48 protein-coding genes, 2 tRNA genes and 1 pseudogene (2 of these 51 cut by a window edge) are annotated in these 57,671 nt (G+C 68.6%); 23 read left to right on the top strand and 28 right to left on the bottom strand.

From position 1 onward, the window contains the following. Positions 1 to 499 carry the start of an FtsK/SpoIIIE domain-containing protein gene (locus D3230_RS15885; RefSeq protein WP_337249105.1) on the bottom strand. It extends 3,185 nt beyond the left edge of the window, so 499 of the gene's 3,684 nt are visible here — the first part of the coding sequence; it begins with the start codon at positions 497 to 499; its stop codon lies off the left edge, out of view. A 138-nt stretch (positions 500 to 637) separates the two neighbouring features. Then, positions 638 to 904 (bottom strand): annotated as a pseudogene (locus D3230_RS16490) (FHA domain-containing protein); the annotation flags it as partial. Here D3230_RS16490 and D3230_RS15880 point away from each other — a divergent pair. Together D3230_RS15880 and D3230_RS05730 are read left to right on the top strand one after the other, a co-directional pair. Continuing rightward, positions 873 to 1,043 carry a hypothetical protein gene (locus D3230_RS15880; RefSeq protein WP_237466963.1) on the top strand — a complete coding sequence of 57 codons (171 nt, stop codon included), beginning with the start codon at positions 873 to 875 and terminating at the stop codon, positions 1,041 to 1,043. The pseudogene D3230_RS16490 and the gene D3230_RS15880 overlap by 32 nt on opposite strands. 418 nt (positions 1,044 to 1,461) lie before the next feature. Further along, positions 1,462 to 1,743 (top strand): pyrophosphorylase, encoded by a 282-nt coding sequence (locus D3230_RS05730; protein WP_202344037.1) that lies wholly within the window; start codon positions 1,462 to 1,464, stop codon positions 1,741 to 1,743. A gap of 48 nt (positions 1,744 to 1,791) precedes the next feature. Here D3230_RS05730 and D3230_RS05725 read toward each other — a convergent pair whose 3' ends face one another. Together D3230_RS05725 and D3230_RS05720 are read right to left on the bottom strand one after the other, a co-directional pair. Further along, positions 1,792 to 4,125: an LPXTG cell wall anchor domain-containing protein gene (locus D3230_RS05725; protein WP_202344036.1), complete on the bottom strand. Its 2,334-nt coding sequence runs from the start codon at positions 4,123 to 4,125 to the stop codon at positions 1,792 to 1,794. A 177-nt stretch (positions 4,126 to 4,302) separates the two neighbouring features. Beyond that, the gene (locus D3230_RS05720; RefSeq protein WP_237466961.1) at positions 4,303 to 4,809 is read right to left on the bottom strand and encodes an SRPBCC domain-containing protein; all 507 of its coding nucleotides are present in this window, start codon (positions 4,807 to 4,809) and stop codon (positions 4,303 to 4,305) included. 257 nt (positions 4,810 to 5,066) lie between these two features. On the opposite strand from D3230_RS05720, the gene D3230_RS05715 reads away from it, so the two are divergent. The 5 genes from D3230_RS05715 to D3230_RS05695 all read left to right on the top strand — a co-directional run bounded on the left by D3230_RS05715 (position 5,067) and on the right by D3230_RS05695 (position 9,651). Continuing rightward, complete coding sequence (locus tag D3230_RS05715) at positions 5,067 to 6,875, top strand: ABC-F family ATP-binding cassette domain-containing protein (protein WP_202344035.1); 1,809 nt, start codon at positions 5,067 to 5,069, stop codon at positions 6,873 to 6,875. Between the two features lie 227 nt (positions 6,876 to 7,102). Continuing rightward, positions 7,103 to 7,825, top strand: a complete 723-nt coding sequence (locus D3230_RS05710) for a VIT1/CCC1 transporter family protein (protein ID WP_202344034.1) — start codon at positions 7,103 to 7,105, stop codon at positions 7,823 to 7,825. Positions 7,826 to 7,851: 26 nt separating this feature from the next. Next, positions 7,852 to 8,187 carry an MGMT family protein gene (locus D3230_RS05705; protein WP_202344033.1) on the top strand — a complete coding sequence of 112 codons (336 nt, stop codon included), beginning with the start codon at positions 7,852 to 7,854 and terminating at the stop codon, positions 8,185 to 8,187. Next, positions 8,184 to 8,975, top strand: coding sequence for a LysR substrate-binding domain-containing protein (locus D3230_RS05700; protein ID WP_202344032.1), 792 nt, complete (start codon positions 8,184 to 8,186; stop codon positions 8,973 to 8,975). Before D3230_RS05705 ends, D3230_RS05700 begins: the two co-directional genes overlap by 4 nt. A gap of 34 nt (positions 8,976 to 9,009) precedes the next feature. After that, positions 9,010 to 9,651: a LysE family translocator gene (locus tag D3230_RS05695; RefSeq protein WP_202344031.1), complete on the top strand. Its 642-nt coding sequence runs from the start codon at positions 9,010 to 9,012 to the stop codon at positions 9,649 to 9,651. Here the strand turns inward: D3230_RS05695 and ypfJ are convergent. The 5 genes from ypfJ to D3230_RS05670 all read right to left on the bottom strand — a co-directional run bounded on the left by ypfJ (position 9,648) and on the right by D3230_RS05670 (position 24,722). Further along, positions 9,648 to 10,550, bottom strand: coding sequence for a KPN_02809 family neutral zinc metallopeptidase (gene ypfJ / locus D3230_RS05690; RefSeq protein ID WP_202344030.1), 903 nt, complete (start codon positions 10,548 to 10,550; stop codon positions 9,648 to 9,650). The two genes, D3230_RS05695 and ypfJ, sit on opposite strands and share 4 nt — an antisense overlap. Positions 10,551 to 10,721: 171 nt before the next feature. Further along, positions 10,722 to 16,373, bottom strand: coding sequence for an invasin domain 3-containing protein (locus D3230_RS05685; RefSeq protein WP_202344029.1), 5,652 nt, complete (start codon positions 16,371 to 16,373; stop codon positions 10,722 to 10,724). 273 nt (positions 16,374 to 16,646) lie between these two features. Beyond that, the gene (locus D3230_RS05680) at positions 16,647 to 18,740 is read right to left on the bottom strand and encodes an acyl-CoA dehydrogenase family protein (RefSeq protein WP_202344028.1); all 2,094 of its coding nucleotides are present in this window, start codon (positions 18,738 to 18,740) and stop codon (positions 16,647 to 16,649) included. A gap of 205 nt (positions 18,741 to 18,945) precedes the next feature. Beyond that, positions 18,946 to 20,442 (bottom strand): DEAD/DEAH box helicase, encoded by a 1,497-nt coding sequence (locus tag D3230_RS05675; RefSeq protein WP_202344027.1) that lies wholly within the window; start codon positions 20,440 to 20,442, stop codon positions 18,946 to 18,948. A gap of 2 nt (positions 20,443 to 20,444) precedes the next feature. Continuing rightward, positions 20,445 to 24,722, bottom strand: coding sequence for an efflux RND transporter permease subunit (locus D3230_RS05670; protein ID WP_202344026.1), 4,278 nt, complete (start codon positions 24,720 to 24,722; stop codon positions 20,445 to 20,447). A 93-nt stretch (positions 24,723 to 24,815) separates the two neighbouring features. Here D3230_RS05670 and D3230_RS05665 point away from each other — a divergent pair, with 93 nt between their 5' ends. Continuing rightward, on the top strand, positions 24,816 to 26,111 hold the full coding sequence (locus D3230_RS05665; protein WP_202344025.1) for a DUF445 domain-containing protein: 1,296 nt from the start codon (positions 24,816 to 24,818) through the stop codon (positions 26,109 to 26,111). A gap of 15 nt (positions 26,112 to 26,126) precedes the next feature. On the opposite strand, the gene D3230_RS05660 is transcribed toward D3230_RS05665, so the two are convergent. Next, a complete protein-coding gene (locus D3230_RS05660) occupies positions 26,127 to 26,765 on the bottom strand; it encodes a hypothetical protein (RefSeq protein WP_202344024.1) in 639 nt (212 codons plus the stop codon). A gap of 127 nt (positions 26,766 to 26,892) precedes the next feature. Here D3230_RS05660 and D3230_RS05655 point away from each other — a divergent pair, with 127 nt between their 5' ends. Then, entirely contained in the window at positions 26,893 to 27,078 is a 186-nt protein-coding gene (locus D3230_RS05655) for a DUF3073 domain-containing protein (RefSeq protein ID WP_202344023.1), read from the top strand. Positions 27,079 to 27,297: 219 nt separating this feature from the next. Here the strand turns inward: D3230_RS05655 and D3230_RS05650 are convergent, their stop codons facing one another. Then, positions 27,298 to 28,041 (bottom strand): phosphoglyceromutase, encoded by a 744-nt coding sequence (locus D3230_RS05650; protein WP_202344022.1) that lies wholly within the window; start codon positions 28,039 to 28,041, stop codon positions 27,298 to 27,300. Between the two features lie 76 nt (positions 28,042 to 28,117). Here D3230_RS05650 and D3230_RS05645 point away from each other — a divergent pair, with 76 nt between their 5' ends. Beyond that, positions 28,118 to 29,347: an alpha/beta fold hydrolase gene (locus D3230_RS05645; RefSeq protein WP_202344021.1), complete on the top strand. Its 1,230-nt coding sequence runs from the start codon at positions 28,118 to 28,120 to the stop codon at positions 29,345 to 29,347. A gap of 37 nt (positions 29,348 to 29,384) precedes the next feature. On the opposite strand, the gene ygfZ is transcribed toward D3230_RS05645, so the two are convergent. Both ygfZ and D3230_RS05635 read right to left on the bottom strand, forming a co-directional pair. Beyond that, positions 29,385 to 30,518, bottom strand: a complete 1,134-nt coding sequence (gene ygfZ / locus D3230_RS05640; RefSeq protein ID WP_202344020.1) for a CAF17-like 4Fe-4S cluster assembly/insertion protein YgfZ — start codon at positions 30,516 to 30,518, stop codon at positions 29,385 to 29,387. 156 nt (positions 30,519 to 30,674) lie between these two features. Further along, positions 30,675 to 30,977, bottom strand: coding sequence for a hypothetical protein (locus tag D3230_RS05635; RefSeq protein WP_337249104.1), 303 nt, complete (start codon positions 30,975 to 30,977; stop codon positions 30,675 to 30,677). Positions 30,978 to 31,089: 112 nt separating this feature from the next. Here D3230_RS05635 and D3230_RS05630 point away from each other — a divergent pair, with 112 nt between their 5' ends. From D3230_RS05630 to pstB, 8 genes are all read left to right on the top strand, one after another. Next, positions 31,090 to 31,770 carry a winged helix-turn-helix transcriptional regulator gene (locus tag D3230_RS05630; protein ID WP_202344019.1) on the top strand — a complete coding sequence of 227 codons (681 nt, stop codon included), beginning with the start codon at positions 31,090 to 31,092 and terminating at the stop codon, positions 31,768 to 31,770. Next, positions 31,767 to 32,723: a mycothiol synthase gene (mshD, locus tag D3230_RS05625; protein WP_202344018.1), complete on the top strand. Its 957-nt coding sequence runs from the start codon at positions 31,767 to 31,769 to the stop codon at positions 32,721 to 32,723. The genes D3230_RS05630 and mshD overlap by 4 nt, the downstream gene beginning before the upstream one ends. Beyond that, positions 32,720 to 34,846 carry an RNA degradosome polyphosphate kinase gene (locus tag D3230_RS05620; protein WP_202344017.1) on the top strand — a complete coding sequence of 709 codons (2,127 nt, stop codon included), beginning with the start codon at positions 32,720 to 32,722 and terminating at the stop codon, positions 34,844 to 34,846. Before mshD ends, D3230_RS05620 begins: the two co-directional genes overlap by 4 nt. Next, positions 34,843 to 35,802, top strand: coding sequence for an NUDIX domain-containing protein (locus tag D3230_RS05615; protein ID WP_202344016.1), 960 nt, complete (start codon positions 34,843 to 34,845; stop codon positions 35,800 to 35,802). The genes D3230_RS05620 and D3230_RS05615 overlap by 4 nt, the downstream gene beginning before the upstream one ends. Before the next feature lie 331 nt (positions 35,803 to 36,133). Continuing rightward, positions 36,134 to 37,237: a phosphate ABC transporter substrate-binding protein PstS gene (gene pstS / locus D3230_RS05610; RefSeq protein ID WP_202344015.1), complete on the top strand. Its 1,104-nt coding sequence runs from the start codon at positions 36,134 to 36,136 to the stop codon at positions 37,235 to 37,237. An 83-nt stretch (positions 37,238 to 37,320) separates the two neighbouring features. Continuing rightward, positions 37,321 to 38,259 carry a phosphate ABC transporter permease subunit PstC gene (pstC, locus tag D3230_RS05605; protein WP_202344014.1) on the top strand — a complete coding sequence of 313 codons (939 nt, stop codon included), beginning with the start codon at positions 37,321 to 37,323 and terminating at the stop codon, positions 38,257 to 38,259. Continuing rightward, on the top strand, positions 38,259 to 39,371 hold the full coding sequence (pstA, locus tag D3230_RS05600) for a phosphate ABC transporter permease PstA (RefSeq protein ID WP_202344013.1): 1,113 nt from the start codon (positions 38,259 to 38,261) through the stop codon (positions 39,369 to 39,371). The genes pstC and pstA overlap by 1 nt, the downstream gene beginning before the upstream one ends. A 40-nt stretch (positions 39,372 to 39,411) precedes the next feature. Continuing rightward, a complete protein-coding gene (gene pstB / locus D3230_RS05595; protein ID WP_202344012.1) occupies positions 39,412 to 40,191 on the top strand; it encodes a phosphate ABC transporter ATP-binding protein PstB in 780 nt (259 codons plus the stop codon). Positions 40,192 to 40,372: 181 nt separating this feature from the next. Here the strand turns inward: pstB and D3230_RS05590 are convergent, their stop codons facing one another. Next, complete coding sequence (locus tag D3230_RS05590; protein WP_337249103.1) at positions 40,373 to 41,005, bottom strand: hypothetical protein; 633 nt, start codon at positions 41,003 to 41,005, stop codon at positions 40,373 to 40,375. A gap of 148 nt (positions 41,006 to 41,153) precedes the next feature. On the opposite strand from D3230_RS05590, the gene D3230_RS05585 reads away from it, so the two are divergent. Beyond that, positions 41,154 to 41,226 (top strand) — tRNA-Lys (locus D3230_RS05585). Between the two features lie 87 nt (positions 41,227 to 41,313). On the opposite strand, the gene D3230_RS05580 is transcribed toward D3230_RS05585, so the two are convergent. The 5 genes from D3230_RS05580 to D3230_RS05560 form a co-directional block, all read right to left on the bottom strand. Then, complete coding sequence (locus tag D3230_RS05580) at positions 41,314 to 41,934, bottom strand: LysE family transporter (RefSeq protein ID WP_202344011.1); 621 nt, start codon at positions 41,932 to 41,934, stop codon at positions 41,314 to 41,316. Positions 41,935 to 42,022: 88 nt separating this feature from the next. After that, complete coding sequence (locus D3230_RS05575) at positions 42,023 to 42,421, bottom strand: ArsR/SmtB family transcription factor (RefSeq protein WP_202344010.1); 399 nt, start codon at positions 42,419 to 42,421, stop codon at positions 42,023 to 42,025. 70 nt (positions 42,422 to 42,491) lie between these two features. Further along, entirely contained in the window at positions 42,492 to 43,508 is a 1,017-nt protein-coding gene (locus tag D3230_RS05570) for a cation diffusion facilitator family transporter (protein WP_337249102.1), read from the bottom strand. Positions 43,509 to 43,870: 362 nt separating this feature from the next. Continuing rightward, complete coding sequence (locus D3230_RS05565; RefSeq protein ID WP_202344009.1) at positions 43,871 to 44,167, bottom strand: hypothetical protein; 297 nt, start codon at positions 44,165 to 44,167, stop codon at positions 43,871 to 43,873. Positions 44,168 to 44,293: 126 nt separating this feature from the next. Continuing rightward, positions 44,294 to 45,232: an alpha/beta hydrolase fold domain-containing protein gene (locus D3230_RS05560; protein WP_202344008.1), complete on the bottom strand. Its 939-nt coding sequence runs from the start codon at positions 45,230 to 45,232 to the stop codon at positions 44,294 to 44,296. A 110-nt stretch (positions 45,233 to 45,342) separates the two neighbouring features. Here D3230_RS05560 and D3230_RS05555 point away from each other — a divergent pair, with 110 nt between their 5' ends. Together D3230_RS05555 and D3230_RS05550 are read left to right on the top strand one after the other, a co-directional pair. Further along, positions 45,343 to 46,137 (top strand): SDR family oxidoreductase, encoded by a 795-nt coding sequence (locus D3230_RS05555; protein WP_202344007.1) that lies wholly within the window; start codon positions 45,343 to 45,345, stop codon positions 46,135 to 46,137. Positions 46,138 to 46,242: 105 nt separating this feature from the next. Further along, on the top strand, positions 46,243 to 46,845 hold the full coding sequence (locus D3230_RS05550) for a TetR/AcrR family transcriptional regulator (protein WP_202344006.1): 603 nt from the start codon (positions 46,243 to 46,245) through the stop codon (positions 46,843 to 46,845). 376 nt (positions 46,846 to 47,221) lie between these two features. Here the strand turns inward: D3230_RS05550 and D3230_RS05545 are convergent. From D3230_RS05545 to D3230_RS05530, 4 genes are all read right to left on the bottom strand, one after another. Continuing rightward, positions 47,222 to 47,294, bottom strand: a tRNA-Ala gene (locus tag D3230_RS05545). Positions 47,295 to 47,363: 69 nt separating this feature from the next. Next, entirely contained in the window at positions 47,364 to 48,407 is a 1,044-nt protein-coding gene (locus tag D3230_RS05540; protein WP_202344005.1) for a hypothetical protein, read from the bottom strand. A 117-nt stretch (positions 48,408 to 48,524) separates the two neighbouring features. Further along, complete coding sequence (locus D3230_RS05535; protein WP_202344004.1) at positions 48,525 to 49,142, bottom strand: GNAT family N-acetyltransferase; 618 nt, start codon at positions 49,140 to 49,142, stop codon at positions 48,525 to 48,527. 6 nt (positions 49,143 to 49,148) lie between these two features. Then, positions 49,149 to 50,075 carry a UTP--glucose-1-phosphate uridylyltransferase gene (locus D3230_RS05530; protein ID WP_202344003.1) on the bottom strand — a complete coding sequence of 309 codons (927 nt, stop codon included), beginning with the start codon at positions 50,073 to 50,075 and terminating at the stop codon, positions 49,149 to 49,151. A 79-nt stretch (positions 50,076 to 50,154) separates the two neighbouring features. Between D3230_RS05530 and D3230_RS05525 the strand changes: the two genes are divergently transcribed. Both D3230_RS05525 and D3230_RS05520 read left to right on the top strand, forming a co-directional pair. After that, positions 50,155 to 50,748: a 5-formyltetrahydrofolate cyclo-ligase gene (locus tag D3230_RS05525; protein WP_202344002.1), complete on the top strand. Its 594-nt coding sequence runs from the start codon at positions 50,155 to 50,157 to the stop codon at positions 50,746 to 50,748. Positions 50,749 to 50,759: 11 nt separating this feature from the next. Next, the gene (locus tag D3230_RS05520; RefSeq protein ID WP_202344001.1) at positions 50,760 to 51,056 is read left to right on the top strand and encodes an FmdB family zinc ribbon protein; all 297 of its coding nucleotides are present in this window, start codon (positions 50,760 to 50,762) and stop codon (positions 51,054 to 51,056) included. 13 nt (positions 51,057 to 51,069) lie between these two features. Here the strand turns inward: D3230_RS05520 and D3230_RS05515 are convergent, their stop codons facing one another. The 5 genes from D3230_RS05515 to D3230_RS05495 form a co-directional block, all read right to left on the bottom strand. Beyond that, positions 51,070 to 51,279 carry a hypothetical protein gene (locus D3230_RS05515; RefSeq protein WP_202344104.1) on the bottom strand — a complete coding sequence of 70 codons (210 nt, stop codon included), beginning with the start codon at positions 51,277 to 51,279 and terminating at the stop codon, positions 51,070 to 51,072. Beyond that, positions 51,276 to 55,058, bottom strand: coding sequence for an AAA family ATPase (locus D3230_RS05510; protein ID WP_337249101.1), 3,783 nt, complete (start codon positions 55,056 to 55,058; stop codon positions 51,276 to 51,278). The genes D3230_RS05515 and D3230_RS05510 overlap by 4 nt, the downstream gene beginning before the upstream one ends. 90 nt (positions 55,059 to 55,148) lie before the next feature. After that, positions 55,149 to 56,513, bottom strand: a complete 1,365-nt coding sequence (locus D3230_RS05505; protein ID WP_202344000.1) for a uracil-xanthine permease family protein — start codon at positions 56,511 to 56,513, stop codon at positions 55,149 to 55,151. Between the two features lie 216 nt (positions 56,514 to 56,729). After that, entirely contained in the window at positions 56,730 to 57,122 is a 393-nt protein-coding gene (locus D3230_RS05500) for a cupin domain-containing protein (protein ID WP_202343999.1), read from the bottom strand. Next, positions 57,119 to 57,671: the 3' portion of an NAD(P)/FAD-dependent oxidoreductase gene (locus D3230_RS05495; RefSeq protein WP_202343998.1), read on the bottom strand. The gene runs 869 nt beyond the window's last position; the window shows 553 of its 1,422 coding nt (coding positions 870–1,422); the start codon falls outside the window, past its right edge; its stop codon occupies positions 57,119 to 57,121. Before D3230_RS05495 ends, D3230_RS05500 begins: the two co-directional genes overlap by 4 nt.

The following is a 57,671-nucleotide window of genomic DNA, read 5'->3' as shown; positions in this document are numbered from 1 at the left end:
CAGGTAGCACGGTCTGGTCGAGAACTGCGCGCACCCGGTCGTCCAGCGTCGTGCCCTGCGTCGACTCAACCGGAGGCACCCAGGCCTGGGTGGCGATCCCGAGATACAGGCGCAGAAAGTCCGAATCCACCGCGCGCTGCTGCCACAGCTGGGTGGAGGCGGTGAATGCCCGGCGGAGCACCACCGCGAGATCCGGTGTTGCCTCGAGACGACGCCGCGACTCCGCGCTCGCCGCCGTTGCGACACGGTCACGAAAGTCTGCGAGCGCGACGCGCATCCGGGCTTCCTCGGCGCGGATCTGCACCCGTCGTCGACGGCGCTGATCCAAGTGTGATCCCAGCGCCAGCACCGGGCTCAGGAGGGCGAAGAGGGCGAAACGGAAGTCTCCGAGCACGATCACGAGTGCACCAGACGCGATCAGCGGCAACAATATTGCGGCCCAGTTCAGCGGGGTCGTTTCGGGAATCTCCTGCGGTGCAGGGACGGAGACCGGACTCACCGTGTGGGTCTCACGTATGCGCGGCGGCCGGTTGAAGGGGACCGTTCCGAGTGAGGATCGCTGCTCGCCAGCAGCCAGGGCGGCGCCTCCGGACTCCCGGCGGTGAGCGACCGTCAGCACCGCATCCCCAACTCGGAGTACCTGATCCGAGGTGACAACCACGCCGTCGCGGCCGAGCCGTGATCCCCCGTGCACGGTACCGTTGCGGGAGCCGGCATCCAGAATGCGAACTGCGTCCCCTGCGCGCTCCAACGTGCAATGAAGCCAGGATGCCGATGCGGACCGCACTGTCACATCGGCCCGCGGCGACCGTCCCACCGTCAACGTCGCCCCGTCAGGCAGCGCGACCGCCGCCTCTGAGTCGGAGCCGGCAATGACCGAGACAACCCAACCGTCACTCGGCATCTCGGAGCACGGCAGTTCGAGCCCCGTGGGCCCCTGGTCTGCCAGGGCAATGGCGAGCGTGCTGCCCTCCCACAACCCCGCGTCGCCCAGCGGGGTCTGCACGCTCATGCGCGTTGAGCGCCCCCTGCCCGCGCTCTGATCGACGGTCACCGTGGCGTCCGCCGCCGGACTATGCCCTCGGTTGCGGAGGAGGTCGCGAATCGTCGCGTTCGGCGACCACCGGAGCAGCTCGCACGTATCCACCACTCCTGCGTGCGCTATCGAGATCCGCATCTGCACTCCGTTCGCCGTTCACCGATCCCGGACGGGAGTTCGGTGGCCACGAGTGTACGAAGCTCGCCACGGAACCGCCGGGGTTATCCACAGGCCTGCTTCGTTCTCGGCAGATTGGCGCTTCCGCGGATCCCGTGGACCACGCGACCGCCGTCCACAGGTGTCCCCGACTCTTCGTTATTCACAGATTGGAGCCGAGCGGCCCTCCGCTCAGAGCCCCATGTCTATCGTGGTGTCCACCAGCCCGACCCGTTCGGGTATCCCCCTGCGAACCGGAGGTTCCCATGTCACGAGTCCTCACGACCGACGAGGCACGTTCCGCCATACGTCAGATACAGTCCATCATCGGCGGTGGCTTCACCGAACAAATCAGTCGCCTGGATGCTCAGGGACGGATCCTGTCGGATGCAAACGTGTGGGACGGGCCGTTGGCGGCCCAGTTCCGCGGTTCCGTCTGGCCCGACACGAAATCCGCCTTGGACACCGCCAAGAACGAGCTTGAACAGTTGCGGGTGCAGCTGGATCGGATCTCACAAGATATCTTCGCCGCTGGAGGAGCCACGTAGATCCGTCCCGCGCCGCGGTGGGAGGCTCCGCTCCCGGGGCGTGCGCCCTTACTTCGACGCCATGTGCGCTCTGCGACGACGCAACAGGGCCGCGCCCGCGCCGAGCATCACGAGCAGGATTCCTCCGATCAGGAGCGCGCCCGAAGCGTCCGCGCCGGTCTTCGCCAGTTCGGGTGACCCCTCGCCGGGGCCGGATCCGGTCCGAGCCTGAGACGACCCATCGGTTACGGTGCCCGGATCGGTGCGGGGATCGGTCGCCGGATCGGTGCCCGGGTCCGTGGCCGGATCGGTACCGGTACCGGTACCAGGGTCCGTGGCGGGATCGGCACCGGTACCGGGGTCGGTCGCGGGATCGGTGCCCGGGTCCGTCGTCGGATCGGTGCCGGGGTCGGTCGCGGGATCGGTCCCGGGTTCCGTACCCGGATCGGTGCTGGGGTCCGTACCCGGATCTGTTCCCGGCTCAGGCTCGACGAGTTCCACCGAGACGGGTTCTGCGACCGCGGCGAACGTGTCCATCGATCGATTCTCATAGGTGACGACCCGGTTCGCGGTGTGCCGGAGCAGCGTCCCCACTCCGTAAGAAGTGCCCTCGGCCAACGCCCCCGCGGGGACCTGGATCACGGTTTCAAACCCACCACCGAAGTAGTTCATGTACGCCTGGTAATACTGCCCGTACCGTGAATCCTCGGAGGTGCTCACCCACCGCGGGTCCCCTCCCTGGCCAGGTACCCACTCCTCTTCGGAGAACAGCGCGACATCAAGGGCGTAGCTTCCGCCCTGCTCCGAGTCGGGAATCGTGAACCCGGCCCCCGAGACGGCGATCGCGCCGCCGTTTTCTTCGCTGAAGCCCGGGAGCTTCCACGCGCTGACCTGCGGGCTGTTGCCCCGATCGGCAACGGCGTAGGGCACCGCTTCGGTTCTCACCGTGAAGCCCTTCTCGGCGACACCGGGAATCCTTCCGGTGGTCGCAACGCCACGCAACACGGTCCCGTTGTCTGCGGCGGTCGCAGCCGGCAGCGTGAGCTGATCCAGGCGTCCCTGTTGCGCCTTCCGGTAGCTCGTCCCCTCGACCGTCTGCCAGCTCTTCCCGCGGTCCCGGCTCTGCTCCACCGTGAAGGTCGTCGCGGGGGGCGACCCCTCTGCGGTGAACGAGAACACGGGCTTGTTCCCCACGGTCGTGTGCACCGGCATCGGCTCGGCCGTGATCGCGAGTTCCTGGAACGGCACGGTACGGACGTACAGGGAGCCCGCGGCGACGGTTCCGGCTGAGTTCGTTCCCGACATTCGAACGAATCGGTCGTTGAATTGCTCGGCCGTGACCGAATCCACGGACCAGGTCTGGGTTGTCTGACCCTCGATGACCGTCCACGGCCCCTCAGGCTCAGGGGCGATCTCCCAGGTCACGGTGTCCGCTCCATCGATCACGGCGGAGAACGTCACCGGGTGGCCCACGATGAGCGGGCGCGGCCGGTCAATCTCGACGTGCTGCATCACCTGGGGAATCGCTACTGGCTCGTCCTTTTCCCCCAGATCAATCACGAGCGGCGTTCCCGGCTTCGCGCCGTCGCCGCCGCTCCCGGAAGAATGCCAGTAGCTTTCGAGTCCCGTTTCGTAGTGGAAATCGACGAAGCTCTCCGGCCAGGAGCCCCACGCGGGGTTCGTCTTGGTGACCGACGATGCGGACACCCGGGGCGACGCGGGATCGCTGGGATCGGTGAGCTTGAAGTAGTCAACTCCGGCGTAGTCGGGCGTGAGTCGCAGAGTTTCGGTGCCGACTTCCACATTCGAGAACGTCGCAACGGTCACCGCCCGCGGGGTGAGCGGGGTTTTCTCCGTGGGGTTCTCCAGCGAGGAGGCCCACCCGCCGGCCGTCGCGGTGAGCACGGCCGTACCGTCTCCCGCAAACGTCAGCGTCGGGTCTTGGATCCACCACGGCACCATCCCGCCGTACCCGTTCGCGCTGGCGGCTCCGGCCCACCGCAGGGTGCCCGCCCCGGTGTCCGGGTCGATCTGCCCGACGCCCCCGTTGAACTGCATGCGTTGGCCCAGTTCCGTCCCGGTTTCGCCGAGGCAGATACTGTTCTTCGTTACGGGAACCGAGGTTCCGTCGGGAGCACGCTTCACGATTCGTACGTCCCCGGCCTCCGCGGCAAAGTCCAGCTGCGTGCCCGCCGAGAAGAAGGAGCACCCGGTGCCGCCCGGGCTGGGCGACTGGTACACCTCGTTGACGCCCCACTCGAGGCGCACGTCGGAATAGCTGTCTGGCGCAGTCTGCCCGTCGGTCGCTCCCGCCGGGCTGGGGGCGCTCAGCCCCATCATCACTGCTGCGAGCGCAGCCACGCGTATTCCGGCACGCAGGCCGGCCCCCCACCGTGTGTTCATGTCCCCTGTGTGCTTTCCCCACGCGTTCGCGTCGGCTCAGTATTCGGGCGGCCCATCACCGCATTCGGGGATCATCATATCGAGGTAAGGCTTCCCTAAAAGAAGAAAGGCGCGCGACACGCGGAGGCGGCGGAAAATACGCCCCGGGGGTACCCGCGCGACCGCCCGAGCCCCCAGCTATTCGGTGCCGGGCCGGAGGGCGAGGTACGGCTCCCGGAGTGCGGGATAGTACTGATCGAACTCAGCGCTTTCCGTCCCCTCGGTCGCGGCAACCAGGAGGTCCAGGTAGTACTCCCAGCCGGGGCCGATGTCCCCCACGTCGGAGTCGGCATCAAGGTGGTGGACAAAGCGCAGCAGGGTGTCCTCCGCACCGTCTTCCTCAAGGTGCAGTTCAAGCTTCCAACTGCCGTATTCGTCGACGGTGTTGAGCGCCAAATGGTTCGGCGCGTTGCAGGCGACGATCTGGGCGCGCACCGCCGGGCCGTTCTCCTCAAAGCGCATTCGGATCCGCACGCCGCCGCCGCGACGCCCATCTCCCTCCCACGGACCGAACCACTGCTCGGTCAGTGCCGGATACGTCAGGTAGGCCCAGGCTTCAGAAATCGGGAGCGCCAGAGACCGAGCGAGCACCAGGTCCACTCCCTGTCGCGACGTGACGAGTCGTCCGCTAATGTCCGTCATCATGTTGGTGTCCTTCGTACGGCGGTCAACGAGTTCGGGTTGACGCGGCTGCGATGTGAGGTGAATAGGTGGGGTTGCGCGATCACGGGTCGGACCACGTACACTCGAGACTGTGAAGAACTAACACGGCACACGTTTCGCGCATGAGGCGCCCGAACGTCGCTCTCCCGGATCAGGCTACCTTGCGGTGCCGCCGGTGGCAGGCTTTTCGTTCGTTCACAGCCCCGCGGAACTCCTGTTCGGTTCGAAAGGCGGCTCGCATGCCCGCATCATCTCACACGTCTTCCCCCAGCCTCAGCGGTGCCGACCGCGCCGTATCGCACGCCGCAGCGCCGGGCGGACAGGGGACCCCGGCGGCGCACCTCAGCGTCGACGGCGTCTCGTACTCGTACCCGGATCGGCGGGTGCTCAGCAGTATTTCGTTCACCGCAAAGCCCGGCGATCGCATCGGGCTCATCGGGGAGAACGGGACCGGGAAATCCACGTTGCTCCGCATTCTCGCGGGCGACCTCGCCCCGAGCCACGGCGCGGTGCACCTGCCGGGGTCGGTGAGTCTCCTCGCCCAGGAACTCCCCTACGCCGAGGACACACCGCTCTTCCGGGTGCTCGACGACGCCCAGGCGGGAGCACGCACCGCGCTGGCAGCGCTGGATCGGCTCGGCGCGGCCCTCGCAGAAGCTCCGAGCGATCCGGCGGTGGCGGATGCCTACGCCGAGGCGCTCGACACCGCCGAGCGCACGGGTGCGTGGACCGCGAATGCGCACCGCGGCGACGTGCTCGCTGGACTCGGCCTGGGCGGGATCTCTGCGCAGCGCCCGATCGGCCAGCTCTCCGGCGGCCAACGACTCCGGCTCTCGCTCGCCGCGCTGCTGCTCACCGCACCGCAGACACTCCTCCTCGACGAACCCTCAAACCACCTCGACGACGCCTCCGCCCGCTACCTCGAACGCGTGCTCCTCGAGTGGCCCGGCATCGTCGTCGTCGCGAGCCACGACCGCACATTGCTCGATGCAGTCACCACCCGGATCCTCGATCTGGATCCGCTGCCCCTCCCAGCGCGCGAGCTCGCCGACGCGGCGCAGGATCCGGACAGCGACTCCGGCACCGACGATCCCGGGGCGGGGTTCGGCGCGCGCATGTGGGGCGTCGGCTACTCCGCAGCCCGGGCCGAGCGACGCGCGGAACTCGCACGATGGCGGGCGCGCTATGCGGCCGAGAGCACCGAACTTGCGGCGCTGCGCCACGAGATCGCGGTCGGCGCACACGAGGTGAACCGCAAGCAGGAATCGAAATCGGAAAGCCGGATCACCCGAAAGTTCTATGCGGACAAGGACGCCCGGGTAACGTCCCGCCGTGCACGAAATGCGCGCGTGCGCGAGGAGACCCTCGAGCGCGAACGGGTGCGGCGCCCCCCCGAGCCACTCCGCTTCGCTGGGTTCTCAAGTGAGCTCGACCGACACGCCGAGACCGGCACCCGCGAGCAGGCCGCGGAATCCCACGACCAGACCCCCGCACTGACGGCCACGGCGGTCGGCGTCACCGGGAGACTCGCGCCCGTCTCGCTCACGATCCCCAGGGGTGGACGGCTCCTCGTTTCGGGCCCGAACGGCGCGGGCAAGTCCACGCTGCTCGCAGCCCTCGCCGGCGCGCTCGAACCCGACACCGGCAGCACGAGCCGGTGCGCCACGCTGGGCTACCTCCCGCAGGAGGTCACCTTCCCGCGCCCCGAGCGCACGGCGGAGCAAGCCTACGAGGACGCGCTGGGATCTGAGCGCGCGGCGCGCCATCCGCTCGGGACGAGCGGGCTCCTCGCCGCTCGCGATCTCGATCGACCGGTCGGGGTATTGAGTGTGGGGCAGCGCCGGCGTCTCGCGCTCGCCCTCCTCGTCGCCGATCCCCCGGAGATCCTGCTGCTTGATGAGCCCAGCAATCACCTCTCGCTCACACTCGTCGAGGAACTCGAAGAGGCGCTCGTTCGGTTCCCCGGCGCGCTGATCATCGCGACCCACGACCGGTGGCTGCGCGAACGCTGGCGGGGTGACGTCGTACGACTCGCCGCCCCGGAGTGAGCGGGGGCCCAGCGCCACGACGGTCGGGGCGTGTTCGAGATGTCGAACCTGTTCTCGGCGTGTTGCCGAAGCACGGATTCGCGTCTCCCCGAAGCCGTGTGGAAGGCGTGAGCGAAGCGCGAGATCGTGTCATTTCGAAGCCCCGAGCGCGGTTCTCCCTCCCCGTCAAAGCTTGCTACGGTGGCTGTTTACGCGCGGCATTACGCGGGTTGCGAGAGGGAAGACAGATGAGCGAGATCAACATCGCACACCCACATGAGTACGACCACCGGCACGCAGATATCTCGTCGGGCTGGTTGCGTGCGACGGTGTTTGGGGCCATGGACGGGCTCGTCTCCAACGTCGGACTCATCGCCGGCATCGCCGCCGCGGGAGCCTCCCCGGGCATGGTCGCCATCACCGGCGTCTCCGGCCTCATCGCCGGTGCCGTATCGATGGCGCTCGGCGAGTTCACCTCCGTGCGCACCGCAAACGAGCAGCTCGACGCGGAGGTCCGCACCGAGCAGGACGCGCACCGCCGCAACCCCCAAGGCGAGCAGGCCGAACTCGCGCTGATGTTCGAGAAGCTCGGCATGCAGCAGGACACGGCGCGCATCGCGGCCAGCGAGGTGCACACGAGCGGGGATCACGCCGTGCGCGTGCACCTGTCGCACGAGCTGGGCATGAGCGAGGACGAGCGCCCGTCACCCTGGATCGCGGCGATCTCCTCGCTGCTGTCCTTCAGCGTGGGGGCGCTCATCCCGATCTTGCCGTTCATCTTTGGTTTCGGCACGCTGGGCTGGGGCCTCGCCTTCGGCGGCCTGGGCCTGCTGCTGGCGGGTGGGCTCGCCGCGCGGATCACCCGCCGCAGCTGGATCGCGGGCGCGATCCGGCAACTCACCTTCGGAGGGATCGCGGTCGCGGCGACCTTCACGATCGGGAAACTGTTGGGAGTTTCCGGGGTCGCGTAGCCGGGTGCACGCCATAGGCTAGTGCCATGCCCAGCCCCGAATTCATCGACGCGACGCTCGCCGTCGTCGCTCGAATCCCCGCGGGGCGAGTCATGACCTACGGCGACGTGGCGCTCGCGATCGGTTCGAACGCACCCCGCGCGGTGGGGCAAGTGATGGCCCTCTTCGGTCACGCCGTGGCCTGGTGGCGGGTGGTCCCCGCCAGCGGGCACCCGCCTCAGGGACACGCGAATCTCGCACTCCCGCGGTATCGGGAGGAGGGGACCCCGCTCCGGCACGCGGACTCTCCCGACTACCGGATCGCCCTGTCGGCCGCCCGCCTCCCGTACACGCACGAGATCTACGCGAAAGTGGCGCTATGAACGACCTCTCCCCGTCTCCCGCCCCGCTGCGCCTCGCGTTTGGACGCGGCATGGCTCCCTCCCGGTGGGCGGAGCGCTGGGAGCAGATCTCGGGGGTGCCGCTCGAACTGGTGCCGGTGAATATCGCCTACGGCCGCAACGACCGCATCGAATCCGAGGTGACGCTGGAGCGGGTGCTGCCCGGGGAGCTACCCGTGGGAAGCACCGAGCCAGGGCGCACCCGGCACGCGATCCAGCTCTACACGGAACGGCTCAGCCTGGTTGTTGCGCGGGATCACGAGCTCGCGGAGCAGGACACGATCTCCCGGGCCGAGCTCGCGACGGTGACCCTCCTCGATCACCCTCAGCACCCGGCCGCGTGGCCCGCGCCGCAGCCGTGGGCGGATCCGAGCTGGATGCCGACCACGCTGCGCGCGGCGCTCCAGCTCGTAGCCACGGGCGCGGGGGGAATCATCCTGCCCACCATGCTCGCACGCCACCTCAGCGACAAGCGCGAGCACGCCCTGCTCGCACTCTCCGACGCGGAAGCGCTCCCCGGCACCACCGTGTGGGCCACCTGGGATGTCAGCCGAGACGCCGCCGATGTGCAGGAGCTCGTCGGCGTGCTCCGGGGTCGCACTGCGCGCAGCTCCCGGTCCGGCACCGACGCCGAGACGGCCGCCGCGAAGCCCGCCAAGCGCGTCGCGAAGCAGACGCCCAAGAGCACCAAGTCCGGCCCCAAGCCGGGTTCGCGCGGTGCCCAGCTTGCCGCGACCCGTAAGAAGCCCCCGCACCGCGGCCGCCGCTAGGTCCCGACTCGCCCCGCGGGGGTACCCTGACACCATGCCCGCACCGGAAACGCTGACCGCGTTCATCATCGCGTCCGTCGCACTCATCGTGGTCCCCGGCCCGAGCGTGCTGTTCGTGATCGGCAGGTCCCTGAGCTACGGCCGGCGTGGCGGGCTCATGAGCGTGCTCGGCAACGGCCTCGGCGTGCTGCCGCTCGTGGCCGCCGTGGCACTCGGGATCGGGGCGATCGTCGCGCAGTCGATCCTGCTGTTCACGCTCATCAAGATTCTGGGTGCCGGGTACCTGATTTTTCTCGGCGTGCAGGCGATCCGCCACCGCGCCGACGGCGCCGATAACACTGCGGCCGTCGGGACGCACCGCATCTCCCCCGCCGTCATGCTGCGGCAGGGTTTCGTGGTGGGGGTCACTAATCCCAAAGCCATCGTGTTTCTCGTCGCCGTACTGCCCCAGTTCGTGTCAGTGAGCGCGGGGGCGGTGCCCGCCCAGATCATGCTGCTCGGCACAATCTTCGTGACCATCGGACTCGTGTGTGACGCCGCGTGGGCGGTGCTCGCCGGATCAGCGCAGCACTGGTTCGCCCGCTCCCCCCGCCGCATGATCGCGGCCCGCGCGGCCGGTGGCGCGCTCATGGTGGGCCTCGGCGGAGGACTCGCCCTGACCGGGCACCGAGACTAGAGCTGCGCGGCCGGCACGTCGAAGGTGCCGCACGCTGTGGGACCCTGCTGGTACCCGATCTGGAACCAGCGCTGGCGCTGCTCCGCCGTGCCGTGGGTGAAGCGCTCCGGGTTCACCCGCACGCCCGCGGACTCCATAATCCGATCGTCCCCCACTGCCGCGGCCGCGCTCATGGCGTCCGCGATCTCCTGCTGGGTAACGGGCTTCAGGAACGGGACCCCCTGATCGTCGGTGACGTTGGAGGCGTTCTGTACCCACGCGCCCGCGAAGCAATCCGCTTGGAGTTCGAGGCGCACCGAACCCGAGGTGGGGCCGGACTCGCGCCCCACGCTCTGCAGCGTCCCGATCTGGTTCGAGATGTGATGGCCCCACTCGTGGGCGAGCACATACATCTGCGAGAGGGATCCGCCCGAGGCACCGTAGTCGCGGGTGAGGGTATCGAAGAACGACACATCCACGTAGATCGACTCGTCACCCGGGCAATAGAACGGCCCCGTGGCCGAGGACGCCGCCCCGCACGCCGACTGCGTCTGCCCGGTGAACAGCACCACCGGCGCCGGGGCACGATAATTGCCGACCTGGGTCGCCCAGTACCGGTCGAGCGAGTCGCTCGCCGCGGCCATGCGGCATTCCACGTCGCGGTTCGCGTCCGCGCCAGCGGCGCATCCCTCCAGCGATCCGGTTCCGGGCTGGGGTTCGGAGATGACCGTGCCGGATCCGAGCGCCTGGTTCAGCGCGGGCGCGAACACGTTCAGGTTGACCCCGAGGAGCTGCGAGCCCAGGGCAAGGAGAAGCGCGACGCCGATCCCGCCGCCCGCGATCATGCCGCCGCGGCGCGCTCCGCCGCCACGCTTCGATACCTTGCTCGTGTCGATCCGCACGTTGTCGTTGAAGGTCACCGAGTTTCCCATCTCCCGTTGCCCGGATCGGTCCGCACTGACGTCGTGCGGTGCCCCGGCAGTTCCACTAGTGCCGATTCTAGTTGTTCCCGATGCCCCGGGAGGAGCGGAAACACGAACCGCGAGGCGGGAACCCGGTGGGGTCCCGCCTCGCGGTTCGTTCGACCAGCGCTACAGTTGAGCAGCGCCCGCCGCGCGCTCCGCAGCGCGGCGGCGCAGCACGAGCAGTGCACCTCCGAGGGTCAGGATCACTCCCAGGGCAGCCGCAACCCCAAGGGTCCCGCCGGTCACGGGGAGCCCGGCAACGCTCAGTACCGGAGCGGGCTCCGGAGCTGTCACCGCCACCACGGCGAAACTCGCCTTCGCGGCACCGCTCCGCTCACCCGAGAGTGTGACCGTGTGCCTCCCCTGTTCGATACGTTCTGGGAGGGTGAAGTCGAATGTCACTTCGCCTCGCGCGTCGGCGATCAGGATGCCCAGATCCACGGGCGCGGATCGCAGCGTCCCCGTCACCGCTTCACCGGGTTGGAAGCCCTGACCGACTGCGATCTGCGCGTCGCCGGCCCGCCGCTCAGCGTGCGCGACCGTCACCGTGGGAAGGCCCACGCGAACCTGGCCGAGCTGCGACACGTTCCCCGCCCGATCGACTGCCTCCACCGAGATGTTGGTGCCGGACTGTGGCTTCGGGCGCAGGGTGATGGAGAACCGGCAGTCCTCACCGGCGACTCCCGTTCCGATCGCGGTGCCGGCGGCGTCTCGGATGATCACGGTCGATCCTGGCTCCGCACAGCCCGTTGCGACCGAACCGTCGGTGACGTCGAGCTCCGGGGACTTCGGCGGGATCGCATCGATGACCACCTTCACCGGTGCCGAGGAGTTGCCAGCCGGGTCGGTGACCACGGCGAACACATCGTCCCCCTCGCCCAGCGCGGTGTCGGGCACAAATCGGAAGGTCCCGTCCGAGTGCACCGTCACCGTGCCCGGGATTGCGGTGCCTGCCGCGTCGACGAACACCAGGGTGTCGCCCGGCGCGATCACGCCGCCGGTCACGGATTTCCCGTTCGACACGTCCAATTGCGGCGCATCGGGCGCGGTCGTATCCACCACCACCGGCACCGGCTGCGAGGAGTTCCCTGCGGAATCCGTCACCACGACAGACACATCCTGCCCCTCGGTCAACGGCGTCTCCGGCACGAACACAAAGCTCCCGTCCTCGTTCACCGTCACCTCGCCCGGGACGGGCTTCCCGTCCGCGTCAACAATCGTCACTGCGTCGCCCGGCGCGATCACGCCGCCCGCCACGGACTTCCCGTTCGACACGTCCAATCGCGGCGTATCGGGCGCGGTCGTATCCACCACCACCGGCACCGGCTGCGAAGCGTTCCCTGCGGGATCCGTCACCACGACAGACACATCCTGCCCCTCGGTCAACGGCGTCTCCGGCACGAACACAAAGCTCCCATCCTCGTTCACCGTCACCTCGCCCGGGATCGGCTTCCCGTCCGCGTCAACAATCGTCACCTTGGCGTCCTCCTGAACGCCGGCGCCCACAATCGTTTTCCCGTCCGACGGCTGCACGGTGATCGCGTCGGGCGCGGTCGTATCCACCACCACCGGCACCGGCTGCGAGGAGTTCCCTGCGGGATCCGTCACCACGACAGACACATTCTGCCCCTCGGTCAACGGCGTCTCGGGCACGAACACAAAGCTCCCGTCCTCGTTCACCGTCACCTCGCCCGGGACGGGCTTCCCGTCCGCGTCAACAATCGTCACTGCGTCGCCCGGCGCGATCACGCCGCCCGCCACGGACTTCCCGTTCGACACGTCCAATCGCGGCGCATCGGGCGCGGTCGCGTCGACGCGCAGTTCAGCCTCGGGCGAGTGAAACCCATGCGTGTCCTCCGCGATTGCAACGATTCTCGTGTCATGTCCCATCACGGGACTCAGTTCGATCGTGAAACTGCCGTCCTCGCCCGCGACGCCGGTTCCGAGCAGGGTGCCTGCCTCGTCCCACAGGGAAACGGTGTTCCCGGGATCCGCGACCCCCGTCACACTCGTCCCATTGGACGGCTGGAGTTTCGGTGCCGAGGGGGTCGCGACGAATGTCGTGACGGCGTTCGCGTCCGCGTATTCCTCGTTGATCGTGAAGCCGAGGATACTCTCCCCGGAGGACTCCGAGGTCACCGTTGCCGTGTGCCGCCCCTCCCCCTCATTGGCTACCGCGGAGAGATCGCCACGGCTCGCAGTGATGTCCACCGTGCCATCGGTATCGGCAACGAGGTTGCCGTGCGCATCGCGCAACGTCACCGTCACGACGCCCTGATCAGTCCCGTTCGCCTCGAGCACGTCTCGGTCAATCTCCACGGTCGACGTCTCGGTCGATGCCGGCCCCGCGATGAACTGCAGGTCCGCGCGGTCACCGACGGGTGCGTCACCGATCAGCGCGGCGGCAATGGAGTCCCCCACAACGGTCGAGCTGAACGCGACGTTCACGATCCCCGAACTGTTTGACACGAACGGTGCCATCCCGACTGCGACACTCTTCGCCGCGGCGAAGTCGACGACCTGCCCCGCCACCGGGTTTCCGAATCGGTCGACCACGGTCACGGTGCCGGTGTAGACGTCGACTCCGTTCGCCACGACGGTGCCGCCGGGCGTCACGGTCCAGGAGGAATGCTCCGCCGACGCTGCGCCAGCGACAAAGCGCACGCTCCTCGGACTTCCCTGGAGAGGAACTCCCTCGACCGTTGCCGAGATCCGAGCGTCGCCCGCCGTTTCGCTCGCGATAGTCGTGGTCGCCACGCCCTCCGCATTTGTCGTCGCCGTCGCCGGATCGAGCTGGGCTCCATGCTCGGCGCTGAAACGGACCTCCGTGCCAGAGACAGGGTTCCCGTGCGCATCGGTCACGGTCGCCGTAGCCTCATGGGTGTCCGCCCCAACGACAGCGTCGCCGTCCGAAGTGGTGAGGGTCGATGCTCCCTCGGCGCCCAGCGAGGGAGCCCCAGCGACAAAGGTCACATCTTGCACGGTGCCGATCCGATCCGCGCCCAGCACCGCCCCGATCGGGTAGCTGCCGGCGATCGTCGACGCGAAGGTCGCGGTCGAGACGCCCTGTGCGTTGGTCGCGGTCGGTCCGGAAATCAGCGTCACGCCCACGGGCAGGATCACTCCGGGTGTCTCGCCGTCCGCGGGCGAGTTCTGTTTGTCCCGGATGGTGAGCGTGGCGGTAAACGTTTGCTCACCGTCGGCCACGACGGCCGTATCGGGAGTGACGACCCACGAGGAGTGCGCCGCGCTCGCGGCACCCCGCACAAACTCAGCGATCACGGGGGCTACACCGATGGCCGTCGGACCGAACGTTGCCACCACCGCGAAGGACCCGGCGGTCGTCGAGGTCAACGTCGTGCTCCATACCCCGTCGTCCCCTGTCGTACCGCTCGCAGCATCCAGGACCGGACCATCCACGATAACTTCCACGGTCGCTCCAGAAACCGGATTGCCGAAGGCATCGCGAATCGTGGTGGTCACCCGGTGCTGGGCCTCCCCGTTGGCCTCCACCGCGCCATCCGTAATCGTTACCGTCGAGGTGCCGTCGACGCCCACCGACGGGGCTCCCGCACCAAAGCTCACGGTCCCCGGGCTACCGGTGATCTCCGTCCCGCCGAGCGTGGCTGCAACGGGGAACGCCCCTGCGCGCGTGGAGCCGAGGGTCACGGTGGCGGTCCCGTCCGCGGCGGTGGTCACGGTCGTCGACCCCGCCACTTCCAGCTCGGTGTCGAGCTCGACGGTCGCGGCCACCGGGTTGTCGAACGCATCGCGGGTCATGATCGTCGCGGTGTGTTGCTCGCTGCCCGCGACTTTCGTCCCCGTGCTCAGCGTCAGCTCCGAGTTCGCCGCTGCCGCGGCACCGGCGACGAAGTTCAGCGTCGCGGGGCTGCCCGGAATCACCGACAGCCCGCGGGTACCGAGGAGCCCAAAGTGCGCCTGACCGGTCAGCGTGAACTCCCCGGCGCGCGTCGCGGTGACCGTCGCCTCATAGACTCCCGGGGTGGCGGACTCGGTGACGGCCGAGAGCGCCGCCCCCTCGGCCGGATCCAGCCCGAGCGAGATCGACGATGCGAGCCCGGGCACGGGATGATCTCGCTCATCGTTCAGCGCGATCGTCACTCTGTGAGCGTCGGTCCCATCAGCGTCGCGGGGGCCCTCGCTCACCGAGAGCGAAGAGGTCGCAGCGGTCGTCACCCCGGCGGTGAACGCGACCTGCGGCTGTGCGATCAGGGCCTTGCCGTTCACCGTTCCGGTGATGGTGCTCGTTCCCGGTCGGCCGGACGTCAACACCGCGGTAAACGTCCCGTCACCGTTCGGTGTCACCTCGCTGAGTTCACCCAGTGTCGCCTCAAGCGTCACCGTGTCGCCCGCCTTCACGACGGGATTGCCCAGAGCGTCCAGGAGGGTCACCGTGATCGTTGCGGGGCTCGTGCCATCGGCCACCAGCTGTGCCGGGGTCGCCTCGATCGTGGACCGATCGAGACTCGCGTTGGCAGTGACGGTAACCAGCGAGCTCGTCCCGCACGGGGCAGGGTTCTCGGGGTTGCAGGGCGTCACGTTGATGCCAGTCGTTGCGAACTCCGTGATCGCCACCTCGTGGGTACCGGCCGCGACCGCTCGAAGCGTCAGTGTCACCTCGCGGGTGGTTCCCGTCGGGATCGATCCAATGCTCCAGCTCCGACCATCCGCACTCACGGTGCCGTGCCCCGCAGCGCTGACGTATTCAAGCCCCTCGGGCAGCTCCAGTTCGGCAACCGCATGTGCTTCATCTCCGGTACCGGAGTTTGACGCGGTCACCGTCACCTCGAACTCGTCCGCGATCCCCACGTCCGTAGTTTCCGGGCCAACCCCGCCCTGGAGTGCAACCGTGGAAACATCCTCCGCGTAGGACGTGTAGTAGGTGAAGGTACGGCTTTCGCCCGCCGGAATCGTCTCATGCCAGGACGTCCCGAACGCATTGTCGATGTCCGGGCTGTCGCACGGAATCAGGGTTCCCGAGAAGTCCACGCAGCCATTCGGGAGCTCGTCACCACGCTCGATCGCATGTAGGGCACCGAGGTACCCCCCGCCCACGAAGCGCGCACCGGGAGTGACCGTGATGAGCGAGATCCGCTCGGAGCCGATGGGATCCCTCGGGATGCAATCGATCTTCCCGGGGCTGATCGCGTTCGTCCCAACGTCCGACTGCCCAAAGTAGCAGTCGCCAAACACGCCCGGAGCCACCTCCCAGTCTCGTGAAGAGGCGTTCGATACGGTGATGTCGCTTCGCACGTACTCGGTGCCGAGGGTGAGCGACTGCTTATGCGCGAAACTCAGACCCGGGACCTCTTCGGTCAGCGACGTGGACTCTTGCATGATCCAGGCGGGATCGGTGGCGCTTCCCGTGCCCCCTTTGGAGCTCGTCTGGGCGTTCACCTCCAGGTACTGGTAGCTGCTGCCTATCTTGACCGGGAAGATCGGGTGGTAGACGGTGGTGGAATCGAATCGATAGAACGGATCCCCGAACTCCTGCGACACGAGTCGCGTGGTCCAGGGGAAGGCCCCATTCTCGTTCGTCAGCTCAGTGATGGGGTTGTCGGCGACCAGGATCTGTCGATCGGTGTGCGTGGTGATCGTCGGGACAACAGCGTTCGCGGCGACCGGCTCACCAATGGCTGGGCCCGCCACGACGAGCGCGGCCGCGAAAACTGCGAGGGACCGGCGGAGCCGTAGCCCAATGCGGGATCGGACCGGCGGTGCCGCCGATTCGAGGATGTGCGGAGGATGGAAAGTCATGGGCGATCTCCAGGTCACGGGGCAGGGAAGCTGAGCCCTCATCGCACGAGCGCGAGGCGGCACTCTGCAACCGTAAAGATTTCCGGGTTCCTCCCTCACGAGATTCACCGATTTCCGTGGCGGTACCGCACACTGCAGTACACCGCCGATCCGGTGCTCAGTAGTGACGCGCAGCGGCCCCCGTCACCCCATTTCTCCTCCGCACACACGAACGGGACCCGCCCGAGCCCGCTGCGAGCGGCTCGGACGGGTCCCGTTCGGCCCGCCTCGGCGTCAGGACGCCCGCTGCGCTGCCGCTTCGCGGCGCTGTGCCTCCTGCGCGCGCTTGCGGAGTTCCTTCTCGTGCACGGGCCACGTCCCCGCAGCCTTGGCCGCCTCAACGTAGGCGTGCGCTTCGTCCTGCCGTTCGGCTTCGATGCCCGTCGCGATCTCGGCGCGGAGCATCTCGGGGGTGAGCCCGAATGCGTCGACAAGGTCAAGCGCGTGGTCGCTCAACCGCCCGATCAGCCGGTCAATGTAGGCGGTCACCGCGGTGGCCCGCTGGCCGGAGATCCGTCCCTGCACGAGGTACCATGCGGCGTGACGCTCGATCAGCTCGAAGCCGAACAGATCCCGCAGCCAGGTGAGCACCTGTCGAGAACCGGGGTCGGTGATCTGCTCGATTCCGTCCGTGAACGCTTCCCATTGCAGCAGCTCGGCGTGCGCGCGGGCCGCCTGGATGAGCTTGTGCTGCTGCGCGTTGAAGGCGTCCTCGCTCGCCTGCGCGTACCCGCGCTTGTCCCCCTTCGGGACGTGCTTCGTGCCTTCCCGCAGCGCCTGCGCGATCTCGGCCACCATTGTCTCCACACGATCTGCGAGCAGGGCACGCTGCGCTTCCGGCGAGCGCAGGCTTTCCACCGAACGCGCCATCTGGCCCAGATCTGCGATGCTCTGCCCCAGCTGCCGCAATCCGAAGCGGCTCACCCGGTCTCCGAGCTGGCTCGCCGCGGCCTTCGCCAGCGCCGCCTTGTCGCCCCCCGCGAACTGCTGTGCGTAGTCCGTGAGGAGGCGCTTGCCCACCAGCTGGAGCAGCACGTTGTTGTCGCCCTCAAAGGTGACGTAGATGTCGAGGTCCGCACGCAGGCCGACCAGCCGGTTCTTCGCGATGAAGCCGGCACCGCCGGTGGCCTCGCGCGCCTCCTGCAGGGTGTCGAGCGCGGCCCAGGTGGACAGCGGCTTGAACGCCGCGGCCAGTGTCTCCAGGTCCTCGCGGTTCTCGTCGGTGTCCTTCGCCCCGGAGAACACTTCGTCAAACACGGTCAGCAGGCGCTCGCTCGCAAACGCCATCGCGTAGGTCTCGGCCAGGCGCGGGATCAGGCGACGCTGGTGCAGCCCGTAGTCCATCAGCACGGTCTCCCGGCCGGAAGCCCCCGGGAACTGGCGTCGCTCGCTGCCGTAACGGATCGCGATCGTCAAGGCCGCCATCATCGCTTTCACCGCGGACCCGTCGAGGGAGACGCGCCCCTGCACCAGCGTGCCGATCATCGTGAAGAAACGACGTCCCGGGCTTTCGATCGGCGAGGAGTACGTGCCGTCCGGCGCGACGTCACCGTAGCGGTTCAACAGGTTGGTGCGCGGGATCCGCACGTGCGTGAAGTGGAGGCGCCCGTTGTCGATCCCGTTGAGCCCGCCCTTGACCCCGTCATCCTCGGAGCCGACGCCGGGGAGGAGGGTCCCATCGGGGGTACGAATGGGCACGAAGAATGCGTGCACGCCGTGGTTCACGTCCTGCGTGATCAGCTGGGCGAAGACCACCGCGGCTTGGCCGTGCAGGGCCGCGTTGCCGAGGAACTCCTTCCACGCACCCGTAAAGGGCGTGTGGATCTCGAACTCTTCGGTCTCCGGATCGTAGGTCGCCGTTGTTCCGACCGAGGCGACGTCCGAGCCGTGCCCGATCTCGGTCATCGCGAACGCGCCGGGCAGTTTCAGGCTCATGACGTCCGGTAGCCACTGCTCGTGGTGCGGCCGCGTCCCCAGGTGGAGGATCGCGGCACCGAACAGGCCCCACTGGACCCCGCTCTTAATTTGCATGGACGGGTCCGCAAGGACCAGCTCCTGGAACGCGGCGATGTTTCCGCCGTGGTTGTCGCTGCCGCCGAGGTCCGAGGGGAACGCTCGCTGGATTGCGCCCTCTTCGACAAGGATGCCGAGCTGGCCGAGCACTCGCTCGCGGTGATCGTCCATCGTCTGCCCGTTGATGGTCTGCAGACGCGGGTCCGCGACCAGGGCGCGGGACTCCAAGCGCTCGCGCTTCCATTTGCCGAGCAGCGCGTCGCTGACGACTTCGGTGTTGAGGCGCGGGTTCGGATGGGAGGTGGTGTCGCTCATCGTGGCTCCTTCGACGTGACAGGCGGGATCGCGGAAGCGATCCGCACCGCATAGTGCCAGGCTAGGCCGGGCCCCGCCCGGCGACAAGCAGCCCGAACTCACTCCACAACCGGTTCCTCGCCGCAGCAATCCAACTTGTCGAGAACCTCCAAGTTCACCCTCCCCGCACTGGAGAGTGCAACCAAGCGCCGCGGGGGCGCGCAGGCTAGCGGGTCCGCTTCGCTCCGCCCGCAGCCTTCGGCACGAACTCCCCGAACTGCTCGGCTTCGATCCCCGCATGCTCCAGGATCTCGCGCATCGACTGCTCTCGGGGCTTCGGGATCACGGTCACCACGCGCCCGTCTCGGCCCGCCCGGCCCGTGCGCCCGGCCCGATGCAGGTAGGTCTTAAAGTCGTTCGGCGGATCCGCCTGAATGACCAGGTCGACGTCATCCACGTGGATCCCGCGCGCCGCCACGTCGGTGGCGACGAGCACCGACGCCTTCCCCGTCGCGAAATGCGCCAGGTTGCGCTCTCGCCGTGACTGACTCAAGTCGCCGTGCAGGGAGGTGACGCGGAGTCCCGCCTCAGCGAGCACCTCCGTGATCTGCTCGGCGTATGCCCGCGTCCGGCAAAACATGAGCACCCGGCCCGGCGTCTTCGCGAGCTGCACCAGGGTCTGCTCCTTGTGGTCGCGCGCGACCATGTGCACGCGGTGCCGCACACGTCCGCTCGCCGCGGGCTCGGCCTCGTGCACGGCCGGATCGCGGAGGAACTCGGCGACAAGCTCGGACACCCCGCTGTCGAGGGTCGCCGAGAACAGGAGCCGTTGTCCGTCGCGCTGAGTTTCCCGCAGCACCCGTTGCACCGGTTCCAGGAACCCCAGATCGCACATGTGGTCTGCCTCATCGAGCACGGTGACGAGCACCTCGCGGAGGTCGAGCTTCCGACGGGTCACCAGATCCTGCACTCGGCCCGGCGTACCGATGACGATATCGACGCCGCGCTCCAGCGCGTGAATCTGCGGGTCGATCGGAATGCCGCCCACCATCTGTGCGGTGTAGAACCCGACGGAGCGCGCGATGGGCTGCACCGTGCGGTCGATCTGCAGCGCGAGCTCGCGGGTGGGGGCGAGGATCAGCGCGCGCGGGTTCCGCGTGGCGGTGCGCTGCACCCGCACCCCCCGCTGCGCGCGCGGGGCTTTGCTGCCCGGCTTCGCGCCGAATGCGCCCTCGGCTTTGAGCTTGAGCATCCGTTCGACGAGGGCCGCACCAAACGCGATGGTCTTGCCGGATCCCGTCCGCGCACGGCCGAGAATGTCGCGGCCCGCGATCGTGTCCGGGATGGTCGCCACCTGGATCGGGAACGGCTGCTCGGCGCCGAGTTCGCCGAGCACCCGCACGATGTTGCCGCCGAGCCCCAAATCCGTAAACCGCACGCCCGCGGCATCCGCTGCGGTGGTGATCTTCGCCTCAAGTTTGGGCAACGGGGTGGCCGCGGCCCGCGGCTGGCGCGGGGCGCGAGGTGCCACGCGCTGCGCTCCGGCGTCCGCGCGTTTCGGCTCGGCCGGATCACGCTTCTTCGCGGCGGCGTCGGCGCGATCCCGACGAGTCGCGTCAGCCTCGGTCGGCCGCCCACCCCCGTGAAATTTCCGCCCGCGGGGCTTTCGCCCCGGTTCGTAGTTCGCGGGTGGTTTGAAGCCCCGCCGCCCCTTCTGCGCCATGTCTACCGTTCAGTGTCATCCGGAGCGACGCCGTGCGCGCCGCCCTCATTCTTCGAGGGCTCCGCGGCCGAGCTTCCCTCGGAGTTCGAGGCGCCTGCCGCGACTTCCTCGTCAATCTCTTGTGTTGCCTGCCACAGCAGCTGTTCCCAATTCAGCTCCCCGGTGACCGGCGGCGCGGGAGCTTCCGCGACTTCCGGGACATCCGTGGCATCCGGGACATCGGGCCGCGCATCGATGGGATCTGCAGCGGGATTCGCCGCGGGTTCCCCACGCGGCTCGTCGACCGCGAAGTCGAATACCTCAGGGGTGAACGCCGTGGGATCAGCCTCCATCGTAGCGGCTTCCTCCTCACGTGGAGCGGTGGTGGCCTCCGGCTCGGGCGCTGACGGGACGCTCGGCTCGGTCTCGGTCTCGGTCGCGGCACTGCCACCCAGCCGGGCGTCAATGGGATTGTCGGCCCCGACGAAGCCCAGATCTTCAAGATCGAGCGACATCTGCTGCGTGTTCGGTCCCATCTCGGGGGCCGGGGCGTCCGGCACCGATAGCGGTGCCGGATCGGCTACCTCGGGCTCGCGCACGTCAGCCTGGGGTGCGTCAGGCTGGGGCTCGGCCGGCACCGTTCGCGGCTCGGGCAGGACGATCGGCACGGGTGCAGACACTGGCTCAGGCACGGGTGCAGACACGGGCGCGGCCACGGGCGCGGCCACGGGCGCGGCCACGGGGGCCGGCACTGGGACCGTCTCGGTCCCGGGCTCAGCCGCCGCCAGTTCGGTGTCTCCCCCGCCCTCGGTCACCGGCTCCGTCTCGGCCACCGGCCCGGTCCCGGGCTCGGCGACAGGCACCGGCGTCACATCACCGGCGCTCTCAGCATCGAGGTGACCGGCACCCGAAACACCCGAAACATCCGAGACGCCAGTGGCACCCGCAGCACCTGCGGCACCCGCAGCACCCGCGACATCCGAGACACCCGCGTGGTCGACAGCGGCGAGTGCCGCCGCCCCGGCGAGACCGCTGCCCGCGAGCACGAGGCCGTCCGGGCCGGTCGCCCCGGCGGTGCCAGCGGCCTGCGCCGCACCGCGCCGGCGGAGCGGCCCGCGTGGACGCTTCGGCTCGGGATCGGCCCCCGGATCCCGCGGGCCACCGCGGCCCTCCCGTCGGCGCTCGACCGCGTAGTACAGCGTCGGCAACACGACGAGGGTGAGCACGGTCGAGGACAGCAGGCCACCGATCACGACGACGGCGAGCGGCTGGGAGATGAAGCCGCCCTTGCCCGTAATACCCAGCGCCATCGGGGTGAGCGCCAGGATGGTCGCGAGCGCGGTCATCACGATCGGACGCAGACGCTGCAGGGAGCCGTGCGTCACCGCTTCCTTCAGCGGTTCCCCGCGGTCGCGGTACTGGTTCACGAGGTCGATGAGCACGATGGCGTTCGTCACCACGATCCCGATCAGCATGAGCACGCCGATGAGGGAGGCAACGCCGAGCGGGATGCCGGTCACGATGAGGAGCAGGATCGCCCCCGTCGCCGCGAACGGCACCGAGATGAGCAGCAGCAGCGGCTGCAGGAGGCTGCGGAACGTTGCCACCATGACGACGTACACGATCAGGATGGCGGCGAGCAGCGCGATACCGAGCTGTTCGAAGGCCTCGGCCTGCTGCGACATCACGCCGCCGATGGTCGCCTTCGCCCCCGCGGGGAGGTCCACCGCGTCAAGCGCACGGTTCACGGCCGCACTCGCCGCGGTCAAGTCGTCGCCCTGCGGCAGCGCCGAGATCGTCACGACGCGCGCGGTGTCCTCGGTCCGGATCGTCACCGGGCCGTCAGCGACGGCGACGGTGGCGAGCGCGCTGAGCGCCTGCGGTCCGACGGCGGTCTGGATCGGCAGCGCGGCCACGCCGGCCTGGTCCGTCGGGGCCACGGTGTCCGCAAGGTACACGGAGGTGGTGGTCGAGTTCAGGGTGATCTGGCCGATCTGGTTCGGCTGCATCTGCTGCGCCACCTGACCGGCGACCCCCGCCTCGGTGAGCCCGGCCGCGGCGGCGGCGGCCCGGTCGACGGTGATGGCGAGGTACGGGCGGGACAGCGCCAGGTCGCTCTCGACCTGTTTCAGCCCGTCCTGATCGCGGAGCTCAGCGAGAACCGCATCGCTCGCGGTCGCGAGGGTGTCCTGATCCGGCGCGCTCACGACCACCTCAATGGCGCTCGACATGGTGACGCCACCGCCCGATTGGCCGAGGGAGAACTCGCCGGCATCGCCGAGGCCGTTCACGGCGGCGCGGATCGCGTCCTGCGCCTCCTCCTGGTTCGCGTTCGGATCGGTCGTGAGCGAGTAGTTCACGGCACCGTCGCCGCCGCCGCCGAAGATCGCGGCCATGCCGCCGCCCGAGCTGCCAATGGTGACCTGTACGGTCTCGACCTCGGGCAGCTCGGCGAGCACCTGCTCAACGCGTTCGGCCTGCGCGAGCTGGGCGTCGAGGCTGGTGCCCGGCGCGAGGGTCTGCACGAGGCCGACGGAGTTCTGCTCGTCCGCGCCCATGAAGTTCGTCTTCATCAGCGGACTCGCGGCGATCGTCCCGCCGAACACGAGCGCGGCGATCATGAGCGTCACCGCGGGGCGGCGCAACGTCCAATCGATCACCGGGTGGTACCAGCGCTGCAGACGCGTCTGCGCGGGATCTGCCTCGGCGACCGCGGTCTCCCGTCGGCGCGCGTGCCCCGGCTTCAGGAACCAGTACGCGAGCACCGGGACGATCGTGAGGGACACCAGGAGCGAGGCGACGAGCGCGATCGTGACGGTGAAGGCGAACGGCCGGAACAGTTCGCCGACCATGCCCGCGACGAACGCCATCGGCAGGAACACCGCGACGGTCGTGATCGTGGAGGCCGTGATCGCCCCCGCGACCTCGCGCACCGCCATCGTGATCGTGGCTGCGCGGTCGGTGTCGGAGACCAGGTGCCGCTTGATGTTCTCGACGACCACGATCGAGTCGTCGACGACACGGCCGATCGAGATGGTGAGCGCGCCGAGCGTCAGCATGTTCAGCGTGTAGTCCGCGAAATTCAGGCCGATGAAGGTCAGGAGCACGGACGTGGGGATCGAGATCGCCGTGACGAGGGTGGCGCGCACCGACATCAGGAACACGAGGATCACGAGCACCGCGAAGAGCAACCCGAGCAGCCCCTCGGTGGTGAGGGTCTCGATCGAGTCCTCGACATAGGGGGCCTGGTCGAACACCACGTTCAGCGTGATCCCGCCGAGCTGATCCTCGAGTTCCGCGAGCTGGTCCTGCACCGCGTGCGACACCTCAACGGTGTTCGCCGCGGAGGTCTTCGTGACCGCGATCGTGAGTGCGGGGGCACCGTCCACCCGCGAGATGCTCTCCACCGGGCCCGGTTCGAGCCGCACCTCGGCCACGCTCCCGATGGTGATCGGGGTGAGCGCGGGTGCGGGCTCGGCCTCGGGCTGCGCCCCCGGACGGGTCGGGACCTGCTGCCGGGCAAGCTCCTCCTGCTGGGCCATCATCTGCTCGGCACTGACCGGGAGCGGGAGCGCCGCGATGTCTTCGGCGGAGGCGACCGTGCTGCCCGCCTGCACGGACAGGGTCTGCTCGCCCTCGGTGATGGATCCCGCGGCGACGAGCACACCGCTCTGCTGCAGCGTGTCGGTGATGGCTTGGACGCCGATTCCCTGCGCACCGAGCGCCTCGAAGTTCGGGACGATCGTGATCCGGTCCGGCCGCGCACCCGAAAGCTGCGCGTCGCGCACGCCGTCGAGGTCGCTGAGGTCCGCGATCGCGATCCGCTCGACGATCGCCGCGGCTTCCTCGGGCGTCTGCCCATCCGCGGGGGTGACCGCGATCTGGATCACCGGGAAATCGTCAATGCTGCCCGACATCACCTGGGTGTCGGCCGCCGCGGGGAGCAGCTGCGAGATCCGGCTGACCGCGCGCTCCACTTTCTGCTCCGTCGCCGCGATATCCACCCCGTAGGTGAACTGTGCGAGCACCATCGACGCACCCGTGCTGGAGGTCGCGTTCGAGGATTCGAGCTGTGGCACCCCGCGCAGCGCCGTCTCGATGGGTGTCGACACTTCCTTGTTGACGACCTCGGGTGAGGCGCCCGGGTAGCTCGTCACCACCGCGATCGCGGGGAACTGCACGGACGGCATCAGTTCCTGCTTGAGCGATCCCACGCCCAGCAGGCCGAAGACCGCCGCGACGATCGTCACGAGCGCAATCAGGGCACGATTTTTCAGGCTCAGCGCCGTGAGATGGTGCATAAGTCCTGATTCTCCCACGTTGCCGCGGCAAACCACGCATTCGATTCGTCAAACTCGTCAGTGTAGGCATCCGTGACCAGCGATAATGGCGTCATGGCGTCCTCACGAAATGCCCGCACACTGGGTGCGGTCACCCCCGCAGACTTCGCGCGGCTTCGCGACCTCAGACGGATGCAGGGCATCGCCGTCGGGCTCCTGATCGGGATGGCCGTCATCTTCGTCGTGTCGTTCGTGCTGCAGGATCGGTACCCCTGGCTCGGCTATGTGCGCGCCGCGAGCGAGGGCGGCATGGTGGGCGCGCTCGCGGACTGGTTTGCGGTGACGGCGCTGTTCCGGCATCCGCTGGGCATCAAGATCCCGCACACCAACCTCATCTCCAACAAGAAGGACGAGATCGGCGAGGGCTTGGGGGCCTTCGTCGAGGAGAACTTCCTCGCCGACGATGTGGTGCACGAGAAGCTCTCCCAGGTCAGCGGGGCCCGGATGGCCGGCGACTGGCTCTCGCAGCGGCCGAACGCGGAGCGCGTCGGAGAGATGGTCGCGAGCGCCGGGCTCGGCGCGCTGACGGTCCTCGACGACGGCGACGTTCAGGAACTCATTGAGGTGCTGGTGCGACGGCATGTCGTTGAACCCGAGTGGGGTCCGCTGCTCGGGCGCGCAGCCGAGTCGTTCCTGGAGGGCGGCCATCACGAGGCGCTGCTCGACATCGCGGCGGATCGCCTCGAGGACTGGCTCGTGCAGCACCCGGAGGCGTTCGACCGGGTCGTGTCCTCGCGGCTGCCGTCCTGGGTGCCCAGCATCGTGGACCGCTTCGTCGACACCAGGCTGCACGCCGAGGCCGTACGGTTTGTGCAGACCGTGGCCGCGGATCACCAGCACCCCTTCCGGCTCGCGGTCGGCAAGTTCCTCGGAGACCTCGCCCGGGATCTCCAGGAGCAGGAGCGCCTGCAGGAGCAGCTCGAGAGCTTCAAGCACGAGGTGTTCGATAGCCCACGCATCCGGGCGCTCGCGGCAAGCACGTGGGAAACGGCGCGCGCGGCGCTCGTCGCGATGCTCGAGGATCCCGCGAGCGACCTGCGGGTGCGAATCGTGAGCGCCGCCCAGGACTTCGGCTGCAAGCTCGTGAGCGATTCGACGCTGCAGTACAAGATCGACGTGTGGGTGATGGGGGTCGTGGAGCACCTGGTGCACCGCTACCGCCACGATCTCGCGGGGGTCATCAGCGAGACCGTGCAGCGCTGGGACGCCCGCGAGGCGGCCGAGAAGATCGAGCTCCAGGTCGGCAAGGACCTGCAGTTCATCCGGATCAACGGCACCGTGGTGGGATCTCTGGCGGGCCTGGCGATCTTCAGTATCGCCACGCTCGTGATCGCCCCGCTCGTGGGGTAGCTGCGCGCGTTCCGCTTAGTCGCCGAACGCGACGGGCAGCAGCATGTCCTGGACGCGATCTTTGGCCGCCGTGTGGTCGGCGCGCGTTGCGATGGCGCACCGCTGGTCACGGCAGTCGAAGCCGTCAACGACCGGATCCGGCACGGTGAGCGTGGCGGTAAAGGTACCCCGATCGGCATCGGCGTAGCCCTGGGTGGCGAACGCGCGCCACGCCCACGCGTCCGTGATCCACGCGCTCGAGAGTCCCGCCTGTGCGCCGGCATCGCCGGCCTCAGCCCCCTCGGGCACACCGCCGAGGCACGGGCCTGGCTTCTCGTCTGCGGAGGCCGGAATTCCGCAGATGGCAAGATATATGCCGATTCCCGCATCAAAGCCGTCGCCGGTCACGACCAGCGTGTCTCCGGGACGCAGCGAATCGAGCTCAGCAGGCTTGCCATCAGGGGTTTCCACGCTCAGAGTCCGCGTTCTCCCGTCCTCACCGGTAGCGCTCACTGCCGCAACATAGCCCGTCGGGATCTCCTGTCCGGAGCCGCCAGCACTCTGGTGCGTCAGGATCGGGAGCAACACCACGAGGACGCCAGCCAAGACGAGCACCGCGATCCCGAGCAGCACAAAAAGGACGATCCGGAGCGGGCGTCGGGCGGTGCGAGTCATACACACATCGTAACGGGGCGACAAGCGCTGATGCCGGTCATGCTAGAATCTGCACCATACGTCTATAAATTGGTACCTGCCTCGCGGCGCATATTGCGTGAGGCCCGACTGTGTAAGGGGGTCACGCATGGGGCGCGGCCGTCAGAAGGCAAAGCACACCAAGGTCGCACGGGAGCTGAAGTATTTCAGCCCCGATACGAACTACTCGGCGCTTGAGCGAGAGCTCGCATCTGAATCCGAGAAGCACTCGAGCGAAGACCCCTGGGGCGAGTACGCAGAGAAGTACAACACCGACGAGAAGGACGACGACTAACCCCGTCCCCGTCGACTCCCACCTGAGCGGACTCGGACGCACACCGCTGCGTTCCGGTCCGCTCGAGTGTTTGTGCCGCGCCACCATGCGCGAGCCAGGAGTTCGCTATCCAGGAGTCATGCTCTCCCCGACCCGGGGATGCTGAGCCAAGAAACGCCAGTGGCCTCGCGGTGGTGACGTTCACCGCGAGGCCACTGGCGTACCCACAGGCGGCTCGGACTAGTGCTTGCCCTGTGCCGCGACCGCGGCGGCAGCGGTCGCCGCGGCCTCAGGATCGAGGTACTCGCCCGGCGCCGCCGGGGTGCCGTCCGCGTTGATCTGGTAGACGAGCGGCATGCCCGTGGGGATGTTCACCCCGGCGATGTCCGCATCGGAGATGCCGTCGAGGTGCTTGACGAGCGCGCGCAGCGAGTTTCCGTGCGCGGTCACGAGCACGGTCTTCCCCGAGTTCAGATCGGGCAGGATCGACTGCTCCCAGTAGGGCACCAGGCGGTCGATGACGTCCTTCAGGCACTCGGTCTGGGGACGCTCACCGTCAATACCGTCGTAGCGGGGATCGTTCGCCTGCGACCACTCGCTCGCGTCATCCAGCGCGGGCGGAGGGGTATCGAACGAGCGCCGCCACTCCATGAACTGCTCCTCGCCGTACTTCGCGAGCGTCTCAGCCTTGTCGAGCCCCTGCAGCGCGCCGTAGTGGCGCTCGTTCAGCCGCCACGAGCGCGTCACCGGGATCCAGAGGCGGTCCGCGCTGTCGAGCGCGAGGTTCGCCGTCTGGATGGCGCGGCTCAGGAGCGAGGTGTGGAGCACGTCAGGCTGCAGTCCAGCGGCCGCGAGCTGCTCGCCGGCGCGCACCGCCTCGCCGCGGCCCTGCTCGGTGAGGCGCACATCCACCCACCCGGTAAAGAGGTTCTTCTGGTTCCACTCGCTCTGTCCGTGGCGAAGCAAGATCAGCGTGTTCGTCATGCTGGTAGCCTACCGGTCGTGGGGGAATCATCCCCGCGCACCCCGGGAGGTCGCGGCCGATTCGCACAGGAGCACCATGCCCAGCGAGCTTCCTGCCCCGGCCAGCAGGATCCGGCAGGCCGAACGTCTGCGGCGAGCCCACCGTGTCCGCACCGTGGACCGAGCGCTCCCCGACGGGGGTCGCTTCCGTCTCGCCTACACCCGCACCGGACCTCCGTCGCAGAGCCCGGTCCTCGTCTTTCCCGGCGGCCCCGGACTCGGATCGGTCGTGCCCTATGCGGGTTTGCGCCGACGGGCGAGCCGCCTGGGTCTCGACCTCATCATGGTGGAGCACCGTGGCGTGGGTCTGTCGCGGAGCCGCGTCGACGGTGCGGATCTTTCCCGCTCAGCACTACGAATCGCGGCGGTGGTCGACGACGCGGCGGCGGTGCTCGACGCGGAGGGGGTCGCCCGCGCAGTGATTGCGGGCTCGTCGTACGGAAGCTACGTGGCACAGCGCTTTGGGGCGGGTCACCCCGACCGTGTGTCAGCGATGGTTCTCGACTCTGCAATGCTCGATGAGCGCAGCCTCGCACCGGCCTCCCGCGCGCTGCATGAACACTACTGGGAGGGGTCCGTGAGCGAGACGGCACCGCTCGCCATGCGGGTCCAGCATGTCGCGGGGCAGGATCCTGGGCATGAAGACGGCCTGGGCTTTGCGCTGCAACTGCTGCATGAGTTCGTCGGACCCGCCGCCGTCGCGCGGTACCTGTCGCTGCTCGAAGGGCACCGCGGGCGCAACTTGACCCGCTGGGCAGCGACACTGGGACGCGGGGAGCTTTCCCGGGTCGTGCCGTTTCAGATGGAATTCGACCTGGTCGGCGAAATCGCGTTCCGCGAGCTCGGCTATGGCTGGGAAGACTTCGACACGCAGCTCTCCAAGTCGGGCCATTTTGCGAACACTGCGGCCAACTTCTCGCCGTTCACGCCGCCGAGTGTGCCGTTGTCCGCGCTGATCGACCGCTTCACCTGGCCCACGGTGTTGCTCTCGGGCGACCGCGATATCCGAACACCTCGCAGCGAAAGCACACGGATTGCCGCGCTCGTGCCAGAGGCGCACCTCATCCCGATTCGCACGCACGGACACAGCGCCCTCGATTTCGCGCCCCAGCTGGTGCTGGGCGTGCTCCAGGCCGTCACCTCAGGGATCGGTGCCGCAGGGAGTCTCGGTGACCGTCTTCCCCAGGACCTCGTGGCCCCACGGAGCCTCGCCTCGCGGATGATCGGGGCGCGCCTCGCGGCCGCAGAGTTCCCGTTGGCCCGCTGACCCAGCTGGGCAGCCGACCCCACCCATCCCGACGCTGCTACAGCCGCTTGAGTCGCGGGACATCCCGCGCCGCGCCGGCGTCGGCGGGCACGATGACCTCCTGCGTTGCGGCGAGGACCTCGGCGACCTCCGCGTTCGGATCGTTGCCCGTCTCGCCGCCGCGCACCTCAAGCTCCGCGTCTTCGGGAACCGACCGCTTCAGGAGGACCAGAGCGATCGCCCCCCACTCGTGGTGCAGCGCGGCGCGGGTGACCCGGCCCACCGGACGAGCCGCCGGATCCTGCGCGCCGCCGGCGAGGTGCACGAGCGCGCCGGGCACGGGCAGCGAGCCGCCCGAGCCATCCAGGTGGAGCAGTGCGAGTCGCCGCGGCGGGTGTCCCAGGTTGTGCACTTTCGCGACCGTTTCCTGCCCGCGGTAGCAGCCCTTCGTCAGGTGCACCGAGGTGCGGAGCCAGTCAAACTCGTGCGGGATCGAACGATCATCCACGTCGCCGTGCTGGGTGGGGCGCCAGGCCCGCACCTCCAGCGCGTCGAGTGCGAGCGTACCCGCGGCGCGGACCTCGCCCGCGCGAACCCGCTCCGCGAGCCCCTCGAGTGCTGTGCGCGGAAACACGAACTGCGAGGCGGACCACTCGGCCCCGGCGTGCTCGGTGCCGCGCTGGTACTGGATCCCCCCGGGCAGCACGCCCGCCCACGGGTCGCGCCACTCGGCGACGGGACCCGCGCCGCGCAGAAGTTCGGCCGCCGGCCCGGCGAACGCGAGCACCGCCGCGTACTCGTCCGACGCGTCACGGACCGCCACTCGCAGCGCAAACCGCATGCGGGTGAGATACGCCGCGAGCGGTTCAGCGGAGCCTTCGTCGACCAGCAGCCACGCCCGCTCGCCATCGTCCACGAGGCGGATCGCGCGTTCGATGCGGCCGTTCGGGTCGAGCAGGAGCGTTTCCGTGCTCTCTCCCGGGCGGAGACCCGTGAGCCGCTGGCTGGTCATCGAGTGCAGCCAGCTCAGCCGGTCCTCGCCCTCGACGATCACCACGCCGCGGTGGGAAAGATCCACGATCGCGGCTCCCGCGTCGAGAGCGCGCTGCTCCGCGAGCGGCTCTCCGTAGTGCGCGGGCACACCAAGCTCAGGGACCAGCACAGCCCCGGGAAGCCCACCGAAGGGAGTCATCACATCACCGCGGAATCGGGCGAGACCAGCTCGGGGTTACCGCTGACCTTTGAAGAGCTTGTAGATCACGGTGCCGGAGACCCAAGCGATCGCCAGGGACGCGAGGCCCAGGAGGCCGATGAAGAAGAGTTCCAGTGCAAGCAGCATGGCACCAGTCTAGCCGAAGAGCGTCCACACGATGTCGATGACCGCGATGACCAGCACCGAACCCGCCACGCTGAACGCGACGCGCGTAATAAAGCCGACCCGCTGCGCGGTCCCCAGCTGCAGTCCGAACGTGACGAGGGTGCTCGCACCGATGGCGAACGCGAGCCAGGAGAAGCGCTCCTCCGTCGGCACACAGAGCGTCACCAGCACCCCGATCACCGCGGCAACCGCCCAGGCGATGATGAGACGCGGGACGTGCCAGGAGTGCACGTCAGGCATCTCAGGGGCGGTTTCGGGCTTCTCGTCGGTCACGGGGCCATCCTCCCATACCCGGCCTGATCAGGCGGCACGTTCACCGGCGACCCCGCGACGACACGCCCTACACTGGTATTCTTCGGTACGAAACGAGGAAGGGAGCACGGCAATGGAGCTGCTCTGCCTCACAGACCGGGACCCCGCCGAGTCGCTCCCCGCGCTCGATCTCCTCCCCCACGTCGTCCGTACCTCGCCGCTGTCGCTCCCCGTCACCCCCACGCTGCTCGCCCGGTTCGACGCGCTGCTCGTCGACGGCACCCTCGATGCGCGCCGGGCCCGCGCCGCGTGCCTGAACGTCAGTACCGGATCCGACACCCCACGCGTCGTGATCCTGCCCGAGCTCGCCCTCACCGCGCTGACCCCGGAGTGGGGCGTCGCCGAATTCGTGCTGCCCACCGCGAGCCCCGCCGAGATCGAGGTGCGCCTGCGACTTCTCGAACAGCCCGTATCCGCGGCACCGCCCGCGGCGGTCCACTCGGCCGGCGTGGTGATCGACGAGTCGAACTTCACGGCGAGACTGTTCGGGCATCCCCTGGACCTCACGTACAAGGAGTTCGAGTTGCTGCACTTTCTCGCAGCGAATCCGGGCCGCGTGTTCACCCGGGATCAGCTGCTCAGCGAGGTCTGGGGCACTGACTACTTCGGGGGCACCCGCACCGTCGACGTGCATGTCCGACGCCTGCGTGCCAAACTCGGCGATCACGAGGCACTCATCAGCACCGTGCGCGGCGTCGGCTACGGCTTCGCCCGCGCCCGGTCCGAGAACGAGAGCGAGGAGTCATTCGCATGATCACCCTGCACCAGCTCAGCGCGGCCCCCGACGCGGCCCTGACCGCCGCGCGTTCGCTGATCGCCGACGCCACCGCGGCGGACGGCCAAGACCCGGTTTCGGATCAGGCGCTCCTCGCGGTGACGCAGGGGCAGCGCGAGCTGACCCTGTTTGCCGAATCCCCCGTGGGTGAACGCATCGTGGCCGCGGGGATCGTCGGTGACGGTGAGGTCGATCTCGTCGTGCGCCCCGAGGAGCGCGGTCGCGGCGTCGGATCCGCCGCCCTCGCAGCGCTCATCGCCCGCGCAGATGAAGCGGCAGCGAGCGCCGAGCGCCCCGTCCAGCTACGCGCCTGGGCGCACGGCGACAACCCCGCAGCTGAAGCGCTCCTGCTCGGGGCCCAGTTCGTTCCGGTGCGCTCGCTGTTCCGGATGGCGCTCGATCCGGCGCTGCTGCCGCACACCGCCCCGGAGCGCGCCGCCACCGATCCCGCGCTCGCCCTCTCACGATTCGACGCCGCGCGCGACGCCGCCGACTGGGTCCGCGTGAACGCGGCCGCCTTTGCCACGCATCCCGAGCAGGGGCGGATCACCGAGGCCGACTTCGCGCTGATCCGCGAGGAGCCCTGGTTCGATCCCGAGGATCTGCTGCTGCTCCGGGACAACGACGGTTCGCTCCTCGGTTCCGCCTGGATCAAGACAGTGCGCGACACGGCGTCCGGGGCCGTCGAGAGCGAACTGTACGCGGTCGGCGTGGACCCCGCATCCGCCGGGCGCGGTCTCGGCCGGGTGCTCCTGAACGCGGCGCTCGCGCGAATGGCGGAACACTCCCCGCGCGGCGTCACGCTGTACGTCGACGGCGACAACGAGCGTGCCGTGAAGCTCTACGAAACCGCGGGGTTCACCATTGATTCACGCAGCCGACAGTGGGCGCGGCGTGCCACAGACGACGCAAGTGCAAGAATGAACGCATGAGCGAAGCAACGCCCGTCACCGCCACCGACCTCGCCCCGCTGCCCGCGGACCGGTACATCGATCGCGAGCTGAGCTGGCTCGCGTTCAACCAGCGCGTGCTCGAACTGGCGGAAGACCCCACCGTGCCGCTGCTGGAACGGTCGAACTTCCTCGCGATCTTCGCGTCGAACCTCGACGAATTCTTCATGGTGCGCGTCGCGGGTCTCAAGCGCCGCATCGTGACCGGACTCGCGCTTCCGACAAACGTAGGCCGCGCCCCCACCGACGTGCTGGCCGACATCAACCGCACCGCGTACGAGCTGCAGCTGCGGCACGCCCGCTGCTTCCGCGAGCAAGTGCAGCCCGCGCTCGCCGAAGCCGGCATCAAGATTGTCGACTGGGATGAGCTCGACGCCGCCGACCGCGAGGTGCTGACGGAGTACTACGAGCAGCGCGTCTACCCGGTGCTCATGCCGCTCGCGGTGGATCCGGCCCACCCGTTCCCCTACATTTCCGGCCGAGCGCTGAACCTCTCGATCCGGGTCCGCAACCCACGCACCGAGAAGGTCGAGTTCGCGCGCCTCAAGGTGCCCCAGATGATCCCGCGCTACGTCCGCGTGGATCGCCGTGAGGACGAGGAGCACATCCGCTTCATCCCGCTCGAGGCGCTCATCGCGAACCAGCTCGATGGGCTGTTCCCCGGCATGGAAGTGATCGACCACCACGTCTTCCGCGTGACGCGCAACGAGGACATGGAGATCGAAGAGGACGAGACCGAGAACCTGATCCAGGCGCTCGAGAAGGAGCTGCTGCGCCGCCGCTTCGGCCCGCCCATCCGTCTCGAGATCTCGGACGACATGGATTCCGCGACGCTCGAGTTGCTGGTGCGCGAGTTCGACATCGACGAGGAGCAGGTCTACACGCTGCCCGCACCGCTGGATCTGAGCGGGCTGTTCGCGTTCGCGCGGATCCCGCGACCGGACCTCAAATTCAAGCCGCACATCCCCGTCACCCACCCGCAATTCCGGACGAATAGCCCGAGCGAGGCCCCGGACACCTTCGCGGCGATCGCGCAGCGCGAAGTGCTCGTGCACCACCCGTACGAGTCGTTCTCGACCAGCGTGCAGGCGTTCCTCGAACAGGCCGCCACCGATCCGGATGTGCTGGCCATCAAGCAGACCCTGTACCGCACCTCGGGCGACAGCCCCATCGTCGCGGCCCTCATCAAGGCCGCCGAAGCGGGCAAGCAGGTGCTCGCCCTCGTCGAGGTGAAGGCTCGCTTCGACGAGGAGGCGAACATCACCTGGGCGCGCAAGCTTGAGCAGGCGGGCGTCCACGTCGTGTACGGCCTCGTGGGCCTGAAAACCCACTGCAAGCTGGTCCAGGTGATCCGCGAAGAGGGTGGGCGGCTCGCCCACTACTGCCACATCGGCACCGGCAATTACAATCCGAAGACCAGCCGGATCTACGAGGACTTTGGCCTGTTCACCTCGTCGCCCGAGGTCAGCCGCGACGTCACGAAGCTCTTCAACGTGCTGTCCGGATACGCCATCGAAACCGACTACGACCGCCTACTCGTTGCGCCGCTGCAGCTGCGCAGCGGCCTGCTCGAGCGGATCGAACGGGAGGCCGACGCCGCCCGGGCCGGGAAGCCCAGCGGGATCAAGCTGAAGGCGAACTCGATGGTCGACGAGGCCATCATCGACGCCCTCTACCGCGCAAGCCAGGCGGGGGTGCCGATCGAGGTGTGGGTGCGCGGCATCTGCTCGATCCGCGCTGGCGTGCCCGGCCTATCCGAGAACATCCAGGTGCGCTCCGTGCTCGGCCGCTACCTCGAGCACTCCCGGATCTATGCCTTTGCCAACGGCGGGGAGCGCGACGTGTTTATCGGCAGCGCCGACCTCATGCACCGCAACCTCGACCGCCGCATCGAGGTGCTCGTGCGCCTCACCGACCGGGAACACCTCGCGCGGGTGGACCGCTTCTTCGAGTACGCCTTCCGCGATGACGTGTCGTCGTGGCGCATGCTCCCCGACGGCACCTGGCAGCGCCGGGTCATCAGCGAGGAGGGCGAACTCCTGCCCGATCTCCAGGATCTCGTCATGACGGACCGGACTCAGGCGAGGGCACGGCGTCCTCGGTGAGTAGCGAACTCCTCGCCGCCGGCACGGTCTGCTGGCGGCGAGTCCCGTCCCCGACCGGCGAGCGGGTGCACGTCCTGCTGATCCACCGCACCAAGCAGCGCGATGTGTCGTTCCCGAAGGGCAAGCTCGACCCCGGTGAGAGCATGCCACAGGCTGCCGTACGCGAGACGGCCGAGGAAACCGGGCTCCAGGTCACGCTCGGCGTGATGCTCGGCACCATCCACTACGCGCTCGCCGGCGGCCGGCAGAAGACCGTGCAGTACTGGGCCGCCGAGGTCACGAGCGCCGCCGCCCTCGCCTCAACGTTCACCCCGAACAATGAGGTCCAGGCGCTCGAGTGGGTGCCGCTCGAAGACGCCCGACGCCGCCTCACCTACAAGGCAGACCGGGAACTCTACGACGTATTCCTCAGGCTTGCCGAGCACGAATTGCTCGATACCTTCGCCGTGACGCTCCTGCGCCACGCCAAGGCCGAACCGCGCGGGACGGACACCCCCGAGGACCATCTGCGGGAGCTCACCGCGGACGGCGTGCGACAAGCCCAGACGCTCGTGCCGATCCTGGAGGCGTTCGGCCCGCGACGGATCCGCTCCTCGACGGCCCGGCGCTGCCTCGACACGGTGGCACCCCTGGCGGAGCATCTCGGCAAGCGGGTCCGCGCGTCCGAAGCGTTGAGCCAGGACTTCTGGGACGCGGGAGATCTGACGGCGACCCGGCGGCTCATGGGGAAGATCATTACGCGGGGCAAGAGCACCGTGGTGTGCAGCCACCGCCCCGTGCTGCCGGATCTCGCGCGCGAACTCGTCCTTGCGACGGGCAGTGTCCCGGGCGACTACCTGGCCGAAGCGGCCGGGCTGCCGCCCGCGGGGTTCTCCGTGTTCCATTTCTCGCGCACCCGCCCCGGCGCCGGGATCCTCGCGGTGGAGAGCTACCCGCTCAAGCTGATCCGGGGCTAAGGCGCGGAGTCGCGCGGTGCGACCCCACGCGGGCAGATATGTCGCGCATTCCCGCGGAGATCCTGCGGCCAGGTGCCGGATCCGGCCCCGGATCTCCTCGAAATTCGTGAATCTCCTCGGGGTTCGTGAACCGGCCCACACGCCCCGGGTGCGCCAGCTGAACCCGGGGTGACGGGGAGGTGCCGACACGCGCCAACTCGCAGCACCCCCGATGCCTCTCGTTCACCCGCTGTTCACCCACTGGCAGACCGCGCTTCACTCAACCCACCTAGCGTGGTGGTGTGGCCAGGAACGGCCACCTCAACTCCACTCTTAGATTGGATCACCCCACGTGAAGCTCTCAGCACTGACCAAGGTCGCGGCCATCGGCGGACTCGCCGCGCTCACGCTGACCTCCTGCGCCGCAAACGAGTCGGGCAGCACCGCCCCGGCCGAAGGCGGCAGCACGTCCTCCCTCTCGGGCGAGCTTGTGGGCGCCGGCGCTTCCTCGCAGGGCTCCGCCCAGGAAGCCTGGGTTGCCGGGTTCCAGACCGCAAACGCCGACGTCACCGTGAACTACGACCCGACCGGTTCGGGCGCAGGCCGCGAAACGTTCCAGGAGGGCGCCAGCTCCTTCGCAGGCTCGGACCGCGCGTTCAAGGCCGAGGAGATCACTGCCGGCCCGTTCGCGAGCTGCGCCGCTGACACGGGGATCGTCGAGTTCCCCGCATACATCTCCCCGATCGCCCTCATCTTCAACGTGGACGGTGTCGATTCGCTGAAGCTCGACGCGCCCACCGTCGCGAAGATCTTCTCGGGCCAGATCACCAAGTGGAACGATCCCGCGATCGCGTCCCAGAACGAGGGCGCAACGCTCCCCGATCTGAACATCACCGCCGTGCACCGCTCCGATGAGTCGGGCACCACCGGCAACTTCACCGACTACCTCGCCGCGGCGGCGCCGAGCGAGTGGACCGTCGGCTCCATCGAGTCGTGGCCGACCGAGTTCGGCGGCGAGGGTGCGCAGGGCACCTCCGGCGTTGTCGAGGCCGTCACCAACGGTGTCGGAACCATCGGCTACGCCGATGCGTCCCGCGCGGGCGAGCTCGGCACCGTCGAGATCAAGGTCGGCGACGAGTACGTCGCGTACTCCCCTGAGGCCGCCGCCGCCATCGTTGACGCCTCGCCGCTTGAAGAGGGACGCACGGCGAACGATCTCGCGATCAAGCTCGACCGCACCTCCAGCGCCGACGGGGTCTACCCGATCGTGCTCGTGAGCTACCTCGTCGGCTGCGAAGAGTACGCCGATCCGGCAAACGCCGAGATCGTCAAGGAGTACTTCAGCTACATTGTGAGCGAGGACGGCCAGAAGGTCGCCGCGGACGCCGCCGGCTCCGCGCCGATCTCCGCGGACCTGCGGTCGAAGGTCCAGACGGCGATCGACGCCATCAGCTAGTCCCGACGGTGTGGGGTGCGGGTCTCCCGCACCCCACACCTGGGTCCGCACCCACCATCACCCGCCACAAACCAGGAGCCTGAGTGTCTGTCGCCTCTGCACCTTCCAAACCGGTCCTGAGCCTCGGAGATCGCGTCTTCTCGCGGTCCGCGGTGTTTGCCGGCAGCATGATCCTCGTCACACTCGCCGCCGTCGCGATCTTCCTGATCGTGCGCAGCCTCCCGGCCTTCGTGGCGACGGAGGACAGCGCATCCCTGCTCAGCAGTAACTTCTGGGCATACGTCGGCCCGCTCGTCTTCGGCACGGTGTGGGCCGCCGCTCTCGCGCTCGCCCTCGCGCTTCCCCTGGCCATCGGGATCGCCCTGTTCATCTCCCACTATGCGCCGCGCCAGCTCGCGCAGCTGCTGGGCTACATCGTCGATCTCCTCGCGGCCGTTCCCAGCGTCGTGTTCGGCCTCTGGGGCATCGGCGTGCTCGCCCCGGCGGCCCAGCCCGTGTACGCCTGGCTGAATGACCACCTCGGGTGGATCCCGCTCTTCGGCGGCGTGGTCACCGGCACGGGCCGCACGATTCTCACTGCCGCCCTCGTGCTCGCCGTGATGATTCTCCCGATCATGACCGCGATCTGCCGCGAGATCTTCCTCCAGGCCCCCGTCCTCCACAAGGAGGCGGCGCTCGCGCTCGGCGCGACCCGCTGGGAAATGATCCGACTCGCGGTGCTCCCCTTCGGGCGTCCCGGCATCATCTCAGCGGCAATGCTCGGCCTCGGCCGCGCGCTCGGCGAGACCATGGCGGTGGCGATGGTGCTGTCGGCGACGGGAGTCGTGAGCTTCCGCCTCCTGACCTCGGAGAACCCCTCCACGATCGCCGCAAACATCGCGCTCGCGTTCCCGGAGGCCTACGGCGAGAACATTAACGTGCTCATCGCGACCGGCCTCATCCTCTTCGTGGTCACCTTCCTGGTGAACGCCCTTGCGCGGTGGATCATCAGCCGCCGCGCCGAGTTCTCGGCGGCCAACTAATGCTGCAGACTGACGCCTCAAGGAGCACGCCCGTGGCACTCACCGTCCGGCCCGTCAACGCCGGGTCCGCCCTCGCCGGGAACCGGCTCTCGCGCCGCACCCCCTGGATCACCCTGGCCGCCAGCCTGGTCGGCGCGTTCGCGCTCTTCGCCCTGCTCGCCGCGGCATCCGGAAGCGAGTTCTCGGTGGTCGGCGCAATCCTCGTCGGGGCGATCGCCTACGTGCTCGTGATCTCGCTCCTCTCCGGCTTCGTCGAGGGCCGCCGACAGGCGGTCGACCGCTGCATCACCGCGCTGGTGACCGGCGCGTTCCTCCTCGCGATGGTGCCGCTCATCTCCGTCGGCATCACGGTCGTCAGCAACGGCATCGCCCGCTTCGACATGGAGTTCTTCAGCTCGTCGATGCGCAACGTCACCGGCGAGGGCGGCGGCGCGCTGCACGCCATGGTGGGCACGCTGATGATCACGCTCGCCGCGACCATCATCTCGGTGCCGCTTGGGCTGATGACCTCTATCTACCTCGTCGAGTACGGCCGCGGCCGGCTCGCGAAACTCATCACCTTCCTCGTGGATGTGATGACGGGCATTCCCTCGATCGTGGCGGGCCTGTTCGCCTTCGCCCTGTTCGCGGTGTTCTTCGGCCCCGGCGTGCGCATGGGCATCGTCGGCGCGGTCGCCCTCTCGGTGCTGATGATCCCGGTGGTCGTCCGCTCGAGCGAAGAAATGCTGCGCCTCGTGCCCAACGAGCTGCGCGAGGCCTCCTACGCGCTCGGCGTACCGAAGTGGCGCACGATCCTGAAGATCGTACTCCCGACCTCGATCGCGGGCATCACCACCGGCATCATGCTCTCCATCGCCCGCGTCATCGGCGAGACGGCGCCCCTGCTGATCACCGCGGGCTTCACGGCCTCGATGAACTACAACCTGTTCTCCGACCGCATGCAGTCCCTCCCCGTGTACGTGTACACGCAGTTCGCCAATCAGGGCAACCCGGCCTTCGCGTTCCTCGAGCGCGCCTGGGCCGCGGCGCTCCTCCTGATCCTGATCGTGATGGCCCTCAACCTCTTCGCCCGCCTCATCGCGAAGTGGTTCTCCCCCAAGTTCGGCCGCTAACGCGCCGCCCCAGACCCGCAGCCAAAGGAAAGCACACCGCATGTCGAAGCGCATCGAGGTCTCCGATCTCAACGTCTACTACTCGAAGTTCCTCGCAGTCGAGGGGGTCACGATGAACATCGAGCCCCGCAGCGTCACCGCGTTCATCGGCCCGTCCGGCTGTGGCAAGTCGACCTTCCTCCGCACGCTGAACCGCATGCACGAGGCGATCCCCGGCGCGCGCGTCGAGGGCGAAGTGTTGCTCGACGGTGAGGACCTGTACGGCGCGGGCGTCGACCCGGTGCTCGTGCGCCGTCAGGTGGGCATGGTGTTCCAGCGCCCCAACCCGTTCCCCACCATGTCGATCCGTGAGAACGTGCTCGCGGGCGTGCAGCTCAACAATCGCAAGATGTCGAAGGGCGACGCCGACGACCTGGTCGAAAAGTCGCTCTCCGGTGCGAACCTCTGGAACGAGGTCAAGGATCGCCTCGATAAGCCCGGCTCCGGGCTCTCGGGCGGCCAGCAGCAGCGTCTCTGCATCGCCCGCGCGATCGCGGTGTCGCCGGAGGTGCTCCTCATGGACGAGCCCTGCTCCGCGCTGGATCCGATCTCGACGCTCGCCATCGAGGACCTCATCGACCAGCTGAAGAAGGAGTACACGATCGTGATCGTGACGCACAACATGCAGCAGGCCTCCCGAGTGTCGGATCGCACCGCCTTCTTCAACATCGCCGGCACCGGCAAGCCGGGCAAGCTCATCGAGTACGACGACACCTCGACGATCTTCTCGACGCCGTCGATCCAGGCAACCGAAGACTACGTTTCCGGGCGCTTCGGGTAGATCCGGCGGCACCGCCCGGGCAGAGAAATACCGAGCCGCAGAAACGCCTCTCGGCGGAAGGCCGCTCGAAGCGGCGAAAATTGGAGCCCGGGGTTACTGCGGCCCGGCACCTCCAGTGTACCGCAGTCGCTTTTCCCGGTCACTGCGGCTTCGGGCCGGGCGCGGCACGCGGCGGGGCACCCTACGCGAGGGTGCCGTCTCGCCAGCGCCGGGCCCCGCCCTGGAGCTCGTGCGCGAACGTCGAATAGCGCAGAGCCCGCGTCGTGAGTTCCGCGGCGTGTGCGTCGTCGAGGTCGTCACGGGTGTCCGCAAGCTCGGCCGCACCGAGCGCCATCACGCGGCAGTAGCTCGCAGCCCGATCCAGCGCAGCTCCCAGGTCCCCCGCGAAGACGCCACGCAGGATCGTGTCGCACAGCTCTCCGATCGCCGCGGGGGACACCGGATCCGCGGCCCCCGCCACCACAGGATCGATCGTCGCCGCCGCCGCTTCGGCCCCGCGTCGGAACTGCTCCGCGGCCCCCTCCGGGTCCGCGTCCACCACCCGCCGGAGCAGGTAGAGACGCCAGAGCACGCCGGCGAGCGCGTGCGCCGACTGCGAGGCCCAAAGCTCCGCGACGTCGTGCAGCCCGTCCCCGGACGCGAGACGCACGACGCGCTCCACCACCTCAGGGTCGGCACCACCGCGCACACGATCCAGCAGCGCCCAAGAGGTCTCCTGGGCGACACGGTGCGCGGTGCCCGCCTCATCAGCGCCCACCACCCAGTCGAACTGGGTCGCGGGCTGCAGAACGGGGCGCATGTACTCTCGGGTCACAGATCTCCTGATGGGTGTTTCGTGGCGGTGGGAAGTGCCGAGGCGGATGCTCGGGCAGGTGTCGTGGCGGACCCCGCGAGTCTACGCCGGGGGCGTGAACGGCGCGTGCACCGAGCGCCCGGGAAAACACGATAGATTAGAGAGGTAGGGGCCTCTAGCTCAGTTGGTAGAGCATCGGACTTTTAATCCGCGGGTCGCCGGTTCGAGCCCGGCGGGGCCTACTGCACACGTCCTCGGCGCGCGGCTTCTGATCGCGCGCCGGGGATGTCTCATTCCTGGGGTCCCCGGCCGCTCGAGCCCGCCACGCCCTAGTGCAGGAACACCAGCAGACCTGCCACGGCGATAAAGAGGATCCCGAACACGGTGTTGAGCGTACGCTGCCCGCGCACCGTCGCGGCGAAGCGTCGGAACGGTTTGGCCGCGGCTGCGAAGAACCCCCACATCACGATCACGTCGACGCCCACCACGGTCGCCACCAACACCAGGTACTGCGGCAGCAGCGGCTCGGCCGGGCGGATGAACTGCGGCAAGAACGCCAGGAAGAACACGATCGCCTTCGGATTCAGCAGGTTCACCCAGAAACCCCGCCGCAACAGCTCCCAGTTCCTCGTCTCGGTCGGTGCCTGCGCGGCGGCCTCCGGCGTGGGCCGAGCGAGGATCATGCGCACGCCGAGGTACACGAGGTATGCGGCGCCCAGCCAGCGGATCGCGTTGAATAGCGCCGGGGTCTGCGCGACGAGCACCCCCACTCCGGCGGCCACGATCAGGATGTGGGCGAGCAGGGCGAGCTGTTGGCCGACGATCCCCCAGAATGACCGACGCCAGCCGACCGTGAGGGAGTTGGCCATCGTGTTGATCGCCCCGGCTCCCGGGGTCAGGCTGATGACCACCGTGGCGGTGAGCAGGGAGATCCAGAGCGCAAATGTCACCCGCACAGTGTAGTCGCGCGCGGCGGCTCGGCCGGCCCGGAGCGGCGTCGCGCAGTGTGTCGCCCGGGGTGTTGAGTACGGGTGTCCCCTACGCTTCGTCGGGCTGCGCGACGACGCCCGTGCCGTGCACCGGGCACAGCTGCACGATGTCGCCCGTGAGCTCGAGCAGTCGCTCTGCCGCGGCGAACAGGGCGAGGATCTGCGGCGTGTGCCGCAGCGAGTAGACCGACGCCCGCCCCTCGGGCCGAGACATGACGAGGCCCGCGTCCTTGAGCGAAGCGAGGTGCTTGGACACCGTGCTCTGCGAGAGGCCGAGATGCTGAGTCAGATCGACGACTCGGTGCTCGCCGAGCTGCAGGTGCTGCAGGATCACGAGCCGAGAGGGATCGCTGAAGCTCTGGAACAGGTGCGCAGCGGGGGTCAGCGCGGAGACGTGCTCTGCGCGTTCACGCCCGAGCGGCGGCTCCGATTCAGCGTTCGTCGTCATAACCTCGATCCTACGCTGCGCGGGCCGCACCGCCGGGGCAGGCCCCACACGATGGCTGCCCCGGCGAGCCCTAGTGGCTGTGGCCCACGTGCATTCCTCCGCTCACCGAGGGCGCCGAGGTCAGCCCCGCAAGGTCGCGGTGCATGGCACCCTCATGCGCCAGGTGTTCGGCGCTCTCGAACTGAAAGGTGCAGTGCTCGATCCCGAACTTCTCGCGCATACTCTCGGTGAGGGCATCGAGCGTGCGCCCGTCGTTGCCCGCGCGTGACACCTCCGGATCGGGGACGATGTGCGCGGACAGCACGGACACGCCGCTGGTGAGGCCCCAGACGTGCAGACTGTGGAGATCCTGCACCCCGTGGGTGTTCTCGATCTCACGCTGCACCTCCGGCAGCTCGATGTCGGCCGGCACCCCCTGCATGATGAGGTTGATGGCCTGTTTGAGGAGCATGAACGCACGTGGCAGGATGATGACGCCGATAGCCGCGGCCGCAATCGCGTCGCCCTGATTCCAGCCGAAGAGCAGGTTGAGGACTCCGGAGATGATGATGGCAGCCGCCCCGATCCCGTCGCTCATCACTTCCAGGAACGCCGCCTTCACGTTGAGGCTCTCCTTGGCGCCTCGACTCAAGAGTACGAGCGAGGTACTGGCTCCGATCAGGCCCACCACGGCGAAGATGATGACCCCGCCGCCGGCGACATCCGAGGGGTTGAACCACCGCTCGACCGCTTCGAAGAGGATGAACCCGCCCAGGCCGAACAGGAGCAGGCAGTTGATCAGCACGGCGACGATCTCCGCGCGCATCATGCCGTAGCTGCGTTTCGTATTGGCTTTCCGTGTGGCGAGGAAGGTCGCGATCAGCGCGATGAGAATCCCGCTCGCGTCAACCGTCATGTGCAGCGCCTCGGCCATGAGCGCCAGGCTATTCGTCACGAACGCGCCGATGGCCTGCGCCACGACGATCGCCGCGTAGATGCCGAGCACGATACTCAGGCGGCGTCGATACGCCCCGGTGGCCGTCTGCACCCCGCCCTGACCCGCCGTCGCCGCCCCGTGATCATGATTCTGTCCGAGTCCCAATTCCACTGCTCCTCATTCTCAGCGCAACATCGTTTCGCTTCGCTTTCATCGCCCCATAGCGATGTTAGCCACAAAAAGAGATTTATGCCAGAGGTGGGTGGGGCTGCGGGGAATTGCCCGTCACGACCCTCACCCCGCCGTGCGCACACCCGGGCCCCGGGCGCGAGACTGCCATTTCGCTCGCTGTCTCGTCCGCGGAGGGCGCTCAATTGGCATCTCGGCGGGATGCACGGCGGCTCGGCCGAAAGTGGCGATGCCGGGCGAAGAGAGAACATCGCCGAAACAGGAGCTCGAAATGTGTCGCGGCGACGAGCAGGGTGACCGAACCGGGCTGCGCACGACCGCAGACTCGGCGCAGTCGCCCGTGATCACCCGAATACGGCGAAGCCTTCCGAGAACACACGGATGGCCGCGGCGGCGATGAATATCAGTCCGAGGAACAGTGCGATGAATCCAACAGCAAGCGCTGTGCGGTCATGGCGTCGCGGATACCACAGCAGCAGAATGAGGCCGATCACGGCGGCGACCGCACCGAAGGCTGCGTTCCGCGCAACATCGAGTCGCAGGGAGAGGGCGGAAGCTGCGACGAAGACACCGAATACGCACCAGACGCCACCGGCGAGGCGCAGTACGCGTTGCGCGAGAGTGCGTTTCGGACCGGTCATCTTGCCAACGTATCGCGGGCCCGGCCGATGATCGCGACACTCGCGCAGAAGTAGCAGACGTTCATGCTTCGGACGCTCGTGGCGATGCACCCCGTGTCGAGCCAGGACCGCCGCTTTCCTTGGTGCTCACACCGAGCTACCCAACCAGCCGACCGCCGTGTCAATGTAGTTGCGGACGACAGCCGCCTCCGCGCCCGCCAGCTCGAACCCGTGCGGGGCTCCGGGGACCACGACGACCGTGGCCGGGACGCCGGCGGCGCGCAGGGCCTCGGCATACGCGACGTCCTCGTCATGGAAAAGGTCGATCGATCCGACCCCGATCCAGGTAGGTGGCAGTCCCTCAAGCTCGGTCTCCCGCGAAGGCACCGCACCGAGTGGGACCGCGGGGCCGCCGGCGGGTGTGGCGAGGAAGGACCGCCAGCCGATCCGATTGCTCTGGTTGGTCCACCCGAAATGGCCTTGCGCGTCGAGCTCGCGGTTCGCCGCCGTACGGTCATCGAGCATCGGGCACAGCAACCATTGCGCCGACGGCCGGACGCGCGCAGCGGTTCGCAGCCTCAGAGCGAGCATCGCAGCCAGCCCACCCCCGGCGCTCTGCCCTCCGACGGCGATTCTCTCCGGATCGACACCCAGTTCGGCGGCGTGGGCGACCAGCCACTCCCACGCTTCGTGACAGTCGTCCACCGGGGTGGGGAACGGGTGTTTCGGAGCGAGCCGGTAGTCCGGGCTCACTACCGCGATACCCAGTCGTCGCACGATCTCACAGCACAACGCGTCGTTCATCGCAGCCCGCCCAATCACGAACCCTCCGCCGTGGATGAACAGCAGCGCCCCGGTCCCGCGGACGCCCTCGGTGGGAAGGTAGACGCGGGACATCGTCGATCCGGTCGGCCGAGTCGTGATCGACACCCCCGTGGTATCCGCTCGCAACGTGAACTTCATCGCCGCGTTGATCAGCCAGCGGCCGGCCGCGGTGCCGAGCACACTCGCGGGCAGCGCGACGGGCCGCGCGTACATGGGCCGAAGGTCTTCGTGGACATCGTCGAGCGTGAGGGGTGTGGGCACTTCTGTCTCCATCAACTCGTTCGCGGACATGCTGGGGAGGCCCGCGGCATGTATATTTACGTTTACATACTATGTGAACAGCCGTTCACTTGACTACTGAGGAGGTCGCGATGGCGCGGCACGTGACAATCACCGGGTCCTCGTCCGGAATCGGCAGAGCCCTCAAGGCTCGACTCGAAGCACAGGGCGACACTGTGGTCGGCATCGACCTGCGTGAAGCCGACATCATCGCGGATCTCGGCAACGCCGAGGACCGCCGCACGCTTCCTGAGCGCGTGCGTGAGCTCTCGCCTCGGGGACTGGACGCCGTCATCGCGGTCGCCGGAGTTACGCTGCCCAGTCCCGTGACGGTGCAGGTGAACTACTTCGGCGCCGTGGATATCCTGCGCGGTCTCCGCCCGCTGCTGGTATCGTCACCGGCCCCCAGAGCAGTCGCCGTCAGCTCGTTCTCCGTGACGCATCCGTTCGACGAAGAACTTCTCCAGGCCATCCTCAGGGAGGACCAGGAAGCCGCTACGAAGCGGGTGGCCACGCTCGCGCAGGGTCTCGACGCGCCCCAGGCCATCGCCGTCATCTACGCCACAAGCAAGCGCGCACTGTCTGAATGGATCCGGCGGGAGTCGATCTCCGACGAATGGGCGGGTGCCGGTATCCCCCTGAATGCGATCGCGCCCGGCGTCGTCAACACCCCGATGATGGCCGCCGCACTCGCCACACCCGAGGGACGCGCGGCGGCATTCCAAGGCGTGCCGATGCCGCTGAACGGCGCCGCCGAGCCGGAGTCCGTCGCGGCGCTCCTTGACTGGCTCGCCTCCGCGGAGAACACGCATATCACTGGACAGACCATCTTCATCGACGGCGGTGCCCAGGCCACGGTGTATGAACAGTCCCGCGAAACCTTATGACGGCGTCAAGACGCACCGAGGATGCCGTCCGCGCGGGAGCTCGGGCAGTATCTTCGGTACGCTCGAAGCTGACCGGCGCGGAAAGCGAGAAGCGGAAGGATCGATATGGTCGAACACTCCCAGACACGACCCCGGTCGCGCGACGCGCACGCGACGAAGCGAGATCTACTCACGGCCGCGACACGCCGATTCGCCCGCCAAGGGTACGTGAACACCACACTGAGGGAGATCGCTGGCGACGTCGGCGTGAGCGTGGGACTTGTCAACCGCTACTTCAATTCCAAGCAAAGCCTGTTCGAACAGTGTTTGGCCCAAGCCCTCGCGACCACACAGGTGCCCGCACTCGTGGCCGCGAGCCCGACGTCGGTGGCCGAGATCATCGCGTCCGAAGTGACGGATGCCTCAGCCGGACTGCCCGGCGGCGACGTTCTCCTCCTGCTGCTGCGCGCATCCGGAAATGCCGAGACCGAACAGGCCCGAGTCCGCGCCCTCAACCAGATGGCCGACCTTATCCACGAACTCATCCCGCCCCACGTACCCGACAGCAGACTCCGCGCACAACTCGTCCAGGCGACAGCAATCGGCGTGTTCATGCTCCACACGACGGAAGCTCTCGGCCCGCTGGCACATGCGAGCTATGACGAACTGCTCCCTCCGCTTCGCGACATGATACTCGCAGCACTCGAGCCCCACGCAGGCGCTTCGTAATAGTCTGCGTGAGACCACACGTGTCTACGCAGGCTGACGCGGGGGATGGCTCCTGTGTGCTCCGGCGTCGGTCCGGACAGTCCTTGCCACGAAGCCCAGGGATTCAATCAAAGATCTTCCCCAGCGACACCGCGAGGGTAGGTTCGAATGTTCGCCGTAATATTTGACGCTGAGGGGCGGCGGTTGCTCACAGCGAACGCGCCAGCGTTTCCCCATCCCGAGCGATTCCCCGAAACGAAGAAAAGCCCCGCGGAGCGGAGCTTTTCGGAGTGGATCTGAGGGGCCCGGGATGGTCAACGGAAACGCGCCAGCGTTTCCCCATCCCGAGCGATTCCCCGAAACGAGGAAAAGCCCCGCCGAGCGGAGCTTTTCGGAGTGGATCTGAGGGGAATCGAACCCCTGACCTTCTCATTGCGAACGAGACGCGCTACCAACTGCGCCACAGACCCTGGTGGGAAATAGCGTAGCAGCCGGGTGGGGTTCCTGCGAAATTGGGGCCTGCGAGTTGCGCCGGGCAGTTATCCGGCGCTGCGCCGGCGACGCAGCGCCGCGTCGAGATCCGGAAGGCCCTCGCTCGTGTCCCCGATCACGCCCATCTCGCGGAGTCGCTGGGCTGCGGCACCGCGCTGCGCCTCGGCGGCGGACATCGGGGCGCGTGGGGCGCTGACCTGGGCCCGCGGCGCGGGGGCAGCGGCGGGGCTCGCCGGTGCCTCGTCGGCGGGAGGGACGGACGCCGAAGTGCCGGCGCGATCCCGGGCCACCTGTTCGCGCGCTTCACGGAGCAGCATGGAGTCTGGCTGGTTCTCCTGAGGACGCGCCTGGTCCGCCCGATCCTGTGCCCGGTTGCGGGCCAGGGAGCGTGCACGCTCGATGCGTTCCGCAGCGGCCCGCTGAGCGGCGGCGTGCGCCTCGGCGGCGGCCTCGGTTTCTCCGGTGGCGACCGGCTCGGCCTGCGACGCGATGACGGGTGCGGCGGAGGTCGTGGGAACCTGCTCCGCCTGGATGGGCTGCACGCGAACTCGACCGGGTGCAAGCAGGACGAGCCCGCCGGCGGAGGCGAGCGCGATCAACGCCGAGCAGATCAGCACGCCGGCACCGCTTCCCGCGAGGAGCAGGCCGATCCCGACGAGGGAGCCGAGGATCCCCACGAGCGCGGCTGCGGCCGCGAGCGCACGAACGCGGCGAGCGGCGGGCCGACGGAGCCGTGCCGAACGCTGGGCGGCGGCCTGTCGCCGACGCATCTCCTGGGCGCGGATCTCTGCCCGCACGGACGCGGCGCGAGCTTCCGCGAGATCGGCCGCGCGTTCCGCCTCCTGCTGACGCTGGGCGGTGCGCAGGAGTTTCTCGTGGGCGAGTGCCTCGCGGGCCGTCGCTTCGATGGTGAGTTCCTGCGGCACCTCAGCCGTTTCCGCGAGGACCCGGAGCGTGCGCTGGAGGCGCATCGCGTTCCGCTCTGCGGCACGGAACTCGCGGCGGCGAGTCCATGCCGGTACGAGCACGGCGGCCCACAGGAGCGCCGCGACCACAAAGATCACACCGCCGCCGAGCACACCGCCTGTCATGTGCTTCACTGTACGACGTTGCCGCGGCCCCTGTCCCCCGGCGCGCCGCCGCGATGGATTCCCGGACGGGCATGTGTGGACGGCTCGGGCGTGTCCGCCACCGCGCGCTGTGGCCCGCTAGCCGTGTGAGTTGCCCGCGCGGTGAAGTCGTTGCACCATGGACCCCTCACCACGGAAGGCGACGAAGCACTCGTGATCCCGCCAGGCACCGTCGATGTGAATGTAGGCGGCGCGACGCCCCTCGGGTCGCAGGCCGAGCTTCTCGACGACGCGCAGCGACGCAACGTTTTCGGGACGGATGCAGATTTCGACCCGGTGCAGGCCGAGCGCCCCGAAGAGGTAATCGATCGCGAGTGCGACCGCCGTGGGCGCGATGCCGCGGCCCGCAACGTGCTCGGACACCCAGTACCCGATCTGCGACGACTGGAGGGCACCGCCGGAAAGCTCGGAAACGCTCAATTGCCCGACGACCTCACCGTCGTAGAGCACGACAAACGGGACGCCGCTCCCCGCTGTGAGCTGGCGCCGGTACGCGCGAATGGTGGGGCGCATCGAGACCGACCCCGGTTCGATGCTGCGCCCTGAGGGGTGGGTGGCTTCCCAACGGCGCAACCACCCACGATTACGTTGCAGGAGCTGGCGCAATGGCTCCGCGTCGCGGCCCCGCACCACGCGGAGCGTGACCCGGCCCGCGGTGAGCGGGCCGGGATCCACGATCGCGCGGCCGAGGGGCACGGTGGGTTATCCCTCGCGGCGTGCGCGCAGCTGTTCGGCGAAGTCGATGACCCAGTCGGAGATCTCCGTGCCGAGCTCATGGTGGTCGACGCCCAGCAGCACGTTGGCCTTGATCCAGTCGGCGCGGTCGCCCGTATCGTAGCGGCGGCCGCGGAAGATGACGCCGTAGACGGGGGCCTCGCCCTTCCCCTCGGCCAGGTGGTGCAGGGCGTCGGTGAGCTGGATCTCTCCGCCGCGGCCGGGCTCGAGATCGTCGATGATGTCGAAGATCTCGGGGCGCAGCACGTAGCGGCCGATCACGGCCAGGTTCGAGGGCGCCTCAGCGGCAGCCGGCTTCTCCACGAGCCCGGTCACGCGGACCACTTCGGGATCATCGGTCGCCTCGACGGCGGCGCAGCCATACAGGTGGATGGACTCCTGCGGCACCTCCATCAGGGCGATGATCGTGGCACCGCGTTCGTCGTGCTCGGCGATCATGCGATCCAGCAGCGAATCACGCGCATCGATGAGGTCGTCGCCCAGCAGCACGGCGAACGACTCGTCGCCGACGTGACCGCGCGCGCGGCCCACCGCGTGGCCGAGGCCGAGGGGCTGGCCCTGGCGCAGGAAGTACACCTCGGCAAGCTCGCTCGCCTCGTGGACCTTGCCCAGCTTCCCCTCGTCACCCTTCCGTTCCAGCGAGTACTCGAGCTCGGGAACGCTGTCGAAGTGGTTGACGAGATTGTCCTTGTTGCGCCCGGTGATGATGAGGACGTCACCGAGGCCGGCCGACGCCGCCTCTTCGACGACGTACTGGATTGCCGGCTTGTCGACAATCGGGAGCATCTCCTTGGGCATCGCCTTGGTCGCCGGGAGGAAGCGCGTTCCGAGTCCTGCCGCCGGAACCACTGCCTTCGTAACGGCACGCCGGGGCGCGCGCTGGGATTCAGTCATGGAGGCCAGCCTAATATCGCGCGCGGCCTCCGCAAAGTTGGGCACACCCCGCACACTGCGTAGCAACTAGGCTGTGGCCATGGCTCGCGACGCGGACGCACAGAAGCGGCACGTCCGCGCGGCGGTGCGCGCCGCCCGCGCAGACCGCGACGCGGCGACCCGAGATCGGGCGGCCGCCGCCCTGTCCGCGCAGCTGATCGCCCTCGTCTCCGAGGCGGGCGCGCGCCGAATCACCTGTTACCTCCCCACCGCCGGCGAGCCTGATCCGTCGGAGTTTCTGGCGTGGGCGCTCGATCACGACGTGGAGGTCCTGTTACCCATCTCCCTGGCGGACCGGAACCTCGCGTGGGCCCGCCACAGCACCCGCATCCCCGAGGCTGGGCGACACGGGATCCGGGAACCGGTCGGGCCCCGCCTCCCGTCCACAGCGGCCGCGACGGCGGACCTCATGCTCATTCCGGCCTGCGCGGTGGATGCCTCCGGAACGCGGCTCGGGTGGGGGCTCGGCTACTACGACCGTTGCCTCGCCGCGCTGGATCCGGTGCCTCCCGTCTACGCCGTGGTGTTCGACGAGGAGATCCTGCCCCGGCTGCCACGCGATCCGCACGATGTCCCCGTCACCGGGGCCGTCACTCCGGGCGGCATCCGCCGCTTTCCCATAGAGACCCGCTAAGCTGGGCTATTGTGCCTACCTACGCTTACCGGTGCGCCGATTGCGGCCACGCCTTTGACGTGTACCAGTCGTTCACGGACGACGCGCTGACCACGTGCCCCGAGTGCGAGGGAACCCTGCGCAAGGTGTTCGGTTCGCTCGGCGTGACCTTCAAGGGGTCCGGCTTCTACCGCACGGATTCCCGCTCGGGCGGCTCTTCTTCGAGCTCGTCGGTTCCCGCGAGCTCCGGATCCAGCGGCTCTGGATCCAGCAGCTCGGGATCCAGCGGCTCCGGATCGAGCTCGTCCTCCAGCTCGTCGAGCTCCTAACCCGACGGCGGCGCTAGCCCCAGTGGGGCGGACGATCGCGACGCAGACGGTCCTCGTTCGCGCGCTCCGCGGAACCGCCGGGCGCGGTTCCCCCGTCGCCCCACCCCTCCGCGCGATCCTCGCGCGCCGGGGCGTCGAGCGGGTGCTCTGACGGCCGCGGATCCACCCCGTCCGGGGCGGGCCGCTGCGCCCGACGGGGCCGCCGACCTGCTGCGTCGGTCACGCCTGCGCCGCGCCGCTTCCCGGCTCCGCGCCGAGGCCCAGAGTCCGCGCGATCCGCCGCGCCGCCTCTTCCGGGTCCGCGAAGAGATCGAAGCTCTGCACCCGGTGGTAGTGCCAGCCGAGTCGCCGCAGCACGGCGGGGCGCAGGCGAAGCGTGTCGCGCAGGCTCTCCGCACCATCACCGAGGTCGATGTCGACCGCGATGGCCCGGCCGTTGGCCGAGGCAGCGAGCGGAATCACTCCGCGATAGTCCAGGGCGACGGTGAGCCCGAGCGCTTCCATCCGGTCGGCGAGTTCCCCGATCATCGGGTCACGCTCGGCGGGCAGCGCGGGGGCCTCCGGCTCCGGATGCTCCATCGCGAGCAGCTCGGCCAGCTCGACCACGCCGTGCTTGATCCGCACGGAGTCGAGATCCTCCGGCTTAAAGCAGCTCACGATCGTCATGGCGCGCCGGGCGCGGGTCATGGCCACGGCGAGCAGCCGTTCGCCGCCGGGGCGACCCAGGCCACCGAAGTTCGACAGCACGCGACCGTGCGGGGTGCGCCCGAACCCGACCGAGAAGATCACGCGATCCCGGCTCTGGGCGGTGGCCTGCTCCAGGGTGAGCACCGCAAACGGCTCCGCCCGCTCGCCCAGCAGGAAGTCCCGGTACTGCGGGAACTTCGAGAAGGCCTGGAGCACCGCCTGGTACACGCGCACCGCGTGCCGCTCGCTCGCGGTAATCACCATGAGGGATTCGGTTGCGCGTTCGCTCGCGTGTTCGAGGACCAGCTGCACCACGCGCTCGACCTCGGCGTCCGTGCTCTCCACGGCCCCGCTCTGCGGGTCGGGAAGGCCCTGACCGCCGCGAACGAACTCGTAGGTGAGGCTCGAGTGGCCCAAGAAACTCCCGGCCCACGGCAGGGACTGGATCGCGCCACCGTAGAAGCGGGAGTTGACCAGGTTCGTGAGGTCCTCGCCGCCGGCGCGATAGCTGCGGGTGAGCGTCAGCGTGGGGAGCACGTCGCTGAGCAACGCATAGGCCGAACGCTGATGCAGCTCCTCGGCGTCCGCTGCGTCCGGCTCAGCCGCCCCAACGGATACCTCGAAGTGCGCGGGAGTCTGCGTCATCGTGTCGCCGAAGGCCACGACCTGCTGTGCACGCCGGATCGCGCCCAGGTTCTCCACGAGGGTGGTCGCGCCCGCGTCGACGAGGAGCACGGTGTCGAAGCGCATCCCGTCTGGCAGCTGCGCCACCTCGTACGGCGACATGGTCCACACCGGGGCGAGTACGCCGAGCAGGTTCGGGGCCCCCTGAGCGAGCATCGTCGCCGTTGTGTCCGAGCGGCGCAGTGCGCCACGCATCGCGAGCGCTTCCTGCTTGTGATCCAGCACCGCCACGCGCCAGGCGTCCGCGAGGCTGGCCGCGAGCAGCGCGCCGTTCGCGCCCGCGTGGGCGTCGTCCACGAGGCGGAAATCGGCCTCGAGCCGTTCGATCACGCCCGTGTTCGCGCTCAGCAGGGCAGGGTTCGTCTGCAGCATGCGCTCCAGCACCGACTGCCACCACGCGAGCTCGAGCTCCGCGGCCACGTCCTCCGCCGGCACGTGGCGGGCGGACAGATCGTCGAGCAGGGGTTCCAGGTGCGCGGCGCGCATGCGCTCCACGATCGTGGTGCGCTCCTGAATGTTCTGCAGCACCTCGGATTCGCGTGCGAGATCCGAGATCCGGCTCGCGAGCGCCCCGAGCGTGAGGTTCTTCAGGCGGTTCGCATCGCCGACCACCCCGAGCACGCGGTCAAGCTCGTCAAGATCCTGGTACGCGGACTGGAAGGCCACGACCACGTCCGAGATGCCGAGCGGCACCTCCGGCCGCGCCCCGACCACCGTCGTGTACCGCTGCCACAGGACGCGCTGCTGCTGGATCTGCACCAGGCGCGAATACATATCGGTGATGTGCACGCCGGGGCGCACGTACTCGCGGGCGAGCTTCTTCAGCCGTCGCTTGTTCGCCGCGGTCATCTCCTCGCCGCTGCGGCCGGGCGCGTGCGCCGCAATCACCTCGGTGAGCGAGCGGTCGTAGACGGCGGGCGTGAAGCGGTCGAGCGTGTCCCGGATCCCCATGAGCAGGCGGAGGTACACGCCCAGTTCCGCGATCGTCTCGTAGGGGCGCATCGAGGTCTGGCCGATGACCTCATTAGCCATCGAGATCAAGCGCGGCAGCTGCGATTCGGCGAGGTCCACGGCGAGACCGTAGGCGGTGCGCGCCTCCTCGGTCGTGTGGAAGCTCACTCCGTACCAGGGTGAGTCCTCGGGGCCATACTGGAACTGTCCGAGCCGGGCGACCTCGGTGAGGGCCTCCGCCATCGAGCTCCGGTCAAGCGTGAGCTGGCCGAGCGCCTGATCGTCGAGGCGCACCGTCGTGCTCGGCGGCCGCTCCCCCAGCGCCAGCTGGGTCAGCCGGCGGAGCGCGTCGAGCGGCGACACCCCGAAGCGCTCGTCGGTGCCGGAGAGGGCACCGCGGTAGTCGCTCAGGACCCCGCGGAGCCGGATCAGCGCGGCATCGACCTCGCCCAGCTGCTCGGCGCGGGCGTTCTCGTTGCGACTGATCGATTCGACGAGGGTGCGGCGCAGGCGGCGCGGCGACACGGAGAGCCCGGCGAGGCCGGCCCGCGTCAGGCGGTGCGTGATCCCGTCGAGCGTGGCGCGCCGCGGCGACACCACGAGCACCCGCTTCCCCTCGCGGACCAGGCTGCCGATCGCGTTGACCACGGTCTGCGTGCCGCCCGTCCCGGGGAGGGCGTGCACCACGAGGGAGTGCCCGGCGTCGATCTGCGCGAGCACGTCGTCCTGCTCGGCATCCGCGTCGTACAGGTAGCGGTCCACATCGGGAGAGCGCTCGTCGGCGGGGGTCGCGCTCACGGGCCGGTAGGCCGCCGCGAGCTGTTCACGCGCGGGCTCACTCCCGCAGAGGGCCGCGAGGATCGGGGAATCGAGCTCCTTCACCGCGTCCACCATGCCCTGGGAAACGCTGTGGAAGGAGGAGACCACGAGCCGGGGCTGCACCACGAACCCGGAGACGCCCGCCACCATTTGCCGCACGCGGTCGATCACGGGCTGCGGCTTGAACACGCCCTCGGACTGCGAGAGTTCTACGAGGCTGCGAGCGTCGAGCGTGATCCCGAACTGCTCATTCAGGACTCGGATCAGCTCACCGTTGACGACCGGGAACTGCTTGAGCTTCAGCTCGAAATCGCGGCCGTAACGGCGGATCGCGAGCGGGCGCAGCAGCACGGGGGCGCAGAATTCCTCGCCCTCGAACGTCCACTTCGCGATACCGACGCCGAGGTGGACCGTTTCCAGGCCCCGCACCGTGCGCATCTCGATCGCTTTGTCGGTGACCCGGCCCGCAGCCACGCGGGCGTGGCGCAGCGCCAGATCGTCGCGGATCAGGGCGGAGAGCAGGATCTTGTTGCCCGTGATGAACTGGGGCAGGCCGCCCGGGTGCGTCGTCGACAGTTCGATCCGGTTCGCCGGGCTGTCGTCGAAGTGCAGCATCGGGTTGCGGCCACCGATACTCGCGGCCTCGCGCCGCCAATCGGCGTGCTCGTCGGCGTAGGCGTCGACGAGAGACACGGGACCGGTGAGTTGCGTCGTCAAGTCTTCCTTCGGCTGAGTGTTCGACTCGGGGGCGGGTACCGGGGCACCCTCGGTAGCGGGGATCACCGCCTCGGCGGTGACGCCCTCCGCATCATTCGCGACCTGGTCCGTCTCCGGACGTCGTCGCCGCTCTACACTCCACACACCGCCACCCTAAGCGGTGCATGCGGAATCGACCGTAACCCCGGCGGAGTTTCGCGCGCCGGGGTGACGGTTTCTCAGGGCTTTACCGGGTTAGGGCGTCGTCTCTTCGGCGGGGGCGGTGACCACCGGATCCACCATCTGCATCTCGCCGCCGCGCGCCTTCGCGAGGACGCGCATCAGGTGGTAGACGCCGATCGCGGCGATCGTGCCCAGCGCGATGCCGTTGAAGACGACCGAGCCGAACTGGATCGTGAAGTCCGCGATGCCGACGATCAGCGGCACGGCCGCCGAGAACTGGTTGATCGGCTTGGAGAAGTCGACCTTGTTGTCGATCCAGATCTTCACGCCGATCAGGCCGATCAGGCCGTACAGCGCCACCGTCACGCCGCCGAGCACGGCCGGCGGGACCGAGAAGATGACCGCGCCGACCTTCGGGGAGAAGCTCAGCAGCACCGCGATGCCGCCCGCGATCCAGTACGCCGCGGTCGAGTAGACGCGCGTGGCGGCCATCACGCCGATGTTCTCGCCGTAGGTGGTGGTGCCGGATCCGCCGCCGAAGCCGGCGAGCATCGTCGAGAGGCCGTCCGCGAGGAGGGCGCGTCCCGTGACCCCGTCGAGGTCGCGGTTCACCATGAGGCCGACGCTCTTCACGTGACCGACGTTCTCGGCGATGAGCACGAGCACGACCGGGAGGAACGCGGGCAGCAGCCCCCAGAGCGAGGGATCGGCGAAGGGGTTGCCGACGGCGTGGAACGCGGGCAGCCCCACCCAGTCGGCCTCGGAGACCGCGGTGAAGTCAACAAGGCCGGCGATCACGGCGATCACGTACCCGACGGCCATGCCCAGCACGATCGACAGGCGTCCGATCAGGCCCCGGAACAGGACCGTGATGAGCAGGATCGCGATGAGCGTTGCCAGCGCGACCCAGGAGGACAGCGCCTGATCGACCTCGGGGTTCGCGGCCGGGTTGCCCGTCCAGTTGTTCCGGACGGCGGGTGCCAGGTTGAAGCCGATCAGGGCGACGATCGCACCCATGACGACGGGCGGCATGAGCGCGTTGATCCAGCCCGTGCCGAAGCGGTGCACCACGAGGCCGACGATTGCCATGAGCACGCCGATGGCGAGGATCCCGAAGGACGCCCGGCCGAGATCGTCGCCGCCCGCGGTTGCTGCCATGATCGGCGCGATGAACGCGAACGACGAGCCCAGGTAGCTCGGGAGCCGATTCCCGGTCAGCAGTAGGAACAGGATCGTGCCGAGCCCGGAGAAGAAGAGCGTGGCGGTGGGGCTGAAGCCCGTGATCAGCGGGACGAGGAACGTCGCGCCGAACATGGCGACGACGTGCTGCGCGCCGAAGCCGAAGGTCCGGCCCCAGCTCAGGCGCTCCTCGGGGAGCACGATCGCGTCGGGCGCGACGTGCTTGCCGTCGCCGTGCAGTTTCCAGGGCAGGGCCATGGGGGCTCCTTCAGGGGGCGAGCGGTCCGAATGTGCTGCGCGTCCGCCCCGAAGGCGCGCGACCAAGCGATTATCTTACAGGGAACGCTCAGCTTCGCGCGAGGCCCGGTCCAGGCACACCTCAACCGAGGCTTTTTCCCGAGACTGAGCCAAACTCCGCGGAATTTGGCTCAGTCTCGGGAAAAAGCCTCGGTTAGGGTGCCGTGCGCCGGCGCGCTACGCCTCGGCGATGTAGATCTTGCGGATGTGGTCCGCGACGGTCCAGCGGGTGCGGGTGCCCGCGACCAGCCGCATCGCGTCTCCCGGGCCGACCTCGACCACGCGAGGGGCCTCCCCCGCAGCGGCGTCGCGCCCGGGCTCGTGCAGGAGCTCGATCGTTGCCCCGCCCGAGAGCACGATGAACAGTTCATCGACCTCGGTGTCGGTCACCGTGCCGCCGCGCAGTTCCCAGACCCCGGCCTCCGCGCCGGCGATCTGCCCGAGTTCGAGCACTCCCTGGACGGGCGAGCCGGACACGACGTCGGCGGCCGGGACCGCCTCAAGCGCGACGTCGGCCGTGACCGCGCGGACGGCGTGGTTCGCCCCCTCGGGCAGCTGTGCGCCGCTCACGAGTCGAACCCCAGGCCGAGTGCGTCGAGCGTCTTGAGGAGCAGGTTGCGCTTGCCCTCGTTGTGATCGGCGCGATCCATCGCCCAGCGGGTCAGGTTGATGCCGATCGACGCGGCGGGCTCCGGCGGGAACGGCAGCGGCACGTCCTGCACCATCTTCAGCTCGGTCCGCTCGGTCACGCGACCCTCGAGCCGATCGACGATGACGTCGGCGGCGAAGTGTGTGGCCCCCACCCCGAGCCCCGTGAACCCGGCGACGTACTGCACGCGGCCCCCGTGCGCCTGGCCGAAGAACGCGCAGAAGCGCGTGCTCGTGTCGATCACGCCCGCCCAGCGGTGCGTGAATTTCACCCCCGCGAGCTGCGGGAAGGTCGTAAAGAAGTGGCTCGCGAGCTTCCGGTGGCTTTCCATCCGGTCTTCGTGCTCGGGCCGGATCTTGCCGCCCGCGAAGTACACCGCGTCGTAGCCGCCCCAGAGGATCCGGTTGTCCTTCGTGAGTCGCGAGTAGTGGAACTGGTTCGCCATGTCGGCGAGCCCCTCGCGCCCCGAC

This window comes from Leucobacter chromiireducens subsp. solipictus, from assembly GCF_016758195.1.
Lineage (GTDB): Bacteria > Actinomycetota > Actinomycetes > Actinomycetales > Microbacteriaceae > Leucobacter > Leucobacter solipictus.
This window is presented reverse-complemented; position numbering and strand designations above follow the sequence as displayed.

Excerpts from the sequence above, each read along its gene's own strand:
- D3230_RS15880 (WP_237466963.1), top strand. The coding sequence starts at position 873 with ATGACCGAGACAACCCAACCGTCACTCGGCATCTCGGAGCACGGCAGT.
- D3230_RS05730 (WP_202344037.1), top strand. The coding sequence starts at position 1,462 with ATGTCACGAGTCCTCACGACCGACGAGGCACGTTCCGCCATACGTCAG.
- D3230_RS05725 (WP_202344036.1), bottom strand. The coding sequence starts at position 4,125 with ATGAACACACGGTGGGGGGCCGGCCTGCGTGCCGGAATACGCGTGGCT.
- D3230_RS05720 (WP_237466961.1), bottom strand. The coding sequence starts at position 4,809 with ATGATGACGGACATTAGCGGACGACTCGTCACGTCGCGACAGGGAGTG.
- D3230_RS05715 (WP_202344035.1), top strand. The coding sequence starts at position 5,067 with ATGCCCGCATCATCTCACACGTCTTCCCCCAGCCTCAGCGGTGCCGAC.
- D3230_RS05710 (WP_202344034.1), top strand. The coding sequence starts at position 7,103 with ATGAGCGAGATCAACATCGCACACCCACATGAGTACGACCACCGGCAC.
- D3230_RS05705 (WP_202344033.1), top strand. The coding sequence starts at position 7,852 with ATGCCCAGCCCCGAATTCATCGACGCGACGCTCGCCGTCGTCGCTCGA.
- D3230_RS05700 (WP_202344032.1), top strand. The coding sequence starts at position 8,184 with ATGAACGACCTCTCCCCGTCTCCCGCCCCGCTGCGCCTCGCGTTTGGA.
- D3230_RS05695 (WP_202344031.1), top strand. The coding sequence starts at position 9,010 with ATGCCCGCACCGGAAACGCTGACCGCGTTCATCATCGCGTCCGTCGCA.
- D3230_RS05685 (WP_202344029.1), bottom strand. The coding sequence starts at position 16,373 with ATGACTTTCCATCCTCCGCACATCCTCGAATCGGCGGCACCGCCGGTC.
- D3230_RS05680 (WP_202344028.1), bottom strand. The coding sequence starts at position 18,740 with ATGAGCGACACCACCTCCCATCCGAACCCGCGCCTCAACACCGAAGTC.
- D3230_RS05675 (WP_202344027.1), bottom strand. The coding sequence starts at position 20,442 with ATGGCGCAGAAGGGGCGGCGGGGCTTCAAACCACCCGCGAACTACGAA.
- D3230_RS05670 (WP_202344026.1), bottom strand. The coding sequence starts at position 24,722 with ATGCACCATCTCACGGCGCTGAGCCTGAAAAATCGTGCCCTGATTGCG.
- D3230_RS05665 (WP_202344025.1), top strand. The coding sequence starts at position 24,816 with ATGGCGTCCTCACGAAATGCCCGCACACTGGGTGCGGTCACCCCCGCA.
- D3230_RS05660 (WP_202344024.1), bottom strand. The coding sequence starts at position 26,765 with ATGACTCGCACCGCCCGACGCCCGCTCCGGATCGTCCTTTTTGTGCTG.
- D3230_RS05655 (WP_202344023.1), top strand. The coding sequence starts at position 26,893 with ATGGGGCGCGGCCGTCAGAAGGCAAAGCACACCAAGGTCGCACGGGAG.
- D3230_RS05650 (WP_202344022.1), bottom strand. The coding sequence starts at position 28,041 with ATGACGAACACGCTGATCTTGCTTCGCCACGGACAGAGCGAGTGGAAC.
- D3230_RS05645 (WP_202344021.1), top strand. The coding sequence starts at position 28,118 with ATGCCCAGCGAGCTTCCTGCCCCGGCCAGCAGGATCCGGCAGGCCGAA.
- ygfZ (WP_202344020.1), bottom strand. The coding sequence starts at position 30,518 with ATGACTCCCTTCGGTGGGCTTCCCGGGGCTGTGCTGGTCCCTGAGCTT.
- D3230_RS05630 (WP_202344019.1), top strand. The coding sequence starts at position 31,090 with ATGGAGCTGCTCTGCCTCACAGACCGGGACCCCGCCGAGTCGCTCCCC.
- mshD (WP_202344018.1), top strand. The coding sequence starts at position 31,767 with ATGATCACCCTGCACCAGCTCAGCGCGGCCCCCGACGCGGCCCTGACC.
- D3230_RS05620 (WP_202344017.1), top strand. The coding sequence starts at position 32,720 with ATGAGCGAAGCAACGCCCGTCACCGCCACCGACCTCGCCCCGCTGCCC.
- pstA (WP_202344013.1), top strand. The coding sequence starts at position 38,259 with ATGCTGCAGACTGACGCCTCAAGGAGCACGCCCGTGGCACTCACCGTC.
- pstB (WP_202344012.1), top strand. The coding sequence starts at position 39,412 with ATGTCGAAGCGCATCGAGGTCTCCGATCTCAACGTCTACTACTCGAAG.
- D3230_RS05575 (WP_202344010.1), bottom strand. The coding sequence starts at position 42,421 with ATGACGACGAACGCTGAATCGGAGCCGCCGCTCGGGCGTGAACGCGCA.
- D3230_RS05565 (WP_202344009.1), bottom strand. The coding sequence starts at position 44,167 with ATGACCGGTCCGAAACGCACTCTCGCGCAACGCGTACTGCGCCTCGCC.
- D3230_RS05555 (WP_202344007.1), top strand. The coding sequence starts at position 45,343 with ATGGCGCGGCACGTGACAATCACCGGGTCCTCGTCCGGAATCGGCAGA.
- D3230_RS05550 (WP_202344006.1), top strand. The coding sequence starts at position 46,243 with ATGGTCGAACACTCCCAGACACGACCCCGGTCGCGCGACGCGCACGCG.
- D3230_RS05540 (WP_202344005.1), bottom strand. The coding sequence starts at position 48,407 with ATGACAGGCGGTGTGCTCGGCGGCGGTGTGATCTTTGTGGTCGCGGCG.
- D3230_RS05530 (WP_202344003.1), bottom strand. The coding sequence starts at position 50,075 with ATGACTGAATCCCAGCGCGCGCCCCGGCGTGCCGTTACGAAGGCAGTG.
- D3230_RS05525 (WP_202344002.1), top strand. The coding sequence starts at position 50,155 with ATGGCTCGCGACGCGGACGCACAGAAGCGGCACGTCCGCGCGGCGGTG.
- D3230_RS05505 (WP_202344000.1), bottom strand. The coding sequence starts at position 56,513 with ATGGCCCTGCCCTGGAAACTGCACGGCGACGGCAAGCACGTCGCGCCC.